Raw genomic sequence first — 56,761 nt, 5'->3', positions numbered from 1 at the left:
GGGTGCACCACCCCAGCGTCACGGACCCGGCCGGGCTGGTCGGCCGCCAGATGGCCGGCCCCGGCAGCCTGCTCGCCTTCGAGGTACGCGGCGGCGCCCCCGCCGCGGCGGCCGTCGCCGGGGCGTGCCGGCTGATCACCCACGCCGTGTCACTCGGCGGCGTGGACACGCTGATCCAGCACCCGGCCTCGCTCACCCACCGGCCGGTCGAGGACGACGCCAAGCCGTGCGGCGGGCTGCTGCGCCTCTCGGTCGGGCTGGAGGACCCGGAGGACCTGCGCGCCGACCTGGCGCAGGCGCTGTCCGTGCTCTGACCCGGTCAGGACTTCGGGCCGACGTGGCGGTCCAGCGCCGCCACGGCGTCCCGCCGCGCCACCGACAGTGACCAGGGCAGGTTCATCCGCCAGGCGATGCCGAGCAGATCGAGAGCCCACTGGCAGAGCCCCATGATGTCGGCGGACCGGTTGGAGAACATGTAGCGGGGATAGACGTACTGCTTGCCGCGGACGGTGACCCGGTTGGCGAACCGGGTGCCGTCGGAATGGAACAGGCCCCGCAGGAAGTGGCCCGCGTTCGCGGTCAGGATCTCCCGCTGCCAGCCCGCGAGGACGATCGGCCGCTGGTGCTTCTTGCCCGGGCCGTGCTGCGGGAACAGGCAGGGCCAGTGGCGGGCGGTGCTCTGCACGGCCACGCAGCCACGCTTCTGGATCCGCTGGACCTTGTTCGCGAGCACCGCCCGCATGGCCGCGTCGCACAGGTCGATCAGGTGCGGCCAGGCATCGGCGCAGTAGACACGGAGGACCGGCACCCGGTCGGTCGTGACCAGATGTCCGTCGCCCAGATACAGCCCGAGCAGGTAGGCGTAGGCCGCCGGATCGGGCGGATTTTCCGGGTCGGGGCGGCAGCGGAAGCACCGGACGGCGCTGCCGAGCATCGCCGGCTCGGGCCGGTCGACGCACCAGTGCCAGACGGTGGTGTAGGGCAGGGAGAGGCTGCGGGCTACCGACCGGATGTTGTGGCCCCGGGCGCGGAGAGCGCGGGCCCGCGCCCGCATTTCGGGAGGATGCACATCAGCATCATCGAACAGGTGTATGACAGAAAGTGCCGGGAGCGGGACTTGAACCCGCACGCCCTTTCGGGCAGATGCTTTTGAGGCATCCGAGTCTGCCGATTCCTCCATCCCGGCGTCACCCCTGCGGAGGGTGTGGCTCACTGTACCCGACTAGTCTCATGCGGGAGCATGGGTGGTGACCGTGCCGAGATCGATGGTGGGAGTGGCTCGTGGCCGAGATGCAGGCGGATGCCGAGCGCAAGCGCGTTCTGATCGCCGAGGACGAGGCGCTCATCCGGCTGGACCTGGCCGAGATGCTCGTGGAAGAGGGCTACGAGGTGGTCGGCGAGGCCGGTGACGGCGAGACCGCCGTCAAGCTCGCCGAGGAGCTGAAGCCCGACCTCGTCATCCTCGACATCAAGATGCCGATCATGGATGGGCTGGCCGCCGCCGAGCGGATCGCCGGCGCCCGGATCGCCCCGGTGATCATCCTGACCGCGTTCAGCCAGCGCGACCTCGTGGAGCGGGCGCGCGCGGCGGGCGCGATGGCCTACCTGGTCAAGCCGTTCCAGAAGAGCGACCTGGTGCCGGCCGTGGAGATCGCGCTGTCGCGCTACTCGGAGATCGCGGCGCTGGAGGCGGAGGTCGCCGGCCTCACCGACCGGCTGGAGATCCGCAAGACCGTCGAGCGGGCCAAGGGCGCGCTCATGACGACGTACGGGATGACCGAGCCGCAGGCGTTCAAGTGGATCCAGCGCACCGCGATGGACCACCGGATGACCATGCGGGAGGTCGCCGAGCGGATCCTCGCCGAGACCGCCGGCGGCGAGGTGGCGCAGCCCGCCTCCTGAGTCCCGCCCGACGACCCGGCGCGCCCCCGCTGACCGGGGCGGGCGCGGCTCGGCGGGTTCCCCGTGTCGGGGCCGGTCGATACGATCGCCGCCATGCGGCGTCCGCTGGCGGTGCTCGGCCTGCTCGTGGTGCTGCTCGCTGCCTGCCGTTCGCCCGGCCGGGCCGAGCCCGAGCCCGAGCCCGCGCCGCTGCGGCCCGCCTGGCAGCCGGTCGCCCTCCCGGTCCCGTCCGGCCTGTCCGGCCGGCTGGCGCTGCGGGACGCGGCCGCCTGTGGGGGCCGCTGGTTCGTGGTGGGCGCCGTGGTGGACGCGGCGGGAATGACGCACCCGGCGGCCTGGTCGAGCGCCGACGCGGCCACGTGGACGGCGCTGCGTCCGGTGCCCCGCAGCCCCTACGGCGAGGAGAACGTGCTGACCGCGGCGGGTTGCCGGGACGGCCGGCTGGCGGCGGTGGGCGGCAAGAGCGGCGGGGTGCACGGCAATCCACGGATCAGCACCTGGCGGCAGGTGGCGGACGGTTCGCTGGTCGAGGTGCCGGCCGAGTTCGAGGTGTTCGGGGGCGCGGACGCGGTGAACGCGGGCCGGATCGCGGGCGGGCCGCGCGGCTGGCTGATCTCCGGCAACCGGGCGACCGGCGCGGCGGCGTGGGTGTCGCCGGACGGGTCGGACTTCCGGTTGGTGAGCGCGGTGCCGGGGCTGGCGACGGACGCGAGCGGCCGGCCGTGGGCGGCGGACGGCACGGCGACGGCGTCGGGATGGCTCATGGTGGGCTCGGTGCTGTCGTCGGGGCGTACCGGATCGTCAGCGGTGGTGTGGACCTCGGCGGACGGGTCGGCCTGGCGGCGCGCGGTGCTGCCGGGTGCGGAGGAGGACCTGCAGCGGGTGGTGCGGGCGGGGGAGCGGACGGTGGCGGTGGGCCGCCGCGGCGGCGGCCTGGGCGCCTGGCTGGGGGAGGGCGACGCGTGGCGGCCGGGCGGGGGCCTGGGTGGCGCGGGCACGGATTCGCCGGGCCTGGTGTGGGGGCTGGCGGCGCGCGGCGACGGTGTGTGGGCGGTGGTGGCCGGGTCCGCGGCGGGTGCCGGGTGGTTCTCGGCGGACGGCGGGCGGTGGTCGCCGGTGGCGCTGCCGGTGGCGGTGCCACCGGGCAGTGACCGGACGGTGGCGGTGGCCGCGGCGGGTGACGTGGCGTTGCTGCTGGTCGATGACGGCGGGCGGGCGGCGGTGTGGTCGGCGCGGGGTTCGTGGCGCCCCGCGTGAGCCTCTCACCTGCGGGTTTCCGGTCAGTGTCGGATGTCCGATTTTCCCACCCTGCGGGCTCGTGTGTTACAGCACATCTGTGAATCCGGCCACTCAACGTAACGGTTAGGTCAACCCGGCTCCTCAGGTCTACCTTCACGACCCGCTGGTGGGATAACGTCCCGCCCCAGACCGGGATCGCGGTCGGTCCGGCCAACCCCTGCAAGGTCCAATTCGCGGTGGGTGGTTTCCGGGCCTTCGGACGGAGGAGGGTACGAGCCGTGAGGCAGAAGCTCGCACGGGTGCTGGGTGGCGTGGCCATCGGTGCGCTCGTTTTCAGTGGCGCGGCCTGCAAGGCTGACAGTGGTAGCGACGCGGGTGGCAGCAAGGCCGCCTGTGACCTGAAGATCGGCTTCTTCGGCCCGCTGACCGGTGACGCCGCGGGTCTCGGTATCCACATGCGCAACGGCACCAAGCTGGCCATCGACCAGTACAACAAGGACAACGCGGACTGCAAGGTCCAGATCGAGGAGTACGACTCGCAGGGTGACCCGGCCAAGGCGCCGGCCCTGGCGCAGAAGGCGGTCGGCGACGCCAAGGTCGTCGGCATCATCGGCCCGGCCTTCTCGGGTGAGTCCGAGGTCGGCAACCCGATCTTCGACGAGGCCGGCCTGCCGGCCATCACCCCGTCGGCGACCCGCCCGAGCCTGAGCACCAAGAACTGGAAGATCTTCCACCGGGGCGTCGGTAACGACACCTCCCAGGGCCCGGCCGCCGGCCGGTACATCAAGAACGTCCTGAAGGCCGAAAAGGTCTACGTCATCGACGACCAGTCGGCGTACGGCGCCGGCCTGGTGGACGAGGTGAAGAAGGTCATCGGCGCGGTCGCGGGCGAGGACAAGATCCAGGTCAAGCAGACCAACTTCTCCGCCCAGGTCACCAAGGTCGTGAGTAGCGGCGCGAACGTCCTCTTCTTCGGTGGCTACTACACCGAGGCCGGCCTGCTGCTCAAGCAGCTCAAGGGCGCGGGCTGGAAGGGCACGATGGTCGCCGGTGACGGTGTCAACGACGCCAACTTCATCAAGGTCGCCGGCGAGCAGGTCGCCGAGGGCACGATCCTGACCTGCCCGTGCGCCCCGGCCACCGCGGCCAAGGGCTCCTTCGTGACCGACTACAAGGCGGCCTTCGACAACGCCGAGCCGGGCACCTACGCCGACGTGTCGTACGACATCACGAAGATCATGCTGGAGGGCATCAAGGCCGGCAAGGGCACCCGCGCCGACCTGCTGAGCTTCATCAACTCCTACAACGGCACCGGCGGCGCGACCGGCGTCACCTACAAGTTCGAGTCCACCGGCGAGTTGGACCCGGCTCAGGTGAAGGTCTGGGCGTTCAAGGTGAACGCGGGCAAGGTCGTCCCCGACATCGAGATCCCCAAGGCCTGACCGGTTCGTCCGGTCCCGGCACGGGACACCAGGCGTGCGGCCGGGAGTGATTTCTCCCGGCCGCACCGCTTGGCCGCACAGTTGGAGCCCCCACTTTGAACTTCGATGAGCTCTTCGGGAACTTCCCGGCGCTGACCATCACCGGCCTGGAGCAGGGCGCGATCTACGCGCTCATCGCCCTCGGCTACACCCTGGTGTACGGCGTTCTGCGTCTGATCAACTTTGCTCACTCCGAGGTCTTCATGGTCGGTACGTTCACCGCCATGTGGACCTGGCAGGCCCTCGGCTACGACCAGAACGCGGCCGCCCCGTCCCTCGGCCCGCTGATCCTGGCGGTGATCGCCGGTCTCGTGGTCGCGATGGCCGCCTCGGCGGTCACGGCCGTCACGGTCGAACTGGTCGCCTACCGGCCGCTGCGCCGCCGCAACGCGCCGCCGCTGGCCTTCCTCATCACCGCGATCGGCGCGTCGTTCGTGCTCGCCGAGTCGTTCGGCATCGGCACCCGCCGGGCCCCGTTCGGCCAGGCGGACCTGATCCCGTCGAAGACGGTCTTCACCCTCTTCGGCGCCGAGGTGACGAACAAGCAGCTGCTCATCCTCGGCGTCACGCTGGTCATGATGGTCGCGCTGGACCAGTTCGTGAACCGCAGCCGCCTGGGCCGCGGCATCCGGGCGGTCGCCCAGGACGCGGACACCGCCGCGCTCATGGGTGTCAACAAGAACCGCGTCATCCTGCTGGTGTTCGTGCTCGGCGGCCTGATGGCCGGCGTGGGCGCCCTGCTGTGGGACATCCGGTTCAACTACACCAAGTTCAACGTCGGCTTCCTGATCGGGCTCAAGGCCTTCGCGGCCGCGGTGCTCGGCGGCATCGGCAACCTGCGCGGCGCGCTGCTCGGCGGCCTGCTGCTCGGCGTGGTGGAGAACTACGCGGCCGGCCTCTTCGGCGGTGAGTGGAAGGACTTCACCGGCTTCGTGCTGCTGATCGTGCTGCTGATGTTCCGGCCGACCGGTCTGCTCGGCGAATCTCTCGGGAGGGCGCGCGCATGACCGCCACCGTGGACAACAAGCGGACCGCGGGCTTCAAGAGCCGCTGGGCGGCCATGCCCAAGCAGGTGCGCTGGGCGGCGATCGCCGCGCTGATCGTCCTGCTCTACATCCTGCCCAACAAGTGGTTCTACGAGTACCTCGGCTTCCCCATCGGCAGCGACTACTTCGCCTTCTACACCACCCGCTCGGACTTCGCCGGGGTGCTCTTCGACACCGCGGTGTTCGTCCTGCTGGCCGTCGGGCTCAACGTGGTGGTCGGTTTCGCCGGCCTGCTCGACCTGGGCTACTTCGGCTTCTACGCGCTCGGCGCGTACACGGTCGCGCTGCTCACCTCGCCGGAGAGCCGGTTCGGCACGAACTGGCCGTGGCTGGCGGCCGTGCCTCTGGCAGTCATGGTGGCGATGGTCTCCGGCGTGATCCTGGGTGGCCCGACGCTGCGCCTGCGCGGTGACTACCTGGCCATCGTGACCCTCGGCTTCGCCGAGATGATCCGCCTGTACGCGGCCCGCAACGAGGGCATCCTCCAGGGCCAGCGCGGCATTCCGGCCGTCCCGCACCCGCCGGGCACCGGGACGGACGGCAAGCCGCTGTTCGGTGTGGTGGACGCCCGGCCGTACTACTGGCTGATGCTGACGCTGATCCTCATCGTGCTGCTGCTGGTCCGGAACCTGGCCAACAGCCGGGTCGGCCGGGCCTGGGTGGCGATCCGCGAGGACGAGGACGCCGCCGAGATCATGGGCGTGCCGACGTTCAAGTACAAGCTGTGGGCGTTCGCCATCGGCGCGGCCGTGGCCGGCCTGACCGGCGCGGTCTTCGCCGGCAAGCAGACGTTCATCAACTCCGACCAGTTCGTGCTGGAGAGCTCCATCCTGGTGCTGGCCGCGGTGATCCTCGGTGGCGCCGGCAACATCAAGGGCGCCATCGTCGGCGGCGCGGTCACCTGGTACCTGCCGGAGTGGCTGCGCGGCATCGGCGACCTCCTCGGGGTGGAGTTCGACGCCGCCGAGTACCGGATCCTGGTGTTCGGCCTGGTGGTCATCGTCATGATGATCTTCCGGCCGCAGGGTCTGGTGCCCAACCGGCGGCGGGCGGCGGAGTTCGCCGACCGGCGCAAGGAAGCGGTTCCCCAGGAGACGGTGCCCAATGAGTGAGCCGCAGATGCACAGCGAGCGGGACGAGACCAGCGAGCGGGACATCGCCGACGACGGTCGCAGCACGGTCGGCACCCCGCCGGAGAAGGGCTCGGACACCCCGGTCGAGCCCACGCCGGGCGACACCGCCCCGGCCGGGCGGGAGCCGCTGCTGGAGGTCGACCACGTCACCCTCCGCTTCGGCGGTGTGGTCGCCCTCAATGACGTCGCCTTCACCCTGTACAAGGGTGAGATCCTCGGCCTGATCGGCCCGAACGGCGCCGGCAAGACGACCTGCTTCAACGCGATGACCGGCGTCTACCGGCCCACCGAGGGTGAGATCCGGTTCGCCGGGCAGCGGGTCAACGGCAGGCGCCGGAGCTGGATCACCAAGGCGGGCATCGCCCGGACGTTCCAGAACATCCGGCTCTTCCCGGAGATGACCGCGCTGGAGAACGTGATGGTGGGCGCCGACGCCCACCACAAGACCAGCGTGATCGCCGCGATGCTGCGGCTGCCGCGGCACTGGCGGGAGGAGCGGCAGGGCCGCGAGCGGGCGCTCGAGCTGCTGCGCTTCGTCGGCATCGAGCGCCGCGCCGGGGATCTGGCCCGCAACCTCTCGTACGGCGAGCAGCGCCGGCTGGAGATCGCCCGGGCCCTGGCCACCGAGCCGAAACTCCTCTGCCTGGACGAGCCGGCCGCCGGCTTCACCCCGGCGGAGAAGGAGGAACTGCTCGGCCTGATCCGGAAGATCCGCGACAATGGCACGACGGTGCTGCTGATCGAGCACGACATGCGACTCGTCATGGGCGTGACCGACCGGATCGTGGTGCTGGAGTTCGGCAAGAAGATCGCCGAGGGCCTGCCGGCCGAGGTCCGGGACGACCCGAAGGTGATCGCCGCGTACCTGGGGGTGCCGACCGATGCTGCTTGAGATCAACGACCTGACCCTGCTGTACGGGCGGATCCAGGCGCTGCACGGGATCAGCCTGCACGTCGACGAGGGTGAGGTGGTGGCCCTGATCGGCGCGAACGGCGCCGGCAAGACCACCACCATGCGGGCGATCTCCGGGCTGCGCCCGGTGGCCTCCGGCTCGATCGTCTTCGACGGCACCGACGTCACCCGGATGCGGGCCGACCTGCGGGTGGTCCGGGGCATCGGGCAGGCGCCCGAGGGCCGGGGCGTCTTCCCCGGGATGACCGTCGTCGAGAACCTGGAGATGGGCGCGTACACCCGCCGGGACCGGTCGGGCATCGCCGAGGACATGAAGATGGTCATGGACCTCTTCCCCCGGCTGCACGAGCGGCGCAAGCAGGCCGGTGGCACGCTCTCCGGCGGCGAGCAGCAGATGCTGGCGGTGGGTCGGGCCCTGATGGCCCGTCCGAAGCTGCTGCTGCTCGACGAGCCCTCGATGGGGCTCGCGCCGATGCTGATCCAGCAGATCTTCGAGATCATCACCCGGATCAACGAGCAGGGCACCACCATCCTGCTGGTGGAGCAGAACGCCCAGCAGGCGCTCTCCCGGGCCCACCGGGGCTACGTGCTGGAGACCGGCCGGATCGTCAAGGAGGGCACCGGCCGGGACCTGCTGCACGACCCGGCGGTCAAGGAGGCGTACCTCGGCGTCGCCTGAGGTCGCACGACGTCGGCGGCCGGTCGTCCCTGTTCCGGGGCGGCCGGCCGCCGCTTTTCGCGGTCCCGCCGTCCGCCGGGTTGTCGGCGGTACGGACTAGAGTCGCTGCCGTGACAGCTACGACGCCGCGCCTGCTCCTCGTCGACGGACACTCCCTGGCATACCGGGCGTTCTTCGCCCTTCCGGTGGAGAACTTCTCCACCACCACGGGGCAGCCGACCAACGCCGTCTACGGCTTCACCTCGATGCTGATCAACGTGCTCCGCGACGAGCAGCCCAGCCACATCGTGGTCGCCTTCGACGTCTCCCGCCGCTCCTTCCGCACGGAGAAATACGCGGAGTACAAGGCCGGGCGCAGCGAGACCCCGACCGACTTCAAGGGCCAGGTCAGCCTCGTCAAGGAGGTCCTCGCGGCGCTGCGCATCCCGGTCGTGGAGAAGGAGGGCTACGAGGCCGACGACGTCATCGCCACCCTCGCCTGCCAGGCCCGCGACCAGGGCATGGACGTGCTCATCACCAGCGGCGACCGGGACGCGTTCCAGCTCGTCGGCGACCAGGTCACCGTGCTCTACCCGCGCAAGGGCGTCTCCGACCTGGCCCGGATGGACCCGGCCGCGGTCGAGGCGAAGTACGGCGTCGGGCCCGGCCGCTACCGCGACCTGGCCGCCCTGGTCGGCGAGACCAGCGACAACCTGCCCGGCGTGCCCGGCGTCGGCCCGAAGACCGCCGCCAAGTGGATCAACCTCTACGACGGGGTCGAGGGCGTGGTGGCCCGGGCCGACGAGATCAAGGGCAAGGCCGGCGACAGCCTGCGCGAGCGGCTCGCCGACGTGATCCGCAACTACGAGATCAACTGCCTGGTCACCGACCTGGAGCTGCCGGTGCGCCCGGAGGACGCCCGCTGGCAGGGCTGGGACCGGGAGGCCGTGCACCAGGTCTTCGACACCCTCCAGTTCCGCATCCTGCGCGACCGGCTCTACCAGTACCTGGAGGCCGTCGAGCCGGAGGCCGAGGCCGGCTTCGAGCTGGCCGGGCAGGTGCTCACCGAGCCCGGCGCGCTGGCCGGCTGGCTGGCCACGCACGCCCCGGCCGGCACCCCGGTCGGCCTGGCGGTCAAGCTCGACACCGGCCCCAACCGGCGGCACACCGCCGCGGTGACCGGCATGTCGCTGGCCACCGCCGACGGCGCGGGCGCCTGGTTCGACCCGGCCCTGCTGGCGGCCGACGACGAGGCCGCGCTGGCCGGCTGGCTCGCCGACGAGGCCCGCCCCAAGGTGCTGCACGACAGCAAGCCGGCCGTGCTGGCCTTCGCCGCGCATGGCTGGGACCTGCAGGGCATCTCCCGCGACACCCAGATCGCCGCCTACCTGGCCCGGCCCGACCAGCGCTCCTACGACCTCACCGACCTGGCGCTGCGCTACCTGCACCGGGAGCTGCGGGTCGACGCGCCGGAGAGCGGCCAGCTCACCCTCGACGGGCTCGGCGACGACGAGGCGGCCGAGCAGAACCTGATGCTCCAGGCCCGCGCCACCCTCGACCTGGCCGACGCGATCGACGCCGAGCTGTCCCGCGACGGCGAGCAGTCGGCCCGGCTCATGGCCGGCGTCGAGCTGCCGCTCATGCGGGTGCTGGCCATCATGGAGCGCACCGGCATCGCGGCCGACACCCACTACCTCTCCGAGCTGGAGGCGCACTTCGCCGCCGAGGTGAAGGCCGCGGCCCAGGGCGCCTACGCGGCGGTCGGGCGGGAGTTCAACCTGGGCTCGCCCAAGCAGCTCCAGGAGATCCTCTTCGGCGAGCTGGGCCTGCCCAAGACCAAGAAGATCAAGACCGGCTACACCACCGACGCCGACGCCCTCCAGTGGCTCTACGCGCAGAACCCGCACCCGGTGCTCGAGCACCTGCTGCGCCACCGCGACGTCGCCAAACTCAAGATGACCGTCGACGGGCTGCTCAAGTCGGTCTCCGACGACGGCCGGATCCACACCACCTTCAACCAGACGGTGGCGGCCACCGGCCGGCTCTCCTCGACCGAGCCCAACCTGCAGAACATCCCGATCCGCACCGAGGAGGGGCGGCGGATCCGGCGCGCCTTCGTGGTCGGCGAGGGCTACGAGTGCCTGCTCACCGCCGACTACAGCCAGATCGAGATGCGGATCATGGCGCACCTGTCCTCCGACGACGCGCTGATCGAGGCGTTCAACTCGGGGCACGACTTCCACGCCGCCACCGCCTCCTCGGTCTTCACCGTCGAGGTCGACCAGGTCACCGCCGACCAGCGCCGCAAGATCAAGGCCATGAACTACGGCCTGGCGTACGGGCTGAGCGCGTTCGGCCTGTCCCAGCAGCTCGGGATCACCGCCGAGGAGGCGCGCGGCCTCATGGAGAACTACTTCGCCGGCTTCGGCGGGGTGCGCGACTACCTGCAGGAGGTGGTGGCGCGGGCCCGGCAGGACGGCTACACCTCCACCATCCTGGGCCGCCGCCGCTACCTGCCCGACCTGGTCAGCGACAACCGGCAGCGCCGGGAGATGGCCGAGCGGATGGCGCTCAACGCCCCCATCCAGGGCTCCGCGGCCGACATCATCAAGGTCGCCATGCTGCACGTCGACACCGCGCTGCGCGACGCGGGGCTGCGCTCCCGGATGCTGCTCCAGGTGCACGACGAGCTGGTCTTCGAGGTCGCGCCGGGCGAGCGGGAGACCCTGGAGGCGCTGGTGCGCAAGGAGATGGGGGAGGCGTACCCGCTGTCGGTGCCGCTGGAGGTCTCCGTGGGCGAGGGCCGCGACTGGAACAGCGCCGACCACTGACCGACGCGCCGAGCTTCACGATCTTGGACAGTTGCCGTTCGGACGAACGGCAACTGTCCAAGATTGCTAAAGCGCCGGGCTGGTCGATGAGGATCGGGCCGGGTGTGGGGTGGGGCTCGACGCCGGCGCCGGGCTGTCGTCGCCGGCGAGGGCCGCGGCGGCGTCGCGCAGGGCGGCGGCGAGGCGGTCCCGGACCGCGAGCTGGGCGGCGATGCGGGCCTCCAGCACGGCCAGCCGCTCCCGCCCCACCCGGAGCCCGCCGGGGGAGGGCGGCGCGGCGGCCACGTCCCCGTCCAGGCAGGGCAGGAAGACCCGGACGTCGTCCAGGGTCAGCCCGGCGCCGAGCAGGTGCCGGATGTTGCGGACCCGGGTGACCGTCGCCTCGTCGTACTCGCGGTAGCCGTTCGCCGCCCGCGACGAGTCGATCAGGCCCTGCTCCTCGTAGTGCCGCAGGGCCCGCGGCGTGCACCCGGTCACCGTCGCCAGCTCGCCGATCCGCACCCGACCCCTCCGTCCCATGGTCGACACCGCTCCGCCGAGGTGGCGGCTTCACCCCGGCCCGGTCACCCCCACCTCGCCGATCCCGCGCGGCGGCGATCACCGTCGCCCGGGCCTGTCAGGCGACCAGCGCTCCGCCGTCCACCGGCAGCACGACGCCGGTGACGAAGGCCGCCGCCGGGTCGCAGAGCCGCAGGATTGCCCAGGCTACGTCCTCGGGGCGGCCGATTCGTCCGAGGGGCGTGTGGTCGAGCTGCCAGCGGCGTACCGCGGCGCGCTGGTCGGGGGAGAGGCCCTGGTGTTCGCCGATGGGTGTGTCGATCGCGCCGGGAGCCACCGCCACCACCCGGACGCCGCGCGGCGCCAGTTCCACCGCCCAGCTGCGGGTCAGCGAGTCGAGGGCGGCCTTGCCGGCCGCGTACACCGAGCTGCCCGGCCAGGCGCGCTGGCCGACGGTGGTGGTGACGTTGACGATCACGCCGCGGCTCGTCGCCAGCGGCTCGACCGCGGCGTGGGCCAGCCGGATCGGCGCGATGAGGTTGGTGTCGAGCTGGCGGCGGGCGGCCCGCTCGTCCAGCCCGGCGAGCGGTCCGCCGCCGGCGATCCCGGCGTTGTTGACCAGCACGTCCAGCCGGCCGTACCGGTCGAGGGCGGCGCCGACCACGCGGCCCGGCGCGTCGGCGTCGGTCACGTCGGCGGTGACCGGGGTGATCCGGGGGTCGTCGGCGGCGGTCTCCGCCAGTGGCCCGGGGCGCCGGCCCACGGCGAGGACGCGGGCGCCCTCGGCGGCAAAGGCGCGGGCGGTGGCCCGGCCGATGCCGGTGCCCGCGCCGGTGACCACCACGACCCGCTGCTGTTCGTCGTTCATGCCGCCGATCGTGCGACCCTGCCGTCAGTGGCAGGGTCAAGCGGCCCGGGCTCAGCGGCCGGGTCCCGGCGTTCCTTTCAGCCCAGAAGTGACTCTCCGGTGGGAGGGCCGCCGCCCTCGTGGACGAGCGCGGTCAGCTCGGCAACCTCCGTCCCGCTCAGGCGGATGCTCGCGGCGGCGAGGTTCTCCCGCAGGTGGGCGAGGCTCGTCGTGCCCGGGATGGGCAGCATCGCCGGGGAGCGGTGCAGCAGCCAGGCCAGCGCGATCTGCTGGGGCGTCGCCTCGTACCTGGCGGCCAGCGGCGCGATGGCCGCCGCGACCTGGTCGGCGTTGTCCCCGCCGTCACGGAGGCTGACCGGGTGCCAGGGTGAGAACACCGCCCCGGCCTGCTCCGCGGCGGCGAGGAGCGCGGCGCCGGCCCGGTTGCCGACGTTGTACCGGGCGGTCACGGCGGCGATGTCCGCGACCGATCGCGCCGCCTCGAACTGGTCCGGGGTCACGTTCGACAGGCCGATGTGCCGGATGTATCCCTCGTCCTGCAGCTTCTTCAGCTCACCGACCTGGTCCTCGAACGGAGCGTCGGTGGCGTAGCCGCTGTGCAGGTAGTACAGGTCGAATCGATCCAGGCCGAGGCGTTGCAGGCTCAGCATCGCCGACTGCCGCAGGTACTTGGGGTTGCCCACCCAGCCGAGGGTCGACAGGTCGTAGCCGCCACGGACGAAGCCGCCCTTGCTCGCGATGGCCAGGCCCGGCGGGTAGGGGTGCAGCGCCTCCCGGATGAGCAACTCGTTGGTGTGCGGCCCGTAGACGTCGGCGGTGTCGATGAAGGTGATGCCCTCGGCCACGACGGCGCGAAGCAGGGCCACGCCACCCTCGTGGTCGGGATAGGGGCCCCAGACCTGCCTGCCGGTGAGTTGCATCGCCCCGAAGCCGATCCGGCCGACCGGCAGGTCGCCGCCGATGGTGATGGTGGGCAGGGCAGAGCTGGCGTGACCGGCCATGGTCCACTCGATCCAGGTCAGGCCCCGGCGGGGCGGACGGAACCTCCGCCAGACCGGAGGCCGCCTCCGGCGACGGTGACGCTGACGGGCGGATCAGCGGCCCGGTCCCCGGCGCTCCTTCGGCGGGGCGCCGTGCCGCTCGAGGGCCTTGCGGGACGGGCCGCCCGGCGGCGGGAGCGGTCCCTTGACCGGGTCGTGGCCCCAGTTCATGAGGGAGTACCGCCACCGGGTCCGGCGTACGTCGCCGCTGGGTCGCTGGGCCATGTGCCGCCGGACGTACCCGACGACCTTGCGCATGTGCTTGTAGTCGGCGGCGCTGAGCTGGTCGCGCTTGCGGCGCAGCAGGTCGATGATCCGCCGGCCGGACTCGTGCCCCACCGACTCGCCGCCCCGGGTGCCCTTGCGCCAGCCCACGTGCTTGGACTCGTCGGTCTCCAGCCACTTCTGGAGCTCGCCCGGCTTCATGTTCACCGCGTCGGTGAACTCCCGGTAGGTCTGCTGCGGATCGTCACCTCGGCTCATGGCGCAGCACCTCCGGTCGGTGGGCGACGTCCCGGCCCGAGTCGTCGTTGCGGATCCGGTACTGCGGCTCCTCCGGCGACGCGTTCACGGTGTGCCCGCGGACGTGTGTGCGGTCGGTGAGCTTCTCCCTGACGACCCCGTACGCCCGGCCGCTGTGGCTGGCCCAGGAGACGTGGTCGCCCCGGCGGAACTCCTCCTTCTCGGCCATGGCGTCCGGTTACCCGGGGCCGGCGGCCGGAAACGACGCTCAGCCGGCGGCCGGCTTCTCCGCCACGAAGATGGCGGTGCCGGGGAAGAGCCGGCCGCGCAGCGGGCTCCACTGCCCCCAGATCCCCTCGTGCCCCGCCGGCCACTCCGGCTCCACCAGGTCCAGCAGGCGGAACCCGGCGCCGACCAGCTCCCGGATCCGGTCGCCGAGGGTGCGGTGCTGCTCGACGTACGTGGCCACGCCGTGCTCGTCCTGCTCGACGTAGGGGGAGCGGTCGAAGTACGAGTGCACGGCGGTCAGCCCGCCCTCGCCCGGGTCGTCCAGGAAGATCCAGCGCATCGGGTGGGTGACCGAGAAGACCCACCGGCCGCCCGGGCGTAGCACCCGGGCCACCTCCCGCATGGCCGCCGCCGAGTCGTCCACGAACGGGATCGCGCCGAACGCCGTGCACACCGTGTCGAAGGCGGCGTCGGCGAACGGCAGGGCGAGGGCGTCGGCCTGCACGAGCGGCACGCGTACCCCGGTCCGGGCGGCGGCCTCGGCGGCGTGCCGCAACATGCCGGCGGACAGGTCCAGGGCGACCGGCCGGGCGCCCTGCGCGGCGAGCCAGCGGGCGGCGGCGGCCGCACCGCAGCCGAGTTCCAGGATCCGGCGGCCAGTCACCTCGCCGAGCAGCCCCGCATCGGCCTCGCGCAGCCCCTCCGGGCACCAGACGAAGTCCACCTCGCCGAGGAACGCGCCGTGCTCGGCCTGGTAGGCGTCGGCGTCCGCGTCCCACCAGCCCCGGTTGGCCCGGCGAACCTCGGTGGCGCCCACCCGGCGCCGGGTCACCCTGTCGTCGTCCACCCGCCCACGCTAGGCCCCGGGGCGCCGGGTGCGGCGATCGGGCGGCGGTGTTGCGGATGGTGCAGATGTGACGGACGAGACAGCTGTGGCACCTTACCGCGCGAAATCTCCGCTTTCGCAGCTGACGAGCCCGAGGAGACCTGGGAGGGCTTGCACGCTGTGGTAATGCAGCGGGTAGGCTAGACGATGCGCTCGCGGATCGTGTGCCTCGGCAGGGAGCAGGTGCGCGGTCACCGGAGCCACTAATGATCTTCTCATGGCGATCGTTCGGTGTGCCCGGCGACGGATCCGCTGGCGCGGACAGGTCACCGCGACGCCACGCCTGCTGTGACAACCCATCCGACCGGAGCAACCGCCCACATGACGAGCAGCATCGAGGCCCCCTCGAGCGCCAACAAGGTCACGCACGACGATCTCGGTTCCGAGGAAGCTTTCCTCGCCGCGATCGACGAGACCATCAAGTACTTCAACGACGGCGACATTGTCGAAGGCACCGTCGTCAAGGTCGATCGGGACGAGGTCCTGCTCGACATCGGCTACAAGACCGAGGGCGTCATCCCCTCTCGGGAGTTGTCGATCAAGCACGACGTGGACCCCGCCGAGGTCGTCTCGGTCGGTGACCACATCGAGGCCCTTGTCCTCCAGAAGGAGGACAAGGAGGGGCGTCTGATCCTCTCCAAGAAGCGGGCGCAGTACGAGCGGGCCTGGGGCACGATCGAGAAGATCAAGGACGAGGACGGCGTCGTTCGCGGCTCGGTCATCGAGGTCGTCAAGGGTGGTCTCATCCTCGACATCGGGCTGCGCGGCTTCCTGCCCGCCTCCCTGGTCGAGATGCGGCGTGTGCGCGACCTGCAGCCGTACGTCGGCCGCGAGCTCGAGGCCAAGATCATCGAGCTGGACAAGAACCGCAACAACGTGGTCCTGTCCCGCCGGGCCTGGCTGGAGCAGACGCAGTCCGAGGTGCGCACCGAGTTCCTCAACAAGCTGCAGAAGGGGCAGGTCCGCAAGGGCGTCGTCTCTTCGATCGTCAACTTCGGCGCGTTCGTCGACCTGGGCGGCGTGGACGGCCTGGTGCACGTCTCCGAGCTCTCCTGGAAGCACATCGACCACCCGTCCGAGGTCGTCGAGGTGGGCCAGGAGGTCGAGGTCGAGGTCCTGGACGTCGACCTGGACCGCGAGCGGGTCTCGCTGTCGCTGAAGGCGACCCAGGAGGACCCGTGGCGGCAGTTCGCCCGCACCCACGCGATCCAGCAGATCGTGCCGGGTAAGGTCACCAAGCTCGTGCCGTTCGGCGCCTTCGTCCGGGTGGACGACGGCATCGAGGGCCTGGTCCACATCTCCGAGCTGGCCGAGCGCCACGTGGAGATCCCGGAGCAGGTCGTGCAGGTCGGCTCCGAGGTCATGGTCAAGGTCATCGACATCGACCTGGAGCGCCGCCGGATCTCGCTGTCGCTCAAGCAGGCCAACGAGGGCTTCGTCGAGGGCGAGGAGCACTTCGACCCGACCCTCTACGGCATGGCCGCGACCTACGACGAGCAGGGCAACTACATCTACCCGGAGGGCTTCGACCCGGAGACGGGCGAGTGGCTCGAGGGCTACGACAAGCAGCGCGAGACCTGGGAGCAGCAGTACGCCGAGGCGCGCCAGCGCTGGGAGGCCCACACCAAGCAGGTGCAGACCTCCCGGGCCGCCGACGCCGAGGCCGCTGCCAACCCGGCCCCGCCCGTCACCGGCACCACCACCACGACCTCGGCGGCCCCGAGCCGTCAGGCCGAGGAGCCGGCCGGCACGCTGGCCACCGACGAGGCGCTCGCCGCCCTGCGGGAGAAGCTCGCCGGCGGCAAGTGACCCGGTGACGACACCGGCTCGGCGAGTCCGAGACCGGCGCAGTCGCTGAGGGCCCCGTCCCCGCGATCCGGCACCACCGGATCGCCGGGGGCGGGGCCCTCGCCCTGTCCGGGGGCAGGTTGGCACCGCCAACGGTGATCGGGTTGACTGTTGCCGTGCTGAGGGTGGGATTGACCGGTGGGATCGGGTCGGGCAAGAGCGCCGTGTCCAGCCGGCTGGCCGCGCTCGGCGCGGTGATCGTCGACGCGGACCGGATCGCCCGCGAGGTGGTCGCCCCGGGCAGCGAGGGCCTCGCCGAGATCGTCGAGACCTTCTCCGACCGGGTCCTCGACGCCGACGGCGCGCTGGACCGGGCCGCACTGGGCGCCCTGGTCTTCGGCGACGAGGCCGCCCGCCGCCGGCTGGAGGCGATCACCCACCCCCGGGTCCGCGCCCGCACTGCCGCGCTTATCGCCGCGGCGCCCCCCGACGCCGTCGTGGTCAACGACGTGCCGCTGCTGGTCGAGGTGGGGCTCGCGCCCACGTACCACCTGGTGCTCGTGGTGCAGGCGGCCGTGACCACCCGGCTGGAGCGGCTGGCCCGCGGCCGCGGCATGGACCGCGCGGAGGCCGAGCGGCGGATCGCCGCGCAGGCCGACGACGCCCGGCGCCAGGCGGCCGCCGACGTGCTGCTCGGCAACGACGGCACGCTGGCCGACCTGCACGCCGCCGTGGACACCCTCTGGCGCGAGCGGCTCCTGCCCTACGAGCGCAATCTCCGGGAACGCCGGGCGGTCCGGCCCGAGCAGGTGGTGCTCACCGAGCCCGACCCGACCTGGCCTGAGCAGTACGCCCGCCTGGCCGCCCGCATCCGCCACGCCGCCGGCCCCGACCTGCGAATCGACCACATCGGCTCCACCGCCGTGCCCGGGCTGGCCGCCAAGGACGTCATCGACATCCAACTCACCGTGCCGTCGCTCGCCGAGGCGGACGGACCGCTCGCCGACCGGCTCGCCGACGCCGGCTTTCCCCGGCTGCCCGGCGACTGGTGGGACAACCCCCGCCCGCCCGGCAGCCGGCGCTGGGAGAAGCGGCTGCACGGCAGCGCCGACCCGGGCCGCCCGGTGCACCTGCACCTGCGGGTGGCCGACTCGCCCGGCTGGCGGTACGCGCTGCTGATGCGCGACCACCTACGCGCCGACCCGGGGCAGCGGTCCGCGTACCTGCAGCTCAAGCGGGAGCTGGCCGCCTCGGCGCCGGACAGCGCCACCTACGGCACGCTGAAGGACCCGTGGTTCGACGAGGAGCACCTGCGGGCGGAGGAGTGGGCCGCGCAGACCGGCTGGCGGCCCTGAGCCCGCTCAGCGGCGTTTCTCGGGTCGCCTCACCGCCCGGTCAGCGGCGGTTCGCGGGTGGCCTGACCGTTCGCTCGGCGGCGGTTAGCGGGCCGCCTGACCCGTCCGCTCAGCGGCGTTTCGCGGACGGCCTGGCCGTCCGCTCGGCGCCGGGCAGCGCCGGCACCCGCCCGGGCGCGAGGTCCAGCCGAACCCAGACGCCCCCCGCGCTCCGCAGCTCCACCCGGCGCGGCAACCCGTTCCGGTCGATCCACCAGCGCAGCCCGGCGCGTACCTCGATGACGTCCACCGTCCGGTCCGCCACCCGGTCGTCGCGGATCCGGACCGCCGCGGCAGCCGGCGCGGGGGCGCCGTCGCCCCGCAGCGCCGCGTCGAGCAGCCGCTCCACGTCGTCGCGGGGCGGTTGCCCGCCCATCCGCCTTAGCTCGGCCGGCGCCGGCAGCGGCGGGCCCGCCGCGCCGCCCGCCGGCACCACGAGCCGGGCCACGCTTCCCGGCCGCGCCCGCACCAGCGTGCGGCGTCCCGGGTCGTCGCCCTCCACCATCGAGAGGTACGCGGCGGAGCCCGCCCAGCTCACCCAGCCGGTGCCGTGCAGGCCGGCGGACGGGGCGGCCAGGGTCAGGCCGGCGCCGCCGGCCGCTCGCAGCCGGGCGGGCAGCCGGGCCAACCGGTCGGCCTCGGCGTCGCTCAGGGCCCGAGGCAGCCCGGGCCGCCCGCCGAGCGCGGCCACCGGGCGCAGCGTGGGGCGGTCGGTGCGGGCCAGCTCGACGGTCACCGGGGTCCCGTCCGGCAGCCGGCCGGCCAGCCGGTGCAGCCGGGCGTCCCGGTCGACCCAGAGGCGCGGCTGCCCCTCCGGCGCCGGGGCGGTCGCCTGGGCGGCCGGCCGGAGTGCGGCGAGAGGGGCCTGGAAGACATCCACGGGGACCCCGTCGACGGTTTCCGCGCCCAGCCAGCGGGCCTCGGGTTCGACCGCGTCGACCCGGGCCGCGCCGAGCCCGAGCAACAGGTCCCGCACCGCCGGCAGGCCCCGCCCGGCCGGCAGCTCCCGCAGCCGCCACCGGTCGTCCGGGGGCACCAGCGGGGGCGGCGCCGGTGCGGGTGTCGCACCGGGATCCGGCCGCACCAGCAGCGTCGACGCGGTCGCCTGGACCAGCCCCCGCTCGGCGCCCGCGCCGGGGCCGCTGACATCCAGGTAGACCAGCGGTCGGGCCCAGTCGACCCAGCCGACCAGCTCGGTACGGCCATCGCCCGCACCCACGGTGACCCGGACCCCGGCACGGACGTCCCGCTGGTTGGTGACCCTGAGGGCGGCCAGCCGGTCGGCCTCGGCGGCGGTGAGCGGGCGGGCCGTCGCGGTGGGCTCGGCCGGCTCCGGTGACCAGCTCAGCAGGCCGGCGACCAGGGCGGCCGCCGAGGCGGTGGCGGCGACCGCGAGCGCGATCAGGACGGCGCGGCGGCGGGTGGGTTGCTCGGGTGGGTCGCCGGTCCCGTCCAGCTCCGGATTGCCGGGCGGGGCGAACGGATCGGCCGGCCGTTCCCCGGCTACCGGATCGGCGCGCGGGCGGCGGCCGGGGGAGTTGACGGGTCGGCTGGTCGCGGAGCCGGCGCGGCGGTGCCGGCGGCCGGGTTCGCGGGGTACGGCAGTCGCACCCGGGACGGTGGGGGCGTCGAGGGCGCACTCGCCAGGGGCCGTTGCTTCACGCCGCCGCGATCGCGGCGACATGCCCTTCGTGCCGGACGGGGGGTCGCCAGGACCCCCGGTCGTCGGCTCGGCGGGCAAGTTGTGTGCCCTCTCGCCTCGTCGGCCGCCGGATCTTGGCGAGTTGTCGTTCGTGGCGGGCGGTAGATCGCCACGATCTCCAGGTTGGCGTCCGGCGGGCGCGCTCGACGGCGGGGCGGGCGAGGTGTGTGCCGTCGCGCTCCGCCGTTTTCCCGACCTTGGCGAGTTGCCGTTCGTGGCGGACGGCAGGTCGCCAAGATCCGCGGGAGCCGGTTCGGTGAGCTGGGGTGGCGGCTGCGGGTACGGTGCGCGTTCGCCTGTGGCGGGCCCGGCCGGCGCTGGGTCGGCCGAGGCGGCGGGCATCGCGCGGCCGGCGGGCTCGGGTGCGGCAGTGTCGCTGGGCTCGGGCTCGGGCGCGTCTGTGTCGGCGGGCTCGGGCTCGGGCGCGGCGCTGTCGGCGGGCTCGGTGGGGCGGGCGTCGTCGGTGGGGAGGGGGCCGGTGTCGCGGGTGCGAGCGCGTCGCGGCCGGCGTCCGGGAGAGGTCTCCACGAGTGCACAACGCGGCTGCCGGGTTTCGGTGACGAGCAGGGGCGCTCGCGGCGGCCGGTCAGCGCGTCGAGCGCGACCACCTCGGGTGCGCACGCCGGTTTCTCGGGTGCTGCGACCCCCGGTGCCGGGGGCGGCCGGGCCCCGGAGGGGCGGCCACCTGCCCGGTCGGCCGCCGCGAGCGGCCTACGGTACGAGGGTAGTCCGGTGAGATGAGCCACACAATGGGAATATCGAAGCCGATCAGGGACGGTACGCGCTCGGCCCGGAAGTGTCGGACCTCGGGCGTACCGTTGAGGTCATGGCGCTCGACATTCCCCGGCTCGACGGCCGCTTCCAGGTCGTCAGCGAGTTCCAGCCGGCCGGCGACCAGCCGGCAGCCATCGACGAGCTTGAGCGTCGCGTGCGCGGCGGCGACCGCAACACGGTGCTGCTCGGCGCGACCGGCACCGGCAAGAGCGCCACCACGGCGTGGCTGGTCGAGCGGCTGCAGCGGCCGACACTGGTGCTCGCGCCCAACAAGACCCTCGCCGCGCAGCTCGCCAAGGAGTTCAGCGAGCTGCTGCCGCAGAACGCGGTCGAATACTTCGTCTCCTACTACGACTACTACCAGCCCGAGGCCTACATCCCGCAGACCGACACCTACATCGAGAAGGACTCCTCGGTCAACGAGGAGGTCGAGCGGCTGCGGCACTCGGCGACCATGTCGCTGCTCACCCGCCGCGACGTGATCGTGGTGGCCACGGTGTCGGCGATCTACGGCCTGGGCACCCCGGAGGAATACCTGGACCGGGCCGTCCGGGTCGCCGTGGGGCAGGAGCTCGACCGTGACCAGCTGCTGCGCCGTCTGGTCGACATCCAGTACACGCGCAACGACATGGCCTTCCAGCGCGGCACCTTCCGGGTCCGCGGCGACACGCTGGAGATCATCCCGGCCTACGAGGAGCTGGCCGTCCGGATCGAGCTGTTCGGCGACGAGGTGGAGAAGCTCTACTACCTCAACCCGCTCACCGGTGACGTCGTCAAGGAGGTCGACGGGCTGGTCATCTTCCCGGCGACCCACTACGCGGCCGGCCCGGAGCGGATGGAGCGGGCGATCCGCGACATCGAGGTCGAGCTGGCCGAGCGGCTGGCCGAGCTGGAGCGGCAGGGCAAGCTGCTGGAGGCGCAGCGGCTGCGGATGCGCACCACCTACGACATCGAGATGATGCGCCAGGTCGGGTTCTGCTCCGGCATCGAGAACTACTCGATGCACATGGACGGGCGGTTGCCGGGCAGCCCGCCGCACTGCCTTCTCGACTACTTCCCCGACGACTTCCTGACCGTGGTCGACGAGTCGCACGTGACCATCCCGCAGATCGGCGGCATGTACGAGGGTGACGCCTCCCGCAAGCGGATGCTGATCGACCACGGCTTCCGGCTGCCCAGCGCGGCCGACAACCGGCCGCTGCGCTTCGACGAGTTCCTGGAGCGGGTCGGCCAGATGGTCTTCCTCTCCGCCACCCCGGGTCCGTGGGAGCTGGAGCAGGCCCAGGGCGAGTTCGTCGAGCAGGTGATCCGCCCCACCGGCCTGATCGACCCCGAGGTCGTGGTGAAGCCCACCAAGGGCCAGATCGACGACCTGATGCACGAGATCAAGCTGCGGACCGAGCGGGACGAGCGGGTCCTGGTCACCACGCTGACCAAGAAGATGGCCGAGGATCTCTCCGACTACCTGCTGGAGAACGGCATCCGGGTGCGCTACCTGCACTCCGAGGTCGACACGCTGCGCCGGGTGGAGCTGCTGCGCGAGCTGCGCAAGGGCGACTACGACGTGCTGGTCGGCATCAACCTGCTCCGGGAGGGCCTCGACCTGCCCGAGGTCTCCCTGGTGGCGATCCTCGACGCCGACAAGGAGGGCTTCCTGCGCAGCGGCCGGTCGCTGATCCAGACCATCGGCCGCGCGGCCCGTAACGTCTCGGGCCAGGTCCACATGTACGCCGACAAGATCACCCCGTCGATGGCCCAGGCGATCGAGGAGACCAACCGGCGCCGGGCCAAGCAGATCGCGCACAACGAGGCCAACGGGATCAGCCCCGAGCCGCTGCGCAAGAAGATCCACGACATCCTCGACGACATCTACCGCGAGGCGGAGGACACCGAGAACAGCCGGGTCGGCGGTGCCGTCCGGCAGCTGTCGCGGGGCAAGGCGCCGGTCAAGGAGACCCGCAGCCGCAGCCGCGGCGGCGCGGCCACCCCGTCGCGGGAGGGCATGGCCCGGGCCGACCTGGCCAACCTCATCCAGGAGCTCAACGACCAGATGCTCGCCGCCGCGCGGGAGCTGCAGTTCGAGCTGGCCGCCCGCATCCGCGACGAGGTTTCCGACCTCAAGAAGGAACTCCGCGGGATGGACGCCGCCGGGGTGAAGTGACGGCCCGGGGTCGGGGGAAACCGGCGTGCTCACCGAGGCCGTGATCGGGCTCCCCGATCCCCGGCTCCGGCCCTACGTGGACCGCTACCTGGGCTACCGCGAGCACGCGGTCGGCCCGCTCGTGCGCCGGGAGGCGGCCGGCGCCTTCGTGGTGCTGATCCTCGGGTGGGGCGCCCCGCTCGACGTCACCGACCCGCGCGCCGCCGACCGGGGCGCACACGGGACGACCGCCTTCCTGGCCGGCCCGTTCGACGGCTGGTGCGCGACCCGCACGGCCGGCGAAGGCGTCGGGGTGCAGGTGCTGCTGACCGCTCCGGCCGCCCGCCGGCTGCTCGGGCTGCCGCTGGGCGAGCTGGCCAACCGGGCGGTGCCGATCGACCGGCTCGACGGCTGGCTGGTCCGGCTCCGCGACGAGCTGGCCGACCTGCCCGACTGGGCGGGCCGGTTCGCCCGCCTCGACGCCGCGCTCGCCGCCCGGCTGGCCCTGACCGGGCCAGTCGATGCGCGCCTGGCGCGGGCCTGGCGGCTGCTCGACGGCAGCGGCGGCGGGCTGGGCGTCGGCGCGCTGGCCGAGGAGGTCGGCTGGAGCCGCCGCCACCTGGCGGTCCGGTTCCGGCGGGAGTTCGGCCTCCCGCCGAAGACCGTCGCCCGGCTGCTGCGCTTCCAGCGGGCGTACGCCATGGTGGGCCGCACGCTGGTCCCCGCACCGACCGGCGGCGCGGACGCGCCCGCGGGCACCTCGGTCGCCCCGCCCCCGAGTGGCCGGCGGGCGGACGGTGGCCGGGGCGAGGTCGGGTGGGCCGACCTGGCGGTGCGGTTCGGCTACTACGACCAGTCGCACCTGATCCGCGAGTTCCGCGAGTTCTCCGGGGCCACGCCCGCGGCGCTGGCCGGGCCCAGATCGCATTCGTCCAATCCGACCTGACCGTCGCGGCGGCAGACTCGGGCCATGCGAAGCATCTACCCGGTCCTCCGGTATCCCGACGCCCGCGCCGCCGTCGACTTCCTCCGGTCCGCGTTCGGCCTCACCGTCCACGAGGTGCACGAGGGGCCCGACGGCGCCGTGCGGCACGCCGAGCTCGGCTACGGCGACGGCCTCGTCATGCTCGGCCCGGGGCCGGCACCGGCCACCCGGCCCGCCGACGACGACTATCGCGTCTACGTGGCCGTCGACAACGTCGACGCGCACCACGAGCGGGCCCGGGCGGCCGGCGCGGAGATCGTCCGGCCGCCCTTCGACACCGACTACGGCTCCCGCGACTACGTGGCCCGCGATCTGGTCGGGCTGGTCTGGTCCTTCGGCACCTACCGACCCTGACAACCGCCTGATAGCTCTGTGCGAGCAAGGTATTGCCCTGAGTGACGGTGATGCGTACTCTCCCACGGTGGGGAGGCGCACATGCCGTTGTCAGCAAGTCCTGTGGTCCGGCGGGTGCGGCTCGGCGCCGAGCTGCGCCGGCTGCGCCGCCGGGAGTCGCTCACCCTGGAGCAGGTGTGCGGCCGGCTCGGCTGGGCGTCCACATCGAAGCTGTCCCGCATCGAGCTGGGGCAGAGCCGGCCGGACCTGGCCGACGTGCTCGACCTGCTCGACGTCTACGGCGTGCCACCCCACCAGCGGGACGAGCTGATCGTCATCGCGCGGGACGCCGCCACCGGCCGCGGCTGGTCCCGGGCGCTGGGCGAGATGGGGGAGCGGCAGCGGGCGTACGCGGAGTTGGAGGCGGGCGCCGTCCGCATCGTGGACTACCAGCCGGTGCTGGTGCCCGGGCTGCTCCAGACCCCCGAGTACGCCCGGCTGCGCGTGTCGGCCGGCGCGCTGCTCGCCGACGACGTGGACGTCGAGGCCGACGTCCGTGCCCGCGCGGTGCGCCAGGAGGTGCTGCGCCGGCCCGACCCGCCGCACTACACGGCGCTGATCGACGAGCGCGCCTGCGACCCGGGCGGCCTGCCCGCCGAGGTCTGGCGGGACCAGATGCGGCACCTGGCCGTCCTCGCCGAACGGCCGCACGTGACGGTCCGGCTGCTGCCCCGCGACGCGTCCCCCCACGGCGACCTGCACCCGCTCGCGCCGTTCTCCTACTACGCCTACCCGGATCCGGCCGATCCCCGCACCGTCCTGGTGGAGACGCTCACCACCGACCTGCGGCTGGTGGGCGAGGCGGACGTCGCCCGCTACGAGCAGCTGATCGACTGGCTGCTCGTGGTGGCGCTGCCGGAGGAGGAGACGGCAGAGCTGCTGACCCGGCGGCTGGGGCCCGCACCGGTGCCCCGACCCCGCGAACCCCACGAGCCCGACTGAGCGGACCGGAACCCTCTCCCGGCCAAAGGGCGGCGGTTGACGCGCGGTCACCGGGCCCGGCGCCCCCGAATTACCGTCGGGACCGGTGGCCGGCGCGTCGAGCGCAGGCTATGTCAGGGGTACGACAGCTCAGGCCGGCACGTCGACGAAGTGCTCGACCAGGGGCGGGCCGGCGAAGTAGGGGCCGATCAGCTCCCGCCACCGCCCGAAGCGCTCGCTCTGTCGGAAGTTGACGTCGTGCGCCTCGACCGAGTCCCACTCGACCAGCAGCACGAACCGGGACGGCGACTCCACGCCGCGGGTCATCCGCACGGAGCGGCAGCCCTCGGTGCCGGCGAGGATGGGGTGCGCCTTCGCGTACGCGGCGGCGAAGTCGTCCTCGTTCCCGGGCGTGACGTCGATGAGCGCGACCTCAAGAACCATGCCCGAAGCCTCGCACGCCGGCCGCCAGCGGGTACGTCCCGGGGGCTGTTCCCCGCGCCACACCCCCTCTAGGGTGATCGCTCGGGAAACGGGGGAGGGCACATGCTCGACTGGCTCACCGCCACGGCGTTCACCGTCCTGGGCGCCGGCACCACCTGGGCGGAGCTGCTCGGCTTCGCCACCGGTGTGGTCAACGTCTGGCTGGTGGCCCGGCAGCACATCGCCAACTGGCCGATCGGCATCGCCAACGTGCTGCTGCTGATGCTGCTGTTCTGGACCGCCGGCCTGTACGCCGACGCCGGCCTCCAGGTCGTCTACGTCGTCCTCGGCCTCTACGGCTGGTGGCACTGGCTCTTCGGCGGGGAGCGGCGCAGCCGGCTGACCGTGGCCCGCACCGGCCGGCGGGAGTGGTGGGCGCTCGGCGTGGCCGGGGTGCTGCTCACGGCCGGGCTCTGGGCGCTGCTGGACCGGGCCACCGACTCCACGGTGCCGCTGGCCGACGCGGTCACCACCGCGCTGTCGCTGCTGGCCACCTACGGTCAGACCCGCAAGCTGGTGGAGAGCTGGTGGCTGTGGATCGCCGCCGACCTGATCTACATCCCGCTCTACGCGTACAAGGGACTCTGGTTGACCGGCGGCCTCTACCTGATCTTCCTGGCGCTCTGCGTGGTCGGGCTGCGGGAGTGGCGGGCGGACCTGCGCCGGCGGTCGGCGGCGACGCCGGTGCCGCCCGGCCCGGCGCCCGTCGCGGCGTGAGCGCGGCGAGCGGGCCGGGTCGGCAGTTCCGGCACGGCCTGGTGGTGGGCAAGTTCTATCCGCCGCATGCCGGGCACCACGCGCTGATCGAGGCGGCCGCGGCCCGGTGCGCGGCCGTCACGGTCGTGGTCGCGCCGTCCCGGCGCGAGTCGATCCCGCTCGACCTGCGGCTCGCCTGGCTGCGCGAGGCGCACGCCGACACGCCCTGGGTGCGGTTCGCCGGCCGGTACGACGACCACCCCGTGGACTACGCCGACCCGGCGATCTGGGACTTGCACTGCGCGGTGTTCGCCGACGCGCTGGGCGGGGAGCCGGTGGACGCGGTGTTCTCCTCGGAGGCGTACGGCGAGGAGTTGGCCCGTCGTTTCGGTGCCGTCGCGGTCTGCGTGGACCTGGACCGGCGGGCCGTGCCGGTTTCCGGCACCGCGGTGCGCGCGGACCCGGTGGCGCACTGGCGGCGCCTGAGCCCGCCGGTGCGGGCCTGGCTGGTCCGCCGGGTCGTGGTGGTGGGTGCCGAGTCGACCGGCACCACGACGATGGCGGCGGCGCTGGCCGCCCACTACGGCACCCCCTGGGTCCCGGAGTACGGCCGCGAGCTGACCGAGCGCAAACTCGCCGGGCTGCGGCGCGTCCGGCCGGAGGCGACGATCTTCGACGTCACGTGGGACCGGGCCGACTTCGTCGAGGTGGTCCGCGAGCAGCAGGCCGCCGAGGATGCGGCGGCCCGGACCAGCGGCCCGCTGCTGTTCTGCGACACCGACGCGCGGGCCACCGCGATCTGGGAGGAGCGCTACCTCGGGTCCTCGTCGGAGGCGGTCCGGTCGGCGGCCCGCCGGCCGGCGCTGTACCTGCTGACCGGCCACGAGGGGGTGCCCTTCGCCGACGACGGTCTGCGCGACGGTGAGCACCTGCGGGCCTGGATGACCGGGCGGTTCCGGGAGGAGTTGGCCGGCTGCGGGGTGCCGGTGGTCGAGCTGCGCGGCCCGCACGAGGAGCGGCTGGCGGCGGCCGTGGCGGCCTGCGACGCCCTGCTGGCAGCCGGCTGGTCGTTCCCCGACCCGCTGCTCCCGGCGCCGTGACGCGCAGCAGCGACGGGGGTCGACACCTGGACACCTAGCCTCCTAGGACGCCCTGCGCCGCGAGACCTCGCCCACACCGGAAGACTCTTACCCTGGCAAACGGGACCCCCGGAGATGCGGCGACCCGGGCCGATGGTGAACAATGGCGGCCGAGGAGGGGAGTATTCCCCCGCGACGGAGTCGTCAGCACGGAAGAGCCCCGGCCCCCCGGTGGCACGACCCGGCTCCGTCGGTCAGCGATCCGCACCCCGGGCCGCTGGCGGAAGAGACCTCCGACAGTCACCAGAGTCAGCGTCGACGCACCCCGGCCCCTCACCCGGCGTACGGTGTGCCCGACGCTGTGTGTCTGCCGGAGGATGGATTTGAACGTGTCCGGATGGGTGTGGGCGGGAACCCTGGTCGCGATGACCGCGGTCCTGCTGGTCGACCTGTTCATCATCGGTCGCCGCCCGCACGAACCCAGCGTCCGCGAGTCGAGCCTGTGGGTCGGCCTGTACGTGGGGCTGGCCCTGATCTTCGGGGCTGGGCTGTGGCTCGCCTCGGGCCCCAGCGTCGCGGGCCAGTTCTACACCGGGTGGCTCACCGAGTACAGCCTCTCGGTGGACAACCTCTTCGTCTTCGTGATCATCATGGCCCGCTTCGGGGTGCCCCGGCAGTACCAGCAGAAGGTGCTGCTCATCGGCATCCTGCTGGCGCTGGTCATGCGGGGCGGCTTCATCGCCGCCGGCGCGGCGCTGATCTCCCAGTTCTCCTGGGTGTTCTACATCTTCGGCGCGTTCCTGATCTACACGGCGGTCAACCTGGCCCGCCAGGGGGAGCCGGACGAGGACGAGTTCAGCGAGAACCTGCTGATCCGGTGGAGCCGCAAGGCGCTGCCGCTGTCCCGCGACTTCGACGGTGCGCGGATGACGACCCACGAGAACGGGCGGCGGCTGTTCACGCCGATGCTGATCGTGATGATCGCGATCGGCACCACCGACCTGATCTTCGCCCTCGACTCGATCCCGGCGATCTTCGGCATCACCCAGGAGCCGTACCTGGTCTTCACCGCGAACGTGTTCGCGCTGATGGGGCTGCGGCAGCTCTACTTCCTGCTCGGCGGCCTGCTGGACCGGCTGATCTACCTCAGCTACGGCCTGGCCGTGGTGCTCGGCTTCATCGGGGTCAAGCTGGTCCTGGAGGCCCTCGCCGACAACAACCTGCCGTTCGTCAACGGCGGCGACCACGTGGCCTGGGCCCCGCACATTCCCATCTGGCTGTCGCTCACCGTCATCCTGGGCACCCTCGCCGCCGCCACGGCGGCCAGCCTGCTGAAGTCGTCCCGGGACCGGCGCCGCGAGCTGGCCGAGGCCCGTCGCTGACCGGACCGCGCGAAAAAGGGGCGCCCCCGAGGTCGGGGGCGCCCCTTTCGGCGTACGGGGGTCAGATCCGGTGGGCGCCGACCAGGGTGGCCTCCCGGTCCGGGGGGAGCCGCTCCTCGACGACCCGGCGTTTCACGTAGCAGGCGTGCAGCATCCGCCGGATCTCGCCCTGCGGCTCGGTGCTGACGATGCCGACGTGGTGGATGCGCCGGCCTGGCCGGGCGAAGAAGTAGAGGTCACCGGGGCGTTCCTCGCCCAGCGCCAGGGGAGTGGTCGCCTCGGCCTGGTCGTCGGCGTCCCGGGGCAGGGTCAGGCCGTACCGGCGCCAGGCCAGGTGCACGAGGCCCGAGCAGTCGATGCCGTCGGTGGACAGCCCGCCCCAGATGTAGATCAGGTCGCGCAGCCGCTCGGCGAGGGCGAGCGCCTCCTTGGCCTCCGGCCGCTCGCCGGGCAGCGGGACCAGGTCGCCCTCCGGGGCCCAGAGCGGCTCGGCCCGACCGGGCGCGAGCACCGGCCGCCAGCCGTCCACGGGCCGCCCGGCCGGGGTGAGGCGGGTGCCGAGGACCACGCCGGAAAGGGCCGGCGGGCCGCCGGGGGCGGCGTGCAGCGCGGTGTGGACGGCGTCCACGACCAGCGGGGTGGCCGGTGGGCCGGGCTCCGCCGGGGCGGTGAGCTGGGCGGCGGGCAGCCACCCCGGATAGCCGCGTACGTCGAGCTTGGCGGCGGGCTGCGCCAGGGCGACGACGTGTGCCCAGCCGTCCGCGCGTAGCTCGGTGACCAGCACCCGCTCGCCGAGCAGCAGCTGGGTCAGGACGCAGTCGCCGACCTGCTGGTCGCGGTCCATGCCGGCGATCCAGGCGGCGACGTCCGGCGGATCGCCCAGCGCGGGGCGGTCGACGGGACGGACCGCCTCGGGGGTGGTCCAGAGGGTCGCCACCGGGACCCGGACGACGGCCTCGCGGCCCGGTTGAACCTCCATGCCCACCCCCACCTCACGACCTTATGAAAAATTCCACCGGCGCTCAACCATGCGCCTGAACCTTTACTTCATTCACGTCGGAGATGCCGAGCCCCGGGGCGTCGGGCAGCACGACGGTCGCGCCGTCGTACCGGATCCCCCCGGCGACCGGCGACCAGGCCAGCCACCAGGCGGCGTCGAGGTCCGACACGGCCGTGGTGCCGTAGGCCGCGACCAGGCTCGCCGCCGCGCCCAGGCCCACCTGGCTCTCCATCATGGAACCGACGATGGTGCCCATGCCGTGCGCGGCGGCCAGGTCCAGCAGGCTCCGGGCGGTGTGCAGACCGCCGCACTTGGCCAGCTTGACGTTGACCATGTCGGCCGCCCGGCGACGGATCACCTCGACCAGGTCGCGCAGGTCGAAGACCGACTCGTCGGCGAGGATCGGCAGCTCCACCCGGTCGCTGACCCAGGCCAGCCCGTCCAGGTCCCGCCGGTGCACCGGCTGCTCGACCAGCTCGACGTCGAGCCCGGCGTCCTCGATGCCGCGGATCACCCGGACCGCCTCGCGCGGGGTCCAGCCCTGGTTGGCGTCCAGCCGGATCCGCACCTCGGGCCCGACCGCGGCACGGACCGCGCGCACCCGGTCCAGGTCGCCCCGCGCGTCGGTGCCGACCTTGAGCTTCAGCACCGTGAACCCCTCGGCCCGGCGCCGGGTGGCCGCCGCGGCCAGGTCCACCGCGTCGCCCGCGGCCAGGGTGACGTCCGTCGGGACGCGCAGCGTGGTGCCGCCGAGCAACCGCACCAGGGGTACGCCGAGCCGCCGCGCGGCCAGGTCGTGCAGCGCGACGTCGACGGCGGCCCGGGCCGACTCGTTGCCCACCACGGCGCGGCGCACCTCGGCGCAGCGGGCCTGGAGGTCGTCGGCGTCCCGCCCGGTCAGCAGCGGCCCGAGGAGGTGCTGGACGCACGCCTCGGCGCCGGCGATCGACGCGCCGGTCACCTGCCAGACCTGGGGGGCCTCGCCGAAGCCCGACCGCCCGTCGGTGTCCACCACCTCGACGACCAGGGTGTCCACGGTGGTGGTGCGGCGCAGCGCGGTGACGAACGGGGTGTGTAAGGGGGCCGAGAGCCGGTGGGTGCGTACCGCCGCGATCGTCATGTGCGGCACCCTATACGGAGCTGGCGGCGAACAGGGGAGGGCCGATGACCGGGCGGGACTGGGAGCTGGTGGGCGCGCCGAACGCCCGTGACCTGGGCGGGCTGCCCACCTCGGACGGGCGGCGGGTACGCGCCGGCCGCCTGATCCGCACCGCGGCGCTCGGCCGGCTCACCGACGAGGACCTGCCGGTGCTGGGCAAGCTCGCCCCGGCCTGCGTGGTGGACCTGCGGCACGCCACCGAGCAGGCGGTCGCCCCGCCCGACCGCCTTGCCGGCGAGCCGCGGGTGGTGCACCTGCCGGTCTACGACTCGGCCCACCCGGTGTTCACCTACGTCTCGGCGGTGCTGCTCGGGCACAACCTCGACGCGTACGAGGAGTTGGCCCGCGACGGCATGCCGGGGGCGATGGCGGCCATCTACCGCTGGTTCGTCACCGGGGAGTCCGCGCGGGAGGGGTTCGGGACGGCGCTGCGGCTGGCCGCCGACGGGGCGAACCTGCCGCTGCTGTTCCACTGCTCGGCCGGCAAGGACCGCACCGGTTGGCTGTCGGTGGTGCTGCTCACCGCCCTCGGGGTGGACGAGCCGGTGATCCGGGCCGACTACCTGCGGCACAACGAGCTGACCGAGAGCCTGCGCGAGGTGCTGCTGGCCGCCATGACCCGCCGCCGGCCGGACCTGGACCCGGCGGTCGCCCGGCCGCTGCTGGAGGTGCGGCCGGAGTACCTGGACGCCGCCTACGACGAGGTGCGCCGCGTGCACGGCACGTTCGACGCTTACCTGCGCGACGGCCTGGGGCTGACCGACGCGACGCTGGCCGGGCTGCGCGCGAACCTGCTGGACTGAGCGGTCACCCGGCCAGGTCGTGCCGGGCCGCCCAGACCCGCGCGGAGACGTCGGCGATCAGGCGGCAGGCGTCGTCCTCGACCTCCTCGCCGCTCGGGCCGCCGTCGGCCAGGTCGGTGGTGGTGCAGACCACGACGGCGTACGGCGGGGCGTCGTCGGGGAAGACCACGCCGGCGCCGTGCCGGATGCCGCGTACCCAGCCGTTCTTGTGCGCGATCCGGGTCCCCTCGGGCAGTCCGGCGGCGAGGTCCTCGCGGTGTTCCTGGGCGAACAGCACGTCGAGCATGGCCGCGCAGGCGGCCGGCGAGGCGAGCGGGCCGGGCCGGCGCGCGCCGAGCGCCAGCCCGCCGAGCAGCGCGGCCAGGTCGGCGGCGGTGACCAGGTTGTCGATCCCGGAGTCGCGGGCCGCGAAGTCCTCGATGCCCCGGCCGGTGACGCTGTGCCGCGCCCCGGCCAGGGTCCACGCCTCGGCCACGGCGGGCAGCCCGACCTGACCGATGCAGATGTTGGTGGCCAGGTTGCTGGACCGGATGATCATCCGTTCGGCGAGCCAGCGCAGCGGCGCCGTTCCGCCCACCCGCGCCCAGACGGCGTCGTCGTTGTCGTAGTGCTGCGCGTTGGTGAACCGGGGCGCGCCGGGCAGGGCGGAGTCGAAGCTGTTGCGCACCGGGATCGGCCGGTCCAGGTCGAGCCGGCCGGCCTCGGCGGCCCGGTGCAGGGCCACCAGCACGGCGACCTTCATGGTGCTGGCCGCGTAGTGGGTGGCGTCGGCGTGCCGGGTCCAGGTGGGCGGGGCCCCGAGCCGCCCCACGTATGCCGAGACGGTGCCGGGCACCTTGTCCAGGTGCGCGTCGAGATCCTCCCAGGTCATGCCGGTGACCGTAGCGGATCATCGCCGGGGCTGCGGTGCGGGCCGGACGGGGTCTAGCGTGCGGAGATGACGACTGCCGCGTACGACGCCATCGCCGACTGGTACGAGGAGTACGCGACCGACACGTCCGCGGACTACATGGACCGGGTCCGCCGGCAGCTCGCCGACCTGCTCGGCAACGGGTCGGGCCGCTGCCTCGACGTGTGCTGCGGCACCGGCGTGCACGCCGCGCAGCTGCGCCGGCTGGGTTGGGACCCGGTCGGGGTCGACCTCTCCGGCGGGCAGCTGCGCCACGCCCGTACCCGGCTTCCGGTGGCCCGGGGCGACGCGACCCGGCTGCCGGTCGGCGCTGCGAGCGTGCCCGCCGTCACCTGCGTACTCGGGCACACCGACCTGCCGGACTACCCGGCGGTGATCACCGAGGCGGCCCGGGTCCTGGCTCCCGGTGGCCGCTTCGTGCACGTGGGGGTTCATCCCTGCTTCACCGGCGCGTTCGCCGACCGCTCCGACCCGGCCCGCATCGTCATCGACGGCGGGTACGCCGACCGGGACCGCACCTTCCGGGCCTGGAGCCCGACGGGCGTGCGAGCCCGGGTGGGCGCCTGGCACGTCCCCCTGGCCGACCTGCTCAACGCGGTGACCGCCGCCGGCCTCACCCTGAACCGTGTCCAGGAGTCGGGCTCCACGCCCATCCCCGACATCCTGGCCCTCCAGGCCACCAAACCCTGACCCACCCACCTCGCACCCCGCCCGCACGTGATCACCGGTGTGGACGTGGGTGTGGGTGTGGGCCCGGAAAGGGTGGAGCCCGGTCCGCCGGTTGGGGCGGGCCGGGCTCCGGGGTGGCTGTTTCGTCAGCCGGCGTGCTTGCGGCGGGCGGCCATCCGGCCGCGCTGGGTCTGGTCCAGCACCACCTTGCGGATCCGCACCGCGGCCGGGGTCACCTCGACGCACTCGTCCTCGCGGCAGAACTCCAGGGCCTGCTCCAGCGACAGCTTGCGCGGCGGGATCAGCTTCTCGGTCTCGTCCGAGGTCGACGCGCGCATGTTGGTGAGCTTCTTCTCCTTGGTGATGTTGACGTCCATGTCGTCGGAGCGGGAGTTCTCGCCGACGATCATGCCCTCGTACACCTCGGTGGTCGGCTCGACGAAGAGCTGGCCGCGCTCCTGCAGATTGATCATGGCGAACGAGGTCACCGCGCCGGCCCGGTCGGCGACCAGGGAGCCGTTCTGGCGGGTGCGCAGCTCGCCGAACCACGGCTCGTACGACTCGAAGACGTGGTGCAGGATGCCGGTGCCGCGGGTGTCGGTGAGGAACTCGGTGCGGAAGCCGATGAGGCCGCGCGCCGGGACCAGCCACTCCATCCGGATCCAGCCGGTGCCGTGGTTGACCAGCTGCTCCATCCGGCCCTTGCGGGTGGCGAGGAGCTGGGTGATCGCGCCCAGGTACTCCTCCGGGGCGTCGATGGTCAGCCGCTCGACCGGCTCGCAGGTCTTCCCGTCGATCTCCTTGGTGACCACCTGCGGCTTGCCGACGGTCAGCTCGTAGGACTCGCGGCGCATCTGCTCGACCAGGATCGCCAGGGCCAGCTCACCGCGGCCCTGCACCTCCCAGGCGTCCGGCCGCTCGGTGGGCAGCACCCGCAGCGAGACGTTGCCGACGAGCTCCTTGTCGAGCCGGTCCTTGACCATCCGGGCGGTGACCTTGGCGCCCTTGACCCGGCCGACCAGCGGCGAGGTGTTGGTGCCGATGGTCATCGAGATGGCCGGCTCGTCGACGGTGATCAGCGGCAGCGGGACCGGGTTCTCGGCGTCGGCCAGGGTCTCGCCGATCATGATCTCCGGGATGCCGGCGACCGCGATGATGTCGCCCGGGCCGGCGCTGTCGGCCGGCTTGCGCTCCAGGCCCTCGGTCATCAGCAGCTCGGAGATGCGGACGCGCTGGGTGCTGCCGTCGGTGCGGCACCAGGCGACCGTTTCGCCCTTGCGGATGGTGCCCTGCCGGACCCGGCACAGCGCCAGGCGGCCGAGGAACGGCGAGGCGTCGAGGTTGGTGACGTGCGCCTGCAGCGGCGCGTCCTCCTCGTAGGCGGGGGCCGGGATGGTGTCCAGCAGGGTGCGGAACAGCGGCTCCAGGTTGTGGCTGTCGTCGGGCACCGAGCCGTCGGCCGGCTGGGTCAGCGAGGCGATGCCGTCGCGGGCGCAGGCGTAGACGATCGGGAAGTCGATCTGCTCCTCGTCGGCGTCCAGGTCGAGGAAGAGCTCGTAGGTGTCGTCCACGACCTCCTTGATCCGGGCGTCGGGGCGGTCCACCTTGTTGATCACCAGGATGATCGGCATCCGGGCCTTGAGGGCCTTGCGGAGCACGAAGCGGGTCTGCGGCAGCGGTCCCTCGCTGGCGTCGACCAGCAGCACCACCCCGTCGACCATGGTCAGGCCGCGCTCGACCTCACCACCGAAGTCGGCGTGGCCGGGGGTGTCGATGATGTTGATGGTGACCGGGTCGGAGCCGTCCGCCGGCAGGTAGCGCACGCCGGTGTTCTTGGCGAGGATGGTGATGCCCTTTTCCCGCTCGAGGTCCATCGAGTCCATGACCCGCTCGGTGGTCTCACCACGGGCGCCGTAGGCGCCGGCCTGCCGCAACATGGCGTCGACCAGGGTCGTCTTGCCGTGGTCGACGTGGGCGATGATGGCGACGTTGCGGAGGTCGGTGCGTAGCTGCATACCCTCCATACTCCTGTCTGCGGTTGCCGGGGCACGCCTCGGGGGTCACCCCGAGATCGCCCGGATCTCTGCCGAAAGTGCTGTCCCGACCGTTTCAGCGACTGGCATGCTGGCTCCCGTGCGGGGAACCGGATGCCTGACCTGCTGAACTGGCTGCAGGAGCTGCCGCCCCTGCTGATCTACCTGGTCGCCGCGACGATCGTCGCGGGCGAGACCGCGGTGATCTTCGGACTGCTGGTGCCGGGCGAGGCGACCCTGCTGCTGGTCGGCTTCTTAGCCTACGCGGGGACGCTGCGGATTATTCCGGCGCTGCTGGCCATGACGGCGGCCGCCGTGATCGGAGACACACTCGCCTTCCGCGCCGGCCGGCGGTACGGGCCGAAACTGCGTGCCTCCGGCCTCGGCGCCCGGATCGGGCCGCACCGGTGGCGGCGCGCCGACTCGCTGCTCGACCGGCTCGGTGGGCGGGGCGTGCTGGCGGCCCGCTGGGTGGCCTTCGCCCGCACCCTGGCGCCGCGGCTGGCCGGTGCGGCCGGGCTGCCGTACCGGCGGTTCGCGCCGTGGAACCTGGCCGGGGTGGTGAGCTGGGTCGGCGCGTCCGTGCTGGTCGGCTACGCCGCCGGTGAGTCCTACGAGCGGGTGTCCCGGCTGCTGGGCCGGGCCACCGGCGCCGTGCTCGTGCTGCTGGTCTGCCTGGTCGGCGTGGTGCTGGCCGGCCGCTGGCTGGGCCGTAACCCGGACCCGGCGCGGGCGCTGGCCGCCCGGGCCGCCGCCCTGCCGCCGCTGCGCTGGCTGCGTGCCCGCTACGGGGTGCTGTTCTTCCTGGTCGCCATGCGGTTCGGCCCGGCCGGGACACTGTTGATCAACCTGGCCGCCGGCCTGCTGCTGCTGTTCGCCGCCGGGCTGGCCGTCGCGGCGGTGCTGGAGGCGGTGGTCCGGCACAGCGGGCTGGGGGTGCTCGACGGGCTCGTCGCCGACTGGTTCGCCGCCCGGCGTACCCCCGGGGTGGCCGACGCGGCGCTGGGCGCGGTCTCGGTGCTGCGCGGCTGGCTGCTGATCGCCGCGGTGGCCCTCGTGGCGGCGGTGGTGGCCTGGCGGAGCCGGCCCTGGCGGGCCGACCTGCTCAGCGTGCTCGGCACGGTGGGAGCGTTCGTGCCGCTGGTGGTGCTGGTCGTGGTGGCCGGCCTGACCGGGCCGGGCGGCCCGGACGGCGCCCCGGACCTGCTGCCCACCCAGACCGCGGTGGTCACGGCGAGCTTCGGCACCCTGGCCTGGCTGCTCTCCCGGGGCGCCCGCTGGCCGGTGGCGGTGGCGGTCTGGACGGGCGCGCTGGCCGGCGTGGTCGCCGTCACCGGCGCCCGGCTCTACCTGGGATGGAGCACGGCCAGCGGCACGGCCACCTCGGTGCTGCTCGGTGCGGCCTGGGTCACCGTGTTCGTGGTCGCCTGGGCCACCCGGGACCACGCGGTCGGCGGGGACGACCCGCCGCCCGGCCCGGACGGACCGGCCACAGGGGACGGACCGCCGCGGCCGAGGGCCTCCCGGCCGGCCTCGCGGGTACCCCGCCGGCCCGCCGACCCCTGCTAGGGTGCGGACGACCACGGGGGAGGTCTGATGCGTCGAGGAGTGGGCCGCTGGGCCACGGCGGCGGTCGCCGCGCTGCTGGCGGCGAGTGTGGTCACCGGGTGCGGCAGCGGCGACGAGCCGACCCGCGAGGTGGCCGTCGAGTTGCCCAGCGAGGCACCCGTCGAAGCGCCGGCGGACGACCCGGCCGACCTGCCGAGCGACGAACCGCCCGCGGAAGCGGCGATGGGTGCCCGGCCGAGCCCGAGCGCCTCCCGGACGGCGAAGCCGACCACCGGTCGGGCCGGCGCGCCGCGGCCCACGGTGAAGCCGCTGACCGAGACGAAGGCGCCGCCCGCCCCGAAACCCCCGGTGACCGGCTGCAAGCCCAGCTACAAGGGCACCGCCGCCACCCGCAGCCAGGTCAAGCAGGCGCTGACCGACGCCGCCGCGAAGACCTACTGGCCGGTGTCCGCCCCGGACATCAAGGTGCCGCTCAACCTGGTGAAGGCGACGGCCTGGCAGGAGAGCGGCTGGCAGTCCAACATCTACGCCTGCGACAGCGGCGTCGGGCTCATGCAGGTCCAGCCGCCGACCGCGGAGTTCGTCAACGACCGGTTCGAGCAGAGCTACGAACTCGACGCCTACCGGGACAACGCGGTCCTCGGCGCCAACTACCTGGCCTGGCTGACCAAGAAGATCGGCGACTCCCACTTCGGCTCGGACTACCGGCTCGACACCTCGCTGTGCACCAGCGAGCTGACGTCCTGCCTGCTGAACGCGGTGATCGCCGCCTACAACGTGGGCCCGGGCAAGGTCGCACCGGACTGCGAGCCCGGCAAGAGCCCGCCGTGCGGGCCGCCACCGCCGCTGCGGATCCCCAACGACACGTACGTCTACAACGTCCGGGCGCTGATGACGGAGTGCGTCTGCCTGGAGTACTGAGCCCACGAGACGGGGCCCCGGCGGAGGATCGCCGGGGCCCCGCACTGTCTCAGTCCCGCGTGCCGGCCGGCGCGACGGCCGGCGGGGCCGCCTGCGCGGGGGCGTCGGGCTCGCGGGCGATCCGCCCCGGCCACCAGAACCGGTCGCCGAGCAGGAACGCCAGGGACGGCACCAGCACGGTGCGGACCAGCAGCGTGTCCAGCAGGACGCCGACGCAGACGATGATCCCGATCTGGGTGAGGGTGATCAGCGGCAGCACGCCGAGCACCGCGAAGACCGCGGCGAGCAGCACGCCCGCGCTCGTGATGACGCCGCCGGTGACCCGGAGCGCGGAGAGCATGCCGTCGCGGGTGCCGCTGCGCCGGGCGTCCTCCCGGGCCCGGGTGACCAGGAAGATGTTGTAGTCCACGCCGAGCGCCACGAGGAAGACGAAGGCGAGCAGCAGCACCCCGCTGTCCAGCGCCGGGAAGTCCAGCACGTGGTCGAAGAGCAGCCAGGCCGCGCCGAGGCTGGCGAAGAACGAGGCGATCACGGTCAGCACCAGCAGCAGCGGCGCCAGGAGCCCGCGCAGCAGCAGCACCAGCACCGCCCCGATCAGGAGCAGGATGAGCGGCAGGATCAGCTGGAGGTCCTTGCTGTTGGCCTCGTTCGAGTCGTAGGTCGCGGCGACCGGGCCACCGACCAGGGCGCCGTCGGGAGCGTCCGCGCCCTGGACGGCGGGCGGCGCGGAGTCCGGTACGGCGGCCACGGCATCGCGCAGCGCCACCACGGCCCGGTCGGAGGCGGCGCTGCCGGGCTCGGCGGTGAGCACCACGTCGATCTGGGCGACCCGGTCTCCGGCGGCGCCGGGACGGGCCGAGGCGACCCCGTCGACGTCGCTGGCGGCGGCGAGGACCGCGGGGGCGGCCTGCGGGTTGGTGAGCACCGCCACCGGCTGGGTGCTGCCGGCCGGGAACGCCCGCGCGAGCGTCTCCGCCCCGGCGACCGCCTCGGGCTTCTCGCTGAACTGCTCGGTCTCGGACAGGCCGGTGCGGATGCCCAGGCCGCCGAGGGCGAGGCCGGCGAGCAGCAGGACGGCGAGCGTGGCGACCGGCAGCGGTCGGCGGACGACCATCTCGCCCAGGCGGCCCCAGATCCGTCCCTCGCGGGCGGCGCTGCCGACGCGGGGGATGAACGGCCAGAACAGGCGCCGGCCGAACAGCAGCAGGGCGGCGGGAAGCACGAACAAGGCGGAGAGCATGGCGAGGATCACACCGGTGGCGCAGGCCAGGGCGAGCGCCCGGTTGGTCTCCTGCTCGGAGAGCAGCAGGGTGAGTACGCCGAGGACGACGGTGCTGCCGCTCGCCAGGATCGGCTCGGCGGTGCGGCGCAGCGCGGAACGCATGGCGGCGAACCGGTCCTCCTCCCGGCGCAGTTCCTCCCGGTAGCGCGCGATGAGCAGCAGGGCGTAGTTGGTCGCGGCGCCGAACACCAGCACACTGGCGATGCCGGTCACCTGCCCGCTGGGCAGATAGATGCCGAAGGCGGGCACGAGGGACTCCACCACGCGCAGCGTGATCTGCTCGGTGGCGCCCACCACCAGCAGCGGTACGAGCCACAGGAACGGGCTGCGGTAGGTGACCAGCAGCAGCACCGCCACCACCGCGGCGGTGACCAGCAGCAGCGTCGTGTCCGCGCCCTCGAATACCTTGCCGAGGTCGGCGGTGAACGCCGGGCCGCCGGTGACCTCGACGGTCAGCTCACCGGGCAGGTCGCCGACCGCCTCGCGGAGCTTCTCCACCTCGTCGACCACGGCCCGTGGGCTGCCCTCGGTGGACAGCGGCACCGCGACGAGGGCCACGGTGCCGTCCGGGGAAACCTGTGCGGGGGAGACCCGTCCGCCGGCGGCGAGCGAGCTCAGTTCGCCCGCGATGCCGTCGAGCACGCCGCGGTCCGCGCCGCTGAGCGGAGCCTGGTCGGCGCGGCTCACCACCACCAGGGCGGTCTGGGAGTCCTTCGAGGGCAACTGGTCCTGCAGCCGTTCGACCTGCGTCGACTGCCATTTCACGGACAGGCCGGTGTCGGAGACGGGATCGGGATTGTCCGCCTTCGGCAGCCCGAAGGCGGCCACGCCGACGACGAGCGCGGCGGCCAGGGTGAGCCAGGCGGCGAGCCGGCCCCGGACGACGCGGGTGAACAGTGACATCGGATGCCCTCACATGAATGGTCGAGGAGGAATCTCTGCAAACAAGTATCTTGATGAGCGAGATTATCCGGGGTGGCTCTATGCTGCAACCGGACCGGTTGGGACAGGGGGGTGGCGGCGGAACGTGGGGGCGCAGAGCATGTACCGGCGACGGGACGACCCGCGCGGGCGGATGATCGCCGACATCACCAACGACCTGCGCCGCTACTCGGTGGACGCGCAGCACATCGGGCACGCGTTCGCCGGCCTGCACGGCCTCAACGCCACCGACCTGCACGCCCTCATCGCGGTGATGGACGCCGAGCTGCTCGGTGACCCGATCACCCCCGGCCGGCTGGGGGAGGCGCTCAACCTCTCCTCCGGCTCGGTGACCGCGCTCGTCGACAGGCTGGAGCGGGGCGGGCACATCCGGCGCGACCGGGACACCGCCGACCGGCGCAAGGTCCTCCTGCACTACGCCGACCGGGGCGCCGACCTGGCCCGCAGCTTCTTCGGCCCCCTCGGCCGGCGGACCGACGACGTGATGGCCCGGTTCAGCGACGACGAGCTGGCCGTCGTGCACCGGTTCATGGCCGAGATGGTGGTCTCGATGCGCGAGCACCGTGACGCCGTACGCGCGGCCCGGGGCGAGCCCGGCCGCGGTGCGCCGGAACCCGCCGCGGACTGAACGTGCAGGGCCTCGTCACCCGGCTCGCCGCGGCGGCGCTGCGGCTGCCCGCCGCCCGGACCCGGCGGATCACGGTCACCCGGGACCTCCCGGTCCGGGTCCGCGACGGGGTGACGCTGCGCACCGACCACTACGCCCCGGACCTGCCCGGGGCGGCCTGCGTGCTGATCCGCACCCCGTACGGGCGGGGTGGTCCCGTCCGGCTGCTCGGCCGCCTCGTGGCCGAGCGCGGCTACCACGTGGTGATCCAGTCCTGCCGGGGCACGTACGGCTCCGGCGGGGAGTTCGCCCCGCTGGTGCACGAGCGCGACGACGGCCTGGACACCCTCGACTGGCTGCGCCGGCAGCCCTGGTGGACCGGCGCCTTCGGCATGTTCGGCGCCAGCTACCAGGGGTTCGTGCAGTGGGCGCTCGCCGCCGAGGCGGCCGACGAGCTGCGCGCGATGGTCGCCGTGGTCACGGCCTCGGCCACCCGCGACTCGACGTACGCGGGCGAGTCGTTCGCGCTGGACACGGTGCTCACCTGGGCGGAGCTGCTCCAGGCGCAGACCGTGCCCTGGCTGGCCCGGCAGTGGGAGCTCAAGCGCGGGCAGCCCCGCCTCACCCGGGCGCTGGCCCACCTGCCGCTGGCCGAGGCCGACCGGGTCGCCACCGGGGTGACCGTGCCGTTCTTCCAGGAGTGGCTGCGCCACCACACGCCGGACGCCGACTACTGGCGGACCCGCATCTTCGGCGACCGTATCGCCGAGGTTCGCGCGCCGGTGGCGATGGTGAGCGGCTGGCAGGACATCTTCCTCCCCGCCCAGCTCGACGACTACGCCCGGCTCCGGGCGGCCGGCGCCCGCCCCCGGCTGACCATCGGCCCGTGGACCCACGGCAGCCCCGGGCTTCTCGTGGCGGCCCTGCGCGAGGGGCTCGACTGGCTCGACGAGCACCTGGCCGGGCGGCCGGCGCCGGGCCGCGCGCCGGTCCGGGTGCACCTCGGCGGTGCCGGCGGCGGCTGGCGTGACCTGCCCGACTGGCCCCCACCGGCCGAGCCGACCCGCTGGCACCTGCACGCCGGCCGCACGCTGGCCCCCGCGCCGCCGGCCGGCTCCGCACCCGACCGGGTCTTTTACGACCCGGCCGACCCCACGCCGTCGCTGGGCGGCCCGCTGCTGGTCGCCCAGCGGGCCGGCGCGGTGGACAACCGGCCGGTGGAGTCCCGGCCCGACGTGCTGACGTACACCAGCGCGCCGCTGGACGGGCCGGTCGAGGTGGTCGGCCCGGTGCACGCCGAGATCCACGTCCGCAGCGAGCTGTCCTACCTGGACGTCTTCGTCCGGCTCTGCGACGTCGACCGGCGGGGGCGGTCCTGGAACGTCTGCGACGGGCTGGTCCGGGTCGAGCCCGGACGCTTCCCGCGCGACGCGTCCGGTGTGGTCCGGGTGCCGGTCACCCTCTGGCCGGCCGCGCACCGCTTCGCGCCCGGGCACCGGCTCCGCGTCCAGGTCTCCGGCGGCGCCCACCCGCGCTACGCCCGCAACCCCGGCACCGGTGAGCCGCTCGGCACCGCCGTCACTCTTCGTGCTGGCTGGCGGGAAGTCCTGCACGATCCCGAGCATCCTTCGGCCCTGGTGCTGCCGGTGGTTCCGGCGCCGCCCACGGTCGGCCCATAGTTCCATATGGTGCTCTGAGCTGGGCATTTACCGCCCAGTGTGGATATCCTCGGTGCAAGTGCCCGGTGCCGTGCAGTCACCCGGCGGGGCGCGTCCCCGGATCGTGCGCCTTCACGCGCAGTGATCGTCGTGCCCTGCCGGTCAGCGATCCGGAGGGGAGATCCCATGACGTCGGCTCCGGCGAACCTGTTAGCCGTCCGCAACCTGTTGCTCACCCATCTCAACGTCGACAAGAACGCCGTACGGAGTCAGGACCTGGAGCCGGCCGAGGTCGGCATCGTGGGCGATCCCAACCACCGGGGTGGTTACCACTGCGGATCCGACCGGGTGGTGCCCAGGGACTACTCGGTGGTGGAGTCCACCCGGGACTCCTCCGGACTGACCCTGCACGCGTCCGCGCTGGACGTCGGGGCGTTCTCGGTCACGTCCGGCGGCGCCACGCACAACCTGCGTACCTTCTCCACCTGGCTGGTGTCGCAGTGCGCCGCGGGCGCCACGGACGCCAGGGACATCCGGGAGATCATCTACTCCCCGGACGGCAGGACCGTGAAGCGGTGGGACCGGCTGGGCAAGCGCACCAGCGGGGACGACAGCCACCTGTTCCACACCCACGTCAGCTTCTTCCGCGACTCGACCAAGGCGAACCGGGACCAGACCCCGCTGTTCCGGCGCTACCTGACCGCGATCGGCCTGATCGCCCCACCGAAACCGGAGACCGACATGGAGTTGACCGACAAGCTCACCAGAAGCACCGGAAACCCGAACCGAACGGTCGGCGACGTCCTGGCCGACCTGGAGAACCTGCGCAACTGGCTCGTCTCGCCGGTCAACACCGCGGGCCTGATCACCCCGCCCCAGGCGAACTCGCCGCTGCAGCAGATGCTGGCCATGGCGCGGGCCTGGCCGGCGCTCGTGGCCCAGGTGGACGCGCTGTCCAACCGGGACTTCACCGACGAGCAGCAGATCGTCACCGGGGTCCTCGCCGGGTTGCCGCCGGAGAAGATCGCCGAGGCGATCCCGCCGCAGATCGCCCGCGACGTCGCCGACGAGTTGTCCCGGCGGCTGACCGCCTGATCGGGCCCGGCCCCGCGGCGAGTGCCGCGCCGCGGCCCCGGGCTCCGTCCGAAGGTTTGGCAACAGATGTTGCGCAATAGCTCTTGCGGATGTCAGGCTGTCCGCATGGAGAAGCCCACCGTCCGGCAGGTCACCGACTCCCGCGTCCTCGCCGCGCTCGCTCACCCGCTGCGGCGCCGCCTCATGGACGTCCTCAAGGTGTACGGCCCGTGCACCGTCGGCCAGCTCGCCGAGCGCACCGCCCAGGCGCCGGCCAACGTCAGCCACCACCTCAAGGTGCTGGCCGCCGCCGACCTGCTGCGGGAGGCGCCCGAACTGGCCCGGGACCGCCGGGAACGCTGGTGGCGGCTCCGCGACCGCGCGGTGCGCTGGTCCAACGCCGACTTCGAGGCCGACCCCGCCGACCGGGCGGTGGCCGACGCGGCCAGCTCGCTGAACCTCGACCGGCACGTCGCCCTTGTCCGGGCCTGGCACGCCGCCCCCGACGAGGCCCACGCCGCCTGGGGCGACGGCCCGTTCAGCACCGACAAGTGGCTGCGCCTGACCCCCGCGGAGCTGGCCCAGCTCAGCCGCGAGGTCATCGACCTCCTCGACCGCTGGGCCGACCGTCCCGTCCCCGACGACGGGCAGCGGCGCGAGCCCGTCTTCCTGTTCGCGCACGGCGTCCCGGGCCAGCCGTGACCGCCCCGGCAGGCGTGACCGCGCCGGACATCGCCCCCCGGCCGCGCGGCGGCCTGCTCCGGCACCGCGACTTCCGGCTGCTCTGGGCCGGGCAGACCGTCAGCGCCGTGGGCAGCAACGTGACCGCCGTGGCCCTGCCCCTGGTCGCCGTGGCCGTGCTCGACGCGACCACGTTCCAGGTGGCGGTCCTCACGGCGGCGGCCTGGCTGCCCTGGCTGCTGGCCGGTCTCCCCGCCGGCGCCTGGGTCGACCGGGTCCGCCGGCGTCCCGTGATGATCGCCGCCGACCTGGTCTCGGCGGCGCTGTTCGCCAGCGTCCCGCTGGCCGCCCTGCTCGACCTGCTCACCGTCGGCCAGCTCCTGGCCGTCGCCCTCGGCGCCGGCCTGGCCCGGGTGTTCTTCGAGACCGCCGACCAGGTCTACCTGCCCACCCTCCTGCGCCCCGAGCAGGTGCCCGAGGGCAACGCCAAGCTGCACGCCACGCAGACCGCGAGCTATCTCGTCGGCCCCGGACTGGCCGGCCTGATCGCCCAGCTCGCCGGCGCGGTGACCGCGGTCCTGCTCGACGCGGTCAGCTTCCTGGTCTCCGCCGCGTGCCTGAGCCGCATCCGGGCCGTCGAGCCCCGCCCGGACCGCCCCGCCGGGTCGTCCTCGCTGCGCCGGGAGGTGGCCGACGGGCTGCGCTTCGTGGTCCGCGACCCGTACCTGCGGGTGCTGACGGTCTTCGGCGCGGCCAGCAACATCGGGCTCACCGGCTACCAGGCGCTGCTGGTGGTCTTCCTGGTCCGCTCCGCCGAGCTGCCCGCCGGCCTGGTCGGGCTCCTCATCGGACTGGCCAGCGTGGGCGGGCTCGTCGGCGCCGCCCTGGCCACCGGGCTCGCGCGGCGGCTCGGCTCGGCCCGCGCCCTGCTCGTCGCGGGCGCGCTCACCGGACCGCCCGCGCTGCTCATTCCACTGGCCGGCCCCGGCGGCCGGGTGGGCTGGCTGGTGCTGGGCGGCGCGCTCGTCAGCCTGGGCGTCGCGGTGGGCAACGTGGTGAAGGGCAGCTTCCGGCAGACGTACACGCCGCACGGGCTGCTCGGGCGGGTGACCGTGAGCATGCAGCTGCTGAACTACGGCACCATCCCGCTCGCCGCCCTGCTGGCCGGCGCGCTGGGCGCCGCGTGGGGCCCGGCCGGGGCGATCCGGGTGATGACGGCGTGGCTCGCGCTGACGCCGCTCATCCTGCTGGCCGGGCCGCTGCGGCGGCACCGTGACCTGCCGGCGGCACCGGCCTGAAGATGCCCTGCGGCGGCGGTCGGACAACCGACCGCCGCCACCGGCACGAAGCTACATCGGGCGGACGTTGTCCGCCTGCGGGCCCTTCTGCCCCTGGGTCACCTCGAACTCGACCTTCTGGCCCTCGTTCAGCTCGCGGTAGCCGCCGGATTGAATGGCCGAGTAGTGGACGAACACGTCCGGACCTCCGCCGTCCTGCTCGATGAAGCCGAAGCCCTTTTCCGAGTTGAACCACTTGACCGTGCCGGTTGCCATGCGTCTCTCCCTGTTCAATGCGGGTGAGCACCGGTCGCCGCCGGTGATCGCCCTGTACCTTCCCGACCTTAACCGCCCGAACCGCGATCCGCTGGCGGAAGTGTCGGCGTGGCCCACGATTACGCCGCCAGCGAGAAAATCCCCCCGGCCCGGGGCGGCGGGGGGCATGCTTGCCCCGGTGAGGACACCGACGCCGCTGGCCGACCTGGAACGGGAGATCGCGGCGCCCGGCGACGGCCTGGACCGGCTCCGGCTGGTCGACGCGCCGTTCGTGCCGGAAGTGCGCCTGCACCTCGCCGAGGACGCGATCCTCTGGTGGGCCCGGATGGAGGCGGCCGCCGGCCGGTCGCTGCCGCCCCCCTACTGGGCCTCCGTGTGGGCCGGCGGGCAGGCGCTCGCCCGGCACCTGCTCGACCACCCCGACCTGGCCGCCGGGCGGCGGGTGCTCGACCTGGCCGCCGGATCCGGGCTGGTCGCCATCGCCGCCGCGCTCGCCGGCGCCGACCGGGTGGTCGCCAACGACGTCGACCCCTGGGCGGTGGCGGCCGTGACGGTGAACGCCCGGGCCAACCGGGTGGCCGTGGCCGCCACCGGGGACGACCTGCTCGACGGCACCGCCAGCGCCGACCTCGTGCTGGCCGGCGACGTCCTCTACGACGCCGCGCTGGCCTCGCGGGTGCTGCCCTACCTGCAACGGGCCGCCGACCGGGGCGTCCAGGTGCTGGTCGGCGACCCGGACCGGGGACACCTGCCGCCGGACCGGTTGGAGCTCGTGGCGGCCTACCCGGTGCCCGTCACCGAGCCCTCGGTCGACTCCCCGGTCCGCCGGGTCCAGGTGCTCCGCCCCCGCTGACCCCTCAGGGATCATCCGGATCCGGACTCGGGGGACCGGTGGGGATCAAACCCGATGTGCCGGGTCGCCCCGGGGCCATAGCGTACGGAGCATGACGGATCTGCTGGCCCAGGTCGGGGAGCTGCCCACCACCCTCCTCATGGGGATGCTGGGCGTGGTGATGCTCGCCGACGCCGTACCCCTGCTCGGGGTGCTGGTCCCCGGCGACGCCGCGGTCCTCGCCGCGGTCGGCGCGGGCCGGCCGGCGACCGGCCTGGCGACCGTCGTGGCGGTGGTGGCCGGGTGCCTGGCCGGCTGGTCGTTGAGCTTCCTGGCCGGGCGGCGCTGGGGCGAGCGGCTGCGGCACAGCCGGCTGGGCGACTGGATCGGCGAGCCGCGCTGGGCGGCGGCGGAGGCGCTGCTGTGCCGCGGCGGCGGGCGGATGGTGCTGGTGGCGCCGTTCCTGCCGGTGTTCAACGCGCTGCTGCCCCTCGCCGCCGGGGGCCTGCGGATGTCCTACCGGAGGTTCGTGGTCTGCGCGACGGTCGGCGCGACGCTCTGGGCGGGCCTCTACGTGACGCTGGGCATCACGGCGCGGGCGCTGACCGGGCTGCTGCCCGGCGCCCCCAACCCGACCGTGCTCACCATGGCGTTCGGCCTGCTGCTCGCCGGCCCGGTGCTGCTCGGCACCCGGCACCGGCTCCGCGCGGTGACCGCCGCGGACGCCGGCTGAGCGGGCCGGCCGGGCCGGCCCGCCACGCTCACCAGCCGCGGGCCCGCCACTGCGGCAGCGCCGGACGCTCGGCGCCGAGAGTGCTGTCCTTGCCGTGGCCCGGGTAGAACCAGGTCTCGTCCGGCAGCCGGTCGAAGAGCTTCCGCTCCACGTCGTCGATGAGCTGGCCGAACCGCTCCGGATCCTGCTCGGTGTTGCCGACCCCGCCGGGGAAGAGCGAGTCCCCGGTGAACAGGTGCGGCACGCCGGACGGGTCGCGGTAGAGCAGCGCGATCGAACCCGGCGTGTGCCCCTTGAGGTGGATCACCTCCAGCGCGCAGTCACCCACCCCGACCGTGTCGCCCTCGCGCAGCGGCTCGGCGTCGATCGGCAGCCCCTCGGCGTCGTCCGCGTGTACCAGCGGGCGGGCGCCGGTCTTGGCGACCACCTCCTCCAGGGCGACCCAGTGGTCCATGTGCCGGTGGGTGGTGACCACCGCGGCCAGCCCGCCGGCACCGACCAGGTCGAGCAGGCGGGGCGCCTCGTTCGCGGCGTCGATCAGCACCTGCTCGCCGGTCTCCCGGCAGCGCAGCAGGTAGGCGTTGTTGTCCATCGGGCCCACCGACACCTTCGTGATGGTGAGCCGGTCGAGCTCGCGCACGGCCGGCGCACCGCCGGGCGTGACGTCTCCGCTGTAGGTCATGACGGCGTTCAGATCCATTCCGGTGGAGTCGGCAGGGGACCGTCGGGAGTGACGGTGAGCACCTCGCCCGCGCTGCGGCCGGTCAGCCAGGCGGCGAGTTCCGGCGCGGGGCCGGTGACGGTGGGCGCCCCCTCGGGGTCACCCACGACGAGTTCCTGGCGCACGCCGTCGAAGCGCAGCACCATGGCCGGCGCCTGCGGGTTGCCGGCGAGGCCGGTCACCACCTCGTGCAGCAGCCGCTGGGCGAACGCGTCCGGCCAGTCGGCCGCCCGGTAGCCGGCCCCCAGGTCGACGTGGTGCACCTCGACCTCCCGCAGCCGGCCCCAGACCAGCATCGCCGCCGGCCACGGGCCGCGCCGGGTCTGCACGGTGGCGCCCCACGCCTCCACCGGCATCTCGGCGACCGCCGCGGTGAACCGCTGCGAGCTGCGGCGCAGATCGTCCATGAGGTCGGCCGGCCCGCGGCCCGCGCCGGCCTCGATGTCGGCCGACCGGGCCTCGGGGCTGGCGTACATCGGGATCGCCTCGCCGGTGCGGGCGGAGGTCAGCAGGTTGACGAAGCCGTCGGCGTTGCGGGCCAGGTGGGTCAGGACGTGCCCGCGCGTCCAGCCCGGCAGCAGGGACGGCGCGGCCATGTCGTCGGCGCCCAGGGCCGCCACGGTGCGCAGCAGCCGGGCGGTCGCCTCGTCCAGCTCGCCGGTCAGCAGGAGGGGATCGCTCGTCACGCCTTGGACCCTAGCGGTACGCCGCCGTCGCGTCGCCGGGGAAATCGCTTTCGGCGAGTCGGCGCGGCCCCTACCGTCGGTGCCGACGACGTCAGGTCGCGGCGCGGCGTCAGATCGCGCCGGGCGGACGTGGTCGTCGGCGCGGCACCGGGAGTCGGAGCGGGGGTGGTGGTGAGCATGCCGGTCGCAACACACGTGATCCGCCACGAACCCCCTCGACACCGATGAGGACACATGACCATCGACCTGACCGCCCTCGGCTGGGACGCCGACCGGGCGGCGTACCTGAATCGACGCACTGACCGCCGACCGGGCCGGGTGGCCCGCGTCGACCGCGGCGTCTGCACCGTGCTCCGCCCGGAGGGGCCCGTCCGGGCCACCCTGGGCGGCGGCCTGCTGGCCGCCGCGGCCCGCGACCTCACCGCGCTGCCCTGCGCCGGCGACTGGGTGCTCCTGGCCAGCTGGCCGGACGGGCCGGTCACCGTGGAGACGGTGCTGCCCCGCCGCACCGCGCTGATCCGGCGCACCGCCGGCAAGGACGCCAGCGGCCAGGTGCTGGCCGCCAACCTCGACGCCGCCGCGGTGGTCGAGCCGGTGCACCCCGCGCCGGACGCCGCCCGCATCGAGCGGCTGCTCTCCCTGGCGCACGAATCCGGCGCCGAGCCGCTCGTCGTGCTCACCAAGGCCGACCTGGCCCGCGACCCGGCGGCCGTGGCCCGGCAGCTCGCCGCCCTGGCGCCCGGGGTGCCGGTGCTGCCGGTCAGCGCCGAGCGCGGCACCGGGCTGGACCCGCTGCGCCGGTACGTCGCGCCGGGGCGCACCCTCGGCCTGCTCGGGCCCTCCGGCGCGGGCAAGTCGAGCCTGGTCAACGCACTGGCCGGGGCCGACGTGATGCGGACACAGGCGATCCGGCGGTCCGACGGCAAGGGCCGGCACACCACCACCTGGCGGGCGCTGGTGCCGATCCCCGGCGGGGGAGCGGTGCTGGACACCCCGGGCGTGCGGGCCGTGGGCCTGCTGGACGGCTCGGCCGGCCTGGACCGGGCGTTCGCCGACATCGCCGAGCTCGCCGCCGGCTGCCGGTACGGCGACTGCGCCCACGAGGCCGAGCCGGCCTGCGCGGTGCGGGCGGCCCTGGAGACCGGCGAGCTGCCCGTCCGGCGCTGGGAGAACTGGCGCCGGCTGCAGCGCGAGGTGGCGTACGAGAGCCGGCGCCGGGAGGTCCGGCTCGCCGCCGAGCGGCGGGGCAGTTGGCGCAACGGCCGGCGGCGGACCGCGCGTCCGGCGACCCCGCCCGGACCCGGGGGACTCTAGACCGTGCCGGGGCGGTCGGGCGGGCCGCGTCGGTGTCCGCCCGACCGCGCTGAGCTGGGGGAATGTCCGCGCGACGGAAGTTGTCATACCTCGGGGCTAGAGTTGCCGAGGCGTCTTCCCTGCGCCTCGACAACCCTCGAAAACCGCTCAGACCCCGCGTCGGGCGGACAGATCCGCCTCACATTCTTCTTCCGGGAGCACACGCACCGTGGCCGACCGACTGATCATCCGTGGCGCGCGCGAGCACAACCTGCGTGACGTCAGTCTCGACCTGCCCCGGGACGCCCTGATCGTCTTCACCGGGCTCTCCGGTTCGGGCAAGTCGAGCCTGGCGTTCGACACCATCTTCGCCGAGGGCCAGCGCCGCTACGTCGAGTCGCTGTCGTCGTACGCCCGGCAGTTCCTCGGCCAGATGGACAAGCCCGACGTCGACTTCATCGAGGGCCTCAGCCCCGCGGTCTCCATCGACCAGAAGTCCACCTCGCGCAACCCGCGCTCCACCGTCGGCACCATCACCGAGGTCTACGACTACCTCCGCCTGCTCTTCGCCCGCATCGGCGAGCCGCACTGCCCGATCTGCGGCGAGCGCATCTCGAAGCAGAGCCCGCAGCAGATCGTCGACCGGGTCCTCGCCATGGCCGAGGGCACCCGGTTCATGGTGCTCGCCCCGGTCGTGCGCGGCCGCAAGGGCGAATACGTGGACCTCTTCGCCGAGCTCCAGGCCAAGGGCTACGCCCGGGCCCGGGTCGACGGCGTGGTGCACCCGCTCACCGAGCCGCCGAAGCTCAAGAAGCAGGAGAAGCACACCATCGAGGTGGTCATCGACCGCCTCAGCGTCAAGCCCAGCGCCAAGCAGCGGCTGACCGACTCGGTCGAGGCGGCGCTCGGGCTCTCCGGCGGCCTGGTGCTGCTCGACTTCGTCGACCTGGCCGAGGACGACCCGGCCCGGGAGCGGCGCTACTCCGAGCACCTGGCCTGCCCCAACGACCACCCCCTGGCGATCGAGGACCTGGAGCCCCGGGTCTTCTCCTTCAACGCGCCCTACGGCGCCTGCCCGGAGTGCACCGGCCTGGGCACCAAGAAGGAGGTCGACCCGGAGCTGGTGATCCCGGACCCGGAGCGCACCCTGCGCGAGGGCGCCATCCAGCCCTGGGCGACCGGGCACAACCTCGAATACTTCCTGCGCCTGCTGGAGGCGCTCGGCGAGGCCCAGCACTTCGACGTCGACACCCCGTGGCGGGCGCTGCCGTCCCGGGCGCAGAAGACCATCCTGCACGGCTCCGACGACCAGGTGCACGTCCGCTACCGCAACAAGTACGGCCGTGAGCGCTCCTACTACACCGGCTTCGAGGGTGTGATGCAGTGGATCGAGCGCCGGCACACCGACACCGAGTCGGAGTGGTCGCGGGACAAGTACGAGGGCTACATGCGCGACGTGCCCTGCGCGGCCTGCGGTGGCACCCGCCTCAAGCCTGAGGTGCTCGCGGTCACCCTGGCCGGCAAGAGCATCGCCGAGGTCTGCAACCTCTCCGTCGGCGAGGCAGCCGACCTGCTCGCCGGCATCGAGCTCACCGACCGGCAGAAGATGATCGCCGAGCGGGTGCTCAAGGAGATCAACGCCCGGCTGAAGTTCCTGCTCGACGTCGGGCTCGACTACCTCTCCCTGGACCGCCCGGCCGGCACCCTGTCCGGCGGCGAGGCGCAGCGCATCCGGCTCGCCACCCAGATCGGCTCCGGCCTGGTCGGCGTGCTCTACGTGCTGGACGAGCCCTCCATCGGCCTGCACCAGCGGGACAACCACCGGCTCATCGAGACCCTGCTGCGGCTGCGCGGCCTCGGCAACACGCTGATCGTGGTCGAGCACGACGAGGACACCATCCGGGTCGCCGACTGGATCGTCGACATCGGCCCGGGCGCCGGCGAGCACGGCGGCAAGATCGTGCACAGCGGGTCCGTGCCGGCCCTGCTGGAGAACGAGGAGTCGGTCACCGGGGCGTACCTGTCGGGGCGGAAGTCGATCCCGACGCCGGTCATCCGCCGGCCGCAGACCCCGGGCCGCGAGCTGGTCGTGCACGGGGCGCGCGAGCACAACCTGCGCAACCTCACCGTGGGCTTCCCGCTCGGCCAGCTCATCGCGGTCACCGGGGTCAGCGGCTCCGGCAAGTCGACGCTGGTCAACGACATCCTGCACGCGGTGCTGGCCAACCAGATCAACGGCGCCCGGCTGGTCCCCGGCCGGCACACCCGCATCACCGGGCTGGAGCACGTCGACAAGGTCGTCGGCGTCGACCAGTCGCCGATCGGCCGCACCCCGCGCTCCAACCCGGCCACCTACACCGGCGTCTGGGACCACATCCGCAAGCTCTTCGCCGAGACCACCGAGGCCAAGGTCCGGGGGTACGGGCCGGGCCGGTTCTCGTTCAACGTCAAGGGTGGGCGCTGCGAGGCGTGTTCCGGCGACGGCACGATCAAGATCGAGATGAACTTCCTCCCGGACGTCTACGTCCCCTGCGAGGTCTGCAAGGGCGCCCGCTACAACCGGGAGACCCTGGAGGTGCACTACAAGGGCAGGACGGTCGCCGAGGTCCTGGACATGCCGATCGAGGAGGCGGCCGAGTTCTTCTCCGCCATCCCGGCCATCCACCGGCACCTCAAGACCCTGGTCGACGTCGGCCTCGGCTACGTGCGCCTCGGCCAGCCCGCGCCGACCCTCTCCGGCGGCGAGGCGCAGCGCGTCAAGCTCGCCTCCGAGCTGCAGAAGCGCTCCACCGGCCGGACCGTCTACGTGCTCGACGAGCCCACCACCGGCCTGCACTTCGAGGACATCCGCAAGCTCCTCATGGTGCTGGAGGGCCTGGTCGAGAAGGGCAACACCGTGATCACGATCGAGCACAACCTCGACGTGATCAAGTCCGCCGACTGGATCATCGACATGGGCCCGGAGGGCGGGCACCGGGGCGGCACGGTGCTCGCCACCGGCACGCCCGAGGAGGTCGCCGAGGTGCCGGAGAGCCACACCGGCCAGTTCCTGCGGCCGATCCTCAAGCTCGACGGCGCGGCCAAGGGCGCCAAGGCGGCCACCACCCGGGCGGCCAAGGCCAACGGCGGCGCGGCGAAGCCACGCACCCGCAAGGTGCCGGCCGGGGCGCGCTGAACCAGGCGTACGACGGGCGGGCCGGGGGTCACCGGCCCGCCCGATCTCTGCTCAGATATCCGTTTGGTGACGCGTGAGTATGAACCGTGCGGCACCCTGGTCCGTGTTCCGAAGTGCGGCCACGGATCATGACGGTGGCGACAGCAGAGAGGAAAACCGGACATGAGTGATGATCAGGTGCTGACCGGGCCGGCTACGCAGACGCGCCGCGCCCTGCTCGCGGGCGCCGGCGCGGTCGGCGCGGCCGTGGTGCTGGCGGGCTGTGGCGACGGCGACGAAACCGGCTCGGGCGCCCCCGCCCCGACCAGCGGCGGCCCGGGCGCCACCGGCGCCGGCGACGCCGAGGGCGGCGACCGGGACAGCACCGGCCCGCTCGCCCGGACCACCGACATCCCGGTCGGCGGCGGCGCGGTCTTCGCCACCAAGGGCGTCGTGATCACCCAGCCCGAGGCCGGCCAGTTCAAGGCCTTCGACCCGATCTGCACCCACCAGGGCTGCCCGGTGTCGAACGTCGACGGCGGCACCATCAACTGCACCTGCCACAACAGCCGGTTCTCGATCACCGACGGCTCGGTGAAGCAGGGCCCGGCCACCAAGCCGCTCGCGCCGAAGACCATCAAGGTCACCGGCGAGCAGATCACCCTGGCCTGACCGTCCCGCGCGTCCCCCGCCCGCCGCCCGCCGGCGGGGGACGCGCGGCGACGGCCGGGTGTCGGGGGTGCGGACTAGGCTTGGCGCGTGGCTGACCCCTCGACCTACCGTCCCGCACCTGGCACCATCCCGGAGTCGCCAGGGGTCTACCGCTTCCGTGACGGCACCGGCCGGGTGATCTATGTCGGCAAGGCGCGCAACCTGCGCAGCCGGCTCAACTCCTACTTCGCCGACCCGGTCAACCTGCACCAGCGCACCCGGCAGATGGTCTTCACCGCCGAATCGGTGGACTGGATCACCGTCGCCACCGAGGTCGAGGCGCTCCAGCAGGAATACACCTGGATCAAGCAGTACGACCCGAGGTTCAACGTCCGCTACCGCGACGACAAGTCGTACCCCTACCTGGCGGTGACCCTCGACGAGGAATACCCGCGCCTGCAGGTGATGCGTGGCGCCAAGCGCAAGGGGGTGCGCTACTTCGGGCCGTACTCGCACGCCTGGGCCATCCGCGAGACGCTGGACCTGCTGCTGCGCGTCTTCCCGGCGCGGACCTGCTCCTCCGGGGTGTTCAAGCGGGCCGGCCAGGTCGGCCGGCCCTGCCTGCTCGGCTACATCGGCAAGTGCTCGGCGCCCTGCGTCGGCAGCGTCACCGCCGAGGGCCACCGGGACATCGTCAACGGCTTCTGCGACTTCATGGCCGGCCGCACCGACACCATGGTCCGCCGGATCGAGAGGGAGATGCTGGAGGCCAGCGAGCAGCTCGAGTTCGAGCGGGCCGCCCGGCTCCGGGACGACGTGGCGGCCCTGCGCCGGGCCATGGAGAAGCAGACCGTGGTGCTCGGCGACGGCACCGACGCCGACGTGGTGGCCTTCGCCGACGACCCCCTCGAAGCCGCGGTCCAGGTCTTCCACGTCCGCGACGGCCGGGTCCGCGGCCAGCGCGGCTGGGTGGTGGAGAAGACCGAGGACCTCACCACCGGCGACCTGGTGCACCACTTCTGCACCCAGGTCTACGGCGGCGAGCAGGGCGAGGCCGACGTCCCGCGCGAGCTGCTCGTCCCCGAGCTGCCCGGCGACGTCGACGCGCTCGCCGACTGGCTCTCCACCCGGCGGGGCAGCCGGGTGTCGCTGCGGGTGCCGCAGCGCGGCGACAAGCGGTCCCTGCTGGAGACCGTCGAGCGCAACGCCAAGGACGCGCTCGCCCGGCACAAGCTCAAGCGGGCCGGTGACCTGACCACCCGCGGCCAGGCCCTCGACGAGATCGCCGAATCGCTCGGCATGCGCACCTCCCCGCTGCGCATCGAGTGCTTCGACGTCTCCCAGATCCAGGGCACCGACGTGGTGGCCAGCATGGTCGTCTTCGAGGACGGCCTGCCCCGCAAGAGCGAGTACCGCCGGTTCATCGTGCGGGGCGCCACCGACGACCTGTCCGCCATGTCCGAGGTGCTGCGCCGGCGCTTCGCCCGCTACCTCGACGCCCGAGCCGAGACCGGCGAGATCGGTGAGGAGACCGCCTCCGACCCGGACCGGCCCGGCATCGACCCGACCACCGGGCGGCCGCGCCGGTTCGCGTACCCGCCGCAGCTGGTCGTCGTCGACGGTGGCCCGCCGCAGGTCGCGGCGGCCGCACAGGCCCTCGCCGAACTGGGCATCGACGACGTGGCGCTCTGCGGGCTCGCCAAGCGGCTGGAGGAGGTCTGGCTGCCCGACGACGAGTTCCCGGTCATCCTGCCGCGCACCTCCGAGGCGCTCTACCTGCTCCAGCGGGTCCGCGACGAGGCCCACCGCTTCGCCATCACGTTCCACCGCCAGCGGCGCTCCAAGCGGATGACCGAGTCCGCGCTGGACAACGTCCCCGGCCTCGGCGAGGTACGCCGCAAGGCCCTGCTGCGGCACTTCGGCTCGCTCAAGCGGCTGTCTGCGGCGACGGTGGAGGAGATCACCGAGGTGCCGGGGGTGGGGAAGCGGACGGCCGAGGCGATCCTGGCCGCCCTCGACGAAGGCGCCCAACGCACCCCCAGCGCCTGACCCCTGCCGGCCCTTCGGCACGTCGCGTCCCTACGCCGCTGTCGCCCCCGGCTGCGGCTCGGCCGTCGGTTGCCCGGTATGGGTGTCTTGCGTCTGCCGAGACGCCCATACGTTCCCCTCACCGGCGCTCATTCCGCGAGGTCATGACGCGATCCACCGAGATGTCCGTCATGCCGTCTGGTGACCCGTCGACCCGCTGCGTGGAAGCCTCGCCCCGCCCGCGTTGATCAAGGAGTTTGCGTCGGTCTTCGGCCGGGATGCGACACAAACCTCTTGATCAACGCGCCAGTGTCCGGGGTTGCCGATCTCGCCGAGCTCCCCGACCTCGCCGACCTCGCTGTGTTCACCGGGCTCACCGGGCTCATGGGGCTCACGGGGGCTCACGGGGCTCACCGGCCCGCCCCGCTCGCCCCCGCCCTGCAGATCTTGGACAGTTGTCGTTCGCTGCGAACGGCAACTGTCCAAGATCCGCGCCGCCGGCTGCCGCGCCCTGGGGCGCCTGTCCGGTTTGCGCTGTTGATTGCGACCGCGGTGTCCGGTTTCGGTGGGTCGTGGGGGGTGGTCGGCGCCACCGCCGGGGCGGAATCATGGCGGGGGCGGGGTCGTTGTACATGGCAGACCGCGCAGCACCCGCCCCTTGAGGTGAGGCAGGCGGTCGGAATGACCGGCCCCCGCCGGTCGTTACACCACCCGGACCACGCACCACCGGTCCACCGCACCGGGTCAGCCGCAGGGAATCACCCCGCGCCCCCGGTCGTTACATCCCCCGGGCCACGCAACACCGGCCCGCGCCGGTCGAGTCAGGGAATCATCCGCTGGCCCCGGCCGTTACATCCCCCGGACCACGCACCACCGGTCC

Annotated in this window: 50 protein-coding genes and 1 tRNA gene (1 of these 51 cut by a window edge); 33 read left to right on the top strand and 18 right to left on the bottom strand. The window is 73.3% G+C overall.

Annotated features, from left to right (window positions below; translation table 11 throughout):
* Window positions 1–314 carry the final stretch of an aminotransferase class I/II-fold pyridoxal phosphate-dependent enzyme gene (locus ABZ452_RS30055; RefSeq protein WP_357950055.1) on the top strand. It extends 862 nt beyond the left edge of the window, so the window shows 314 of its 1,176 coding nt (coding positions 863–1,176); its start codon lies off the left edge, out of view; the stop codon is at window positions 312–314.
* 5 nt (window positions 315–319) lie between these two features.
* Here ABZ452_RS30055 and ABZ452_RS30050 read toward each other — a convergent pair whose 3' ends face one another.
* On the bottom strand, window positions 320–1,054 hold the full coding sequence (locus ABZ452_RS30050; protein ID WP_357950052.1) for a transcriptional regulator: 735 nt from the start codon (window positions 1,052–1,054) through the stop codon (window positions 320–322).
* A gap of 48 nt (window positions 1,055–1,102) precedes the next feature.
* Window positions 1,103–1,186: transfer RNA gene (locus tag ABZ452_RS30045), tRNA-Leu, on the bottom strand.
* A 95-nt stretch (window positions 1,187–1,281) separates the two neighbouring features.
* On the opposite strand from ABZ452_RS30045, the gene ABZ452_RS30040 reads away from it, so the two are divergent.
* The 8 genes from ABZ452_RS30040 (at window position 1,282) to polA (ending at window position 11,203) form a co-directional block, all read left to right on the top strand.
* Entirely contained in the window at window positions 1,282–1,902 is a 621-nt protein-coding gene (locus ABZ452_RS30040) for a response regulator (RefSeq protein WP_357950049.1), read from the top strand.
* Window positions 1,903–1,995: 93 nt separating this feature from the next.
* Entirely contained in the window at window positions 1,996–3,159 is a 1,164-nt protein-coding gene (locus ABZ452_RS30035; RefSeq protein ID WP_357950046.1) for a hypothetical protein, read from the top strand.
* Window positions 3,160–3,419: 260 nt separating this feature from the next.
* Window positions 3,420–4,583, top strand: a complete 1,164-nt coding sequence (locus tag ABZ452_RS30030; RefSeq protein ID WP_357950043.1) for a branched-chain amino acid ABC transporter substrate-binding protein — start codon at window positions 3,420–3,422, stop codon at window positions 4,581–4,583.
* 95 nt (window positions 4,584–4,678) lie between these two features.
* Window positions 4,679–5,629 carry a branched-chain amino acid ABC transporter permease gene (locus ABZ452_RS30025; RefSeq protein ID WP_357950040.1) on the top strand — a complete coding sequence of 317 codons (951 nt, stop codon included), beginning with the start codon at window positions 4,679–4,681 and terminating at the stop codon, window positions 5,627–5,629.
* Window positions 5,626–6,780: a branched-chain amino acid ABC transporter permease gene (locus ABZ452_RS30020; protein WP_357950038.1), complete on the top strand. Its 1,155-nt coding sequence runs from the start codon at window positions 5,626–5,628 to the stop codon at window positions 6,778–6,780. The genes ABZ452_RS30025 and ABZ452_RS30020 overlap by 4 nt, the downstream gene beginning before the upstream one ends.
* Window positions 6,773–7,693 (top strand): ABC transporter ATP-binding protein, encoded by a 921-nt coding sequence (locus ABZ452_RS30015; RefSeq protein WP_192579965.1) that lies wholly within the window; start codon window positions 6,773–6,775, stop codon window positions 7,691–7,693. The genes ABZ452_RS30020 and ABZ452_RS30015 overlap by 8 nt, the downstream gene beginning before the upstream one ends.
* Window positions 7,683–8,393: an ABC transporter ATP-binding protein gene (locus ABZ452_RS30010; RefSeq protein ID WP_151464709.1), complete on the top strand. Its 711-nt coding sequence runs from the start codon at window positions 7,683–7,685 to the stop codon at window positions 8,391–8,393. The genes ABZ452_RS30015 and ABZ452_RS30010 overlap by 11 nt, the downstream gene beginning before the upstream one ends.
* Window positions 8,394–8,503: 110 nt before the next feature.
* Complete coding sequence (gene polA, locus ABZ452_RS30005) at window positions 8,504–11,203, top strand: DNA polymerase I (RefSeq protein ID WP_357950036.1); 2,700 nt, start codon at window positions 8,504–8,506, stop codon at window positions 11,201–11,203.
* A gap of 66 nt (window positions 11,204–11,269) precedes the next feature.
* Here polA and ABZ452_RS30000 read toward each other — a convergent pair whose 3' ends face one another.
* The 6 genes from ABZ452_RS30000 to ABZ452_RS29975 all read right to left on the bottom strand — a co-directional run bounded on the left by ABZ452_RS30000 (window position 11,270) and on the right by ABZ452_RS29975 (window position 15,146).
* Window positions 11,270–11,722: a MerR family transcriptional regulator gene (locus tag ABZ452_RS30000; RefSeq protein WP_357950034.1), complete on the bottom strand. Its 453-nt coding sequence runs from the start codon at window positions 11,720–11,722 to the stop codon at window positions 11,270–11,272.
* Between the two features lie 97 nt (window positions 11,723–11,819).
* The gene (locus tag ABZ452_RS29995; RefSeq protein WP_357950031.1) at window positions 11,820–12,569 is read right to left on the bottom strand and encodes an SDR family oxidoreductase; all 750 of its coding nucleotides are present in this window, start codon (window positions 12,567–12,569) and stop codon (window positions 11,820–11,822) included.
* Between the two features lie 77 nt (window positions 12,570–12,646).
* On the bottom strand, window positions 12,647–13,570 hold the full coding sequence (locus tag ABZ452_RS29990) for an aldo/keto reductase (protein WP_357950028.1): 924 nt from the start codon (window positions 13,568–13,570) through the stop codon (window positions 12,647–12,649).
* Window positions 13,571–13,663: 93 nt separating this feature from the next.
* Complete coding sequence (locus ABZ452_RS29985; RefSeq protein ID WP_357950025.1) at window positions 13,664–14,092, bottom strand: DUF3140 domain-containing protein; 429 nt, start codon at window positions 14,090–14,092, stop codon at window positions 13,664–13,666.
* Complete coding sequence (locus ABZ452_RS29980) at window positions 14,079–14,300, bottom strand: DUF2945 domain-containing protein (RefSeq protein WP_357950023.1); 222 nt, start codon at window positions 14,298–14,300, stop codon at window positions 14,079–14,081. The genes ABZ452_RS29985 and ABZ452_RS29980 overlap by 14 nt, the downstream gene beginning before the upstream one ends.
* A 39-nt stretch (window positions 14,301–14,339) precedes the next feature.
* Window positions 14,340–15,146 carry a class I SAM-dependent methyltransferase gene (locus ABZ452_RS29975; protein WP_357950021.1) on the bottom strand — a complete coding sequence of 269 codons (807 nt, stop codon included), beginning with the start codon at window positions 15,144–15,146 and terminating at the stop codon, window positions 14,340–14,342.
* Between the two features lie 360 nt (window positions 15,147–15,506).
* Between ABZ452_RS29975 and rpsA the strand changes: the two genes are divergently transcribed.
* Entirely contained in the window at window positions 15,507–16,994 is a 1,488-nt protein-coding gene (gene rpsA, locus ABZ452_RS29970; protein WP_357950018.1) for a 30S ribosomal protein S1, read from the top strand.
* A gap of 155 nt (window positions 16,995–17,149) precedes the next feature.
* A complete protein-coding gene (coaE, locus tag ABZ452_RS29965) occupies window positions 17,150–18,328 on the top strand; it encodes a dephospho-CoA kinase (protein ID WP_357950015.1) in 1,179 nt (392 codons plus the stop codon).
* A 109-nt stretch (window positions 18,329–18,437) separates the two neighbouring features.
* On the opposite strand, the gene ABZ452_RS29960 is transcribed toward coaE, so the two are convergent.
* Window positions 18,438–20,051 (bottom strand): hypothetical protein, encoded by a 1,614-nt coding sequence (locus ABZ452_RS29960; RefSeq protein WP_357950012.1) that lies wholly within the window; start codon window positions 20,049–20,051, stop codon window positions 18,438–18,440.
* An 844-nt stretch (window positions 20,052–20,895) separates the two neighbouring features.
* On the opposite strand from ABZ452_RS29960, the gene uvrB reads away from it, so the two are divergent.
* From uvrB to ABZ452_RS29940, 4 genes are all read left to right on the top strand, one after another.
* Window positions 20,896–23,004 carry an excinuclease ABC subunit UvrB gene (gene uvrB, locus ABZ452_RS29955; RefSeq protein WP_357950009.1) on the top strand — a complete coding sequence of 703 codons (2,109 nt, stop codon included), beginning with the start codon at window positions 20,896–20,898 and terminating at the stop codon, window positions 23,002–23,004.
* A gap of 25 nt (window positions 23,005–23,029) precedes the next feature.
* A complete protein-coding gene (locus ABZ452_RS29950; RefSeq protein ID WP_357950007.1) occupies window positions 23,030–23,929 on the top strand; it encodes a helix-turn-helix domain-containing protein in 900 nt (299 codons plus the stop codon).
* Between the two features lie 24 nt (window positions 23,930–23,953).
* A complete protein-coding gene (locus ABZ452_RS29945) occupies window positions 23,954–24,322 on the top strand; it encodes a VOC family protein (RefSeq protein ID WP_357950004.1) in 369 nt (122 codons plus the stop codon).
* Between the two features lie 81 nt (window positions 24,323–24,403).
* Entirely contained in the window at window positions 24,404–25,303 is a 900-nt protein-coding gene (locus ABZ452_RS29940; protein ID WP_357950001.1) for a DUF5753 domain-containing protein, read from the top strand.
* 129 nt (window positions 25,304–25,432) lie between these two features.
* On the opposite strand, the gene ABZ452_RS29935 is transcribed toward ABZ452_RS29940, so the two are convergent.
* Window positions 25,433–25,726: an antibiotic biosynthesis monooxygenase gene (locus ABZ452_RS29935; protein WP_357949998.1), complete on the bottom strand. Its 294-nt coding sequence runs from the start codon at window positions 25,724–25,726 to the stop codon at window positions 25,433–25,435.
* A 102-nt stretch (window positions 25,727–25,828) separates the two neighbouring features.
* Here ABZ452_RS29935 and pnuC point away from each other — a divergent pair, with 102 nt between their 5' ends.
* The 3 genes from pnuC (at window position 25,829) to ABZ452_RS29920 (ending at window position 28,922) form a co-directional block, all read left to right on the top strand.
* Window positions 25,829–26,482 carry a nicotinamide riboside transporter PnuC gene (gene pnuC, locus ABZ452_RS29930; RefSeq protein WP_357949995.1) on the top strand — a complete coding sequence of 218 codons (654 nt, stop codon included), beginning with the start codon at window positions 25,829–25,831 and terminating at the stop codon, window positions 26,480–26,482.
* A complete protein-coding gene (locus ABZ452_RS29925) occupies window positions 26,479–27,561 on the top strand; it encodes an AAA family ATPase (protein ID WP_357949992.1) in 1,083 nt (360 codons plus the stop codon). Before pnuC ends, ABZ452_RS29925 begins: the two co-directional genes overlap by 4 nt.
* A 362-nt stretch (window positions 27,562–27,923) precedes the next feature.
* Window positions 27,924–28,922 carry a TerC family protein gene (locus ABZ452_RS29920; protein WP_357949990.1) on the top strand — a complete coding sequence of 333 codons (999 nt, stop codon included), beginning with the start codon at window positions 27,924–27,926 and terminating at the stop codon, window positions 28,920–28,922.
* Between the two features lie 61 nt (window positions 28,923–28,983).
* On the opposite strand, the gene ABZ452_RS29915 is transcribed toward ABZ452_RS29920, so the two are convergent.
* A complete protein-coding gene (locus tag ABZ452_RS29915; RefSeq protein ID WP_357949987.1) occupies window positions 28,984–29,901 on the bottom strand; it encodes an NlpC/P60 family protein in 918 nt (305 codons plus the stop codon).
* A gap of 43 nt (window positions 29,902–29,944) precedes the next feature.
* On the bottom strand, window positions 29,945–31,042 hold the full coding sequence (locus ABZ452_RS29910; protein WP_357949985.1) for a dipeptide epimerase: 1,098 nt from the start codon (window positions 31,040–31,042) through the stop codon (window positions 29,945–29,947).
* Window positions 31,043–31,086: 44 nt separating this feature from the next.
* Here ABZ452_RS29910 and ABZ452_RS29905 point away from each other — a divergent pair, with 44 nt between their 5' ends.
* Window positions 31,087–31,884 (top strand): tyrosine-protein phosphatase, encoded by a 798-nt coding sequence (locus ABZ452_RS29905; protein ID WP_357949982.1) that lies wholly within the window; start codon window positions 31,087–31,089, stop codon window positions 31,882–31,884.
* Window positions 31,885–31,888: 4 nt separating this feature from the next.
* On the opposite strand, the gene ABZ452_RS29900 is transcribed toward ABZ452_RS29905, so the two are convergent.
* Entirely contained in the window at window positions 31,889–32,755 is an 867-nt protein-coding gene (locus ABZ452_RS29900) for a serine hydrolase (protein ID WP_357949980.1), read from the bottom strand.
* 66 nt (window positions 32,756–32,821) lie between these two features.
* Between ABZ452_RS29900 and ABZ452_RS29895 the strand changes: the two genes are divergently transcribed.
* A complete protein-coding gene (locus tag ABZ452_RS29895; protein ID WP_357949977.1) occupies window positions 32,822–33,484 on the top strand; it encodes a methyltransferase domain-containing protein in 663 nt (220 codons plus the stop codon).
* Between the two features lie 125 nt (window positions 33,485–33,609).
* Here the strand turns inward: ABZ452_RS29895 and typA are convergent, their stop codons facing one another.
* Window positions 33,610–35,478 carry a translational GTPase TypA gene (gene typA, locus ABZ452_RS29890; protein ID WP_357949974.1) on the bottom strand — a complete coding sequence of 623 codons (1,869 nt, stop codon included), beginning with the start codon at window positions 35,476–35,478 and terminating at the stop codon, window positions 33,610–33,612.
* A 132-nt stretch (window positions 35,479–35,610) separates the two neighbouring features.
* Here typA and ABZ452_RS29885 point away from each other — a divergent pair, with 132 nt between their 5' ends.
* Window positions 35,611–37,065, top strand: coding sequence for a DedA family protein (locus tag ABZ452_RS29885; protein WP_357949971.1), 1,455 nt, complete (start codon window positions 35,611–35,613; stop codon window positions 37,063–37,065).
* Window positions 37,066–37,092: 27 nt separating this feature from the next.
* Window positions 37,093–37,986 (top strand): transglycosylase SLT domain-containing protein, encoded by an 894-nt coding sequence (locus ABZ452_RS29880; protein ID WP_357949968.1) that lies wholly within the window; start codon window positions 37,093–37,095, stop codon window positions 37,984–37,986.
* A gap of 49 nt (window positions 37,987–38,035) precedes the next feature.
* Here the strand turns inward: ABZ452_RS29880 and ABZ452_RS29875 are convergent, their stop codons facing one another.
* Window positions 38,036–40,171, bottom strand: a complete 2,136-nt coding sequence (locus tag ABZ452_RS29875; protein WP_357949965.1) for an MMPL family transporter — start codon at window positions 40,169–40,171, stop codon at window positions 38,036–38,038.
* A gap of 139 nt (window positions 40,172–40,310) precedes the next feature.
* Here ABZ452_RS29875 and ABZ452_RS29870 point away from each other — a divergent pair, with 139 nt between their 5' ends.
* The 5 genes from ABZ452_RS29870 to ABZ452_RS29850 all read left to right on the top strand — a co-directional run bounded on the left by ABZ452_RS29870 (window position 40,311) and on the right by ABZ452_RS29850 (window position 45,528).
* Window positions 40,311–40,838: a MarR family transcriptional regulator gene (locus ABZ452_RS29870; protein ID WP_357949963.1), complete on the top strand. Its 528-nt coding sequence runs from the start codon at window positions 40,311–40,313 to the stop codon at window positions 40,836–40,838.
* A 2-nt stretch (window positions 40,839–40,840) separates the two neighbouring features.
* Window positions 40,841–42,496 (top strand): CocE/NonD family hydrolase, encoded by a 1,656-nt coding sequence (locus ABZ452_RS29865; RefSeq protein WP_357949960.1) that lies wholly within the window; start codon window positions 40,841–40,843, stop codon window positions 42,494–42,496.
* Window positions 42,497–42,661: 165 nt separating this feature from the next.
* On the top strand, window positions 42,662–43,570 hold the full coding sequence (locus ABZ452_RS29860) for a hypothetical protein (protein ID WP_357949957.1): 909 nt from the start codon (window positions 42,662–42,664) through the stop codon (window positions 43,568–43,570).
* A gap of 105 nt (window positions 43,571–43,675) precedes the next feature.
* Window positions 43,676–44,251 carry a metalloregulator ArsR/SmtB family transcription factor gene (locus ABZ452_RS29855; RefSeq protein WP_357949954.1) on the top strand — a complete coding sequence of 192 codons (576 nt, stop codon included), beginning with the start codon at window positions 43,676–43,678 and terminating at the stop codon, window positions 44,249–44,251.
* On the top strand, window positions 44,248–45,528 hold the full coding sequence (locus ABZ452_RS29850; protein ID WP_357949951.1) for an MFS transporter: 1,281 nt from the start codon (window positions 44,248–44,250) through the stop codon (window positions 45,526–45,528). Before ABZ452_RS29855 ends, ABZ452_RS29850 begins: the two co-directional genes overlap by 4 nt.
* A gap of 51 nt (window positions 45,529–45,579) precedes the next feature.
* On the opposite strand, the gene ABZ452_RS29845 is transcribed toward ABZ452_RS29850, so the two are convergent.
* The gene (locus ABZ452_RS29845; protein ID WP_091059998.1) at window positions 45,580–45,783 is read right to left on the bottom strand and encodes a cold-shock protein; all 204 of its coding nucleotides are present in this window, start codon (window positions 45,781–45,783) and stop codon (window positions 45,580–45,582) included.
* 166 nt (window positions 45,784–45,949) lie between these two features.
* Here ABZ452_RS29845 and ABZ452_RS29840 point away from each other — a divergent pair, with 166 nt between their 5' ends.
* Both ABZ452_RS29840 and ABZ452_RS29835 read left to right on the top strand, forming a co-directional pair.
* Entirely contained in the window at window positions 45,950–46,636 is a 687-nt protein-coding gene (locus tag ABZ452_RS29840; protein ID WP_357949947.1) for a 50S ribosomal protein L11 methyltransferase, read from the top strand.
* A 91-nt stretch (window positions 46,637–46,727) separates the two neighbouring features.
* Window positions 46,728–47,348: a VTT domain-containing protein gene (locus ABZ452_RS29835; RefSeq protein ID WP_357949945.1), complete on the top strand. Its 621-nt coding sequence runs from the start codon at window positions 46,728–46,730 to the stop codon at window positions 47,346–47,348.
* 28 nt (window positions 47,349–47,376) lie between these two features.
* Here the strand turns inward: ABZ452_RS29835 and ABZ452_RS29830 are convergent, their stop codons facing one another.
* A complete protein-coding gene (locus tag ABZ452_RS29830) occupies window positions 47,377–48,030 on the bottom strand; it encodes an MBL fold metallo-hydrolase (RefSeq protein ID WP_357949942.1) in 654 nt (217 codons plus the stop codon).
* Window positions 48,031–48,038: 8 nt separating this feature from the next.
* On the bottom strand, window positions 48,039–48,755 hold the full coding sequence (locus tag ABZ452_RS29825) for a maleylpyruvate isomerase family mycothiol-dependent enzyme (protein WP_357949939.1): 717 nt from the start codon (window positions 48,753–48,755) through the stop codon (window positions 48,039–48,041).
* Window positions 48,756–48,989: 234 nt separating this feature from the next.
* Between ABZ452_RS29825 and rsgA the strand changes: the two genes are divergently transcribed.
* From rsgA to uvrC, 4 genes are all read left to right on the top strand, one after another.
* Window positions 48,990–50,069, top strand: a complete 1,080-nt coding sequence (gene rsgA, locus ABZ452_RS29820; protein ID WP_357949936.1) for a ribosome small subunit-dependent GTPase A — start codon at window positions 48,990–48,992, stop codon at window positions 50,067–50,069.
* Window positions 50,070–50,277: 208 nt separating this feature from the next.
* Window positions 50,278–53,223 carry an excinuclease ABC subunit UvrA gene (gene uvrA / locus ABZ452_RS29815; RefSeq protein ID WP_357949933.1) on the top strand — a complete coding sequence of 982 codons (2,946 nt, stop codon included), beginning with the start codon at window positions 50,278–50,280 and terminating at the stop codon, window positions 53,221–53,223.
* A 162-nt stretch (window positions 53,224–53,385) separates the two neighbouring features.
* The gene (locus ABZ452_RS29810) at window positions 53,386–53,874 is read left to right on the top strand and encodes a Rieske (2Fe-2S) protein (protein WP_357949930.1); all 489 of its coding nucleotides are present in this window, start codon (window positions 53,386–53,388) and stop codon (window positions 53,872–53,874) included.
* A gap of 87 nt (window positions 53,875–53,961) precedes the next feature.
* On the top strand, window positions 53,962–55,902 hold the full coding sequence (gene uvrC / locus ABZ452_RS29805) for an excinuclease ABC subunit UvrC (RefSeq protein WP_357949927.1): 1,941 nt from the start codon (window positions 53,962–53,964) through the stop codon (window positions 55,900–55,902).
* Window positions 55,903–56,761: the final 859 nt, after the last annotated feature.

The sequence above is a fragment of the Micromonospora sp. NPDC005707 genome (assembly GCF_040631005.1).
Lineage (GTDB): Bacteria > Actinomycetota > Actinomycetes > Mycobacteriales > Micromonosporaceae > Micromonospora.
Note: the sequence above shows the minus strand (reverse complement) of the source record. Positions and strands in the feature narration are given on the sequence as shown.

Coding starts and splice junctions, on each gene's coding strand:
- ABZ452_RS30050 (WP_357950052.1), bottom strand. CDS start 1,054: ATGCGGGCGCGGGCCCGCGCTCTCCGCGCCCGGGGCCACAACATCCGG.
- ABZ452_RS30035 (WP_357950046.1), top strand. CDS start 1,996: ATGCGGCGTCCGCTGGCGGTGCTCGGCCTGCTCGTGGTGCTGCTCGCT.
- ABZ452_RS30020 (WP_357950038.1), top strand. CDS start 5,626: ATGACCGCCACCGTGGACAACAAGCGGACCGCGGGCTTCAAGAGCCGC.
- ABZ452_RS30015 (WP_192579965.1), top strand. CDS start 6,773: ATGAGTGAGCCGCAGATGCACAGCGAGCGGGACGAGACCAGCGAGCGG.
- ABZ452_RS30010 (WP_151464709.1), top strand. CDS start 7,683: ATGCTGCTTGAGATCAACGACCTGACCCTGCTGTACGGGCGGATCCAG.
- ABZ452_RS30000 (WP_357950034.1), bottom strand. CDS start 11,722: ATGGGACGGAGGGGTCGGGTGCGGATCGGCGAGCTGGCGACGGTGACC.
- ABZ452_RS29995 (WP_357950031.1), bottom strand. CDS start 12,569: ATGAACGACGAACAGCAGCGGGTCGTGGTGGTCACCGGCGCGGGCACC.
- ABZ452_RS29990 (WP_357950028.1), bottom strand. CDS start 13,570: ATGGCCGGTCACGCCAGCTCTGCCCTGCCCACCATCACCATCGGCGGC.
- ABZ452_RS29985 (WP_357950025.1), bottom strand. CDS start 14,092: ATGAGCCGAGGTGACGATCCGCAGCAGACCTACCGGGAGTTCACCGAC.
- ABZ452_RS29980 (WP_357950023.1), bottom strand. CDS start 14,300: ATGGCCGAGAAGGAGGAGTTCCGCCGGGGCGACCACGTCTCCTGGGCC.
- rpsA (WP_357950018.1), top strand. CDS start 15,507: ATGACGAGCAGCATCGAGGCCCCCTCGAGCGCCAACAAGGTCACGCAC.
- ABZ452_RS29960 (WP_357950012.1), bottom strand. CDS start 20,051: ATGTCGCCGCGATCGCGGCGGCGTGAAGCAACGGCCCCTGGCGAGTGC.
- uvrB (WP_357950009.1), top strand. CDS start 20,896: ATGGCGCTCGACATTCCCCGGCTCGACGGCCGCTTCCAGGTCGTCAGC.
- ABZ452_RS29945 (WP_357950004.1), top strand. CDS start 23,954: ATGCGAAGCATCTACCCGGTCCTCCGGTATCCCGACGCCCGCGCCGCC.
- ABZ452_RS29940 (WP_357950001.1), top strand. CDS start 24,404: ATGCCGTTGTCAGCAAGTCCTGTGGTCCGGCGGGTGCGGCTCGGCGCC.
- ABZ452_RS29935 (WP_357949998.1), bottom strand. CDS start 25,726: ATGGTTCTTGAGGTCGCGCTCATCGACGTCACGCCCGGGAACGAGGAC.
- pnuC (WP_357949995.1), top strand. CDS start 25,829: ATGCTCGACTGGCTCACCGCCACGGCGTTCACCGTCCTGGGCGCCGGC.
- ABZ452_RS29915 (WP_357949987.1), bottom strand. CDS start 29,901: ATGGAGGTTCAACCGGGCCGCGAGGCCGTCGTCCGGGTCCCGGTGGCG.
- ABZ452_RS29910 (WP_357949985.1), bottom strand. CDS start 31,042: ATGACGATCGCGGCGGTACGCACCCACCGGCTCTCGGCCCCCTTACAC.
- ABZ452_RS29905 (WP_357949982.1), top strand. CDS start 31,087: ATGACCGGGCGGGACTGGGAGCTGGTGGGCGCGCCGAACGCCCGTGAC.
- ABZ452_RS29900 (WP_357949980.1), bottom strand. CDS start 32,755: ATGACCTGGGAGGATCTCGACGCGCACCTGGACAAGGTGCCCGGCACC.
- ABZ452_RS29895 (WP_357949977.1), top strand. CDS start 32,822: ATGACGACTGCCGCGTACGACGCCATCGCCGACTGGTACGAGGAGTAC.
- typA (WP_357949974.1), bottom strand. CDS start 35,478: ATGCAGCTACGCACCGACCTCCGCAACGTCGCCATCATCGCCCACGTC.
- ABZ452_RS29885 (WP_357949971.1), top strand. CDS start 35,611: ATGCCTGACCTGCTGAACTGGCTGCAGGAGCTGCCGCCCCTGCTGATC.
- ABZ452_RS29880 (WP_357949968.1), top strand. CDS start 37,093: ATGCGTCGAGGAGTGGGCCGCTGGGCCACGGCGGCGGTCGCCGCGCTG.
- ABZ452_RS29875 (WP_357949965.1), bottom strand. CDS start 40,171: ATGTCACTGTTCACCCGCGTCGTCCGGGGCCGGCTCGCCGCCTGGCTC.
- ABZ452_RS29870 (WP_357949963.1), top strand. CDS start 40,311: ATGTACCGGCGACGGGACGACCCGCGCGGGCGGATGATCGCCGACATC.
- ABZ452_RS29860 (WP_357949957.1), top strand. CDS start 42,662: ATGACGTCGGCTCCGGCGAACCTGTTAGCCGTCCGCAACCTGTTGCTC.
- ABZ452_RS29855 (WP_357949954.1), top strand. CDS start 43,676: ATGGAGAAGCCCACCGTCCGGCAGGTCACCGACTCCCGCGTCCTCGCC.
- ABZ452_RS29845 (WP_091059998.1), bottom strand. CDS start 45,783: ATGGCAACCGGCACGGTCAAGTGGTTCAACTCGGAAAAGGGCTTCGGC.
- ABZ452_RS29840 (WP_357949947.1), top strand. CDS start 45,950: ATGCTTGCCCCGGTGAGGACACCGACGCCGCTGGCCGACCTGGAACGG.
- ABZ452_RS29835 (WP_357949945.1), top strand. CDS start 46,728: ATGACGGATCTGCTGGCCCAGGTCGGGGAGCTGCCCACCACCCTCCTC.
- ABZ452_RS29830 (WP_357949942.1), bottom strand. CDS start 48,030: ATGACCTACAGCGGAGACGTCACGCCCGGCGGTGCGCCGGCCGTGCGC.
- rsgA (WP_357949936.1), top strand. CDS start 48,990: ATGACCATCGACCTGACCGCCCTCGGCTGGGACGCCGACCGGGCGGCG.
- ABZ452_RS29810 (WP_357949930.1), top strand. CDS start 53,386: ATGAGTGATGATCAGGTGCTGACCGGGCCGGCTACGCAGACGCGCCGC.